The sequence below is a fragment of the Pseudomonas sp. C8002 genome (genome assembly GCF_013385765.1).
In the GTDB taxonomy this organism is placed as follows: Bacteria; Pseudomonadota; Gammaproteobacteria; order Pseudomonadales; family Pseudomonadaceae; genus Aquipseudomonas.
Genome location: NZ_JACAPJ010000001.1, coordinates 266,221 through 323,891 on the forward strand (window position 1 = coordinate 266,221; position 57,671 = coordinate 323,891).

Genomic DNA, 57,671 nt, shown 5'->3' on the forward strand with positions numbered 1-57,671 from the left:
GCCCGCTCCCACATTGGGTCTTTGTTGTTCATTCATTATTTATTCGGCAGGACATCCCCACCATGCACCCCAACCCGGCAATCACCCTCGAAAACCAATTCTGCGCCCACAACTATTCCCCCTTGCCGGTGGTGATCGTCAAGGGCGAGGGCGTCTGGGCCATTGGCGATGATGACAAGCGCTACCTGGACATGATGTCGGCCTATTCCGCCGTCAGCCACGGCCATGTCCACCCGCGCATCCGCGCCGCCGCCGTGGCGCAGATCGACAAGATCAGCGTGGTGTCCCGGGCGTTCTACAGCGAACCCTTGGGCAACTTCCTCAAGACCTTGTGCCGCATCACGGGCTTCGACTCGGCCCTGCCGATGAACAGTGGCGCCGAAGCTGTGGAAACCGCGATCAAGGCGGCGCGACGCTGGGGCTACCGGATCAAGGGCATCCCGGCCAATCAGGCCAACATCGTGGTGGCCGACAACAATTTCCACGGCCGCACCTCGACCATCGTCGGCTTCTCGTCGGAGGCGGACTACAAGGCCGACTTCGGCCCATTCTGCAACGGTTTCACCGAGGCGCGCTTCGGTGACATCGAGAGTTTCCGCCAGGCCATTACCGCCGACACCTGCGCGGTGCTGATCGAGCCGATCCAGGGCGAGGCCGGCATTCGCGTGCCGCCCGCAGGTTTCCTGCGGGAACTGCGCCAGCTGTGCGACCAGACCAACACCTTGCTGATCCTCGATGAGATCCAGTCCGGCCTGGGCCGTACCGGCAAGTGGTTTGCCTTCCAGCACGAAGGCATTCGCCCCGATGCATTGATCCTCGGCAAAGCCCTGGGCGGCGGGATCATGCCGGTGTCGGCGTTCGTCGCTGATCATTCGATCATGGACCTGTTCGACGCCGGCAGCCACGGCTCGACCTTCGGCGGCAACCCGTTGGCGGCGGCCATTGGCCTGGAAGCGTTGAAGGTGCTGGAAGAGGAGGGCTTGATCGATAACAGCGCGCAACTGGGCCATTACCTGGTGGAGCGCCTGAAGGCCATGCACTCGCCGGCCATCCGCGAGATTCGCGGGCGTGGCTTGTGGGTCGGCGTGGAACTGGACCGCGATGCGCGGCCCATCTGCGAAGCGCTGCTGGCCGAAGGGCTGCTGACCAAGGAAACCCACGAAAACGTACTGCGCATCGCACCGCCGTTGTCCATTACCCGCGAAGAACTGGACTGGGGCCTTGAGCGTATCGAGCGGGTATTCAAACAGCTATGAGTGAGTATCTCAGTCACCTCGACATCGACGGCCAGCGCTTTGCCTGGATCGACCTGCACCAGTTGCTGACCCCGGCGCAACTGCAGCGCCTGCCGTATTCCGTGCGCATTCTCCTGGAAAACATTGCCCGCTGTGCCCCGGCTTCATTGCCACAGGTAGCGGCGCGGGCCATCGGCGAAGGGCCGGATTGCGAGGTGCCGTTCCAGCCCAACCGGCTGATGTTCCACGACACCACGTGCCTGCCGGCCCTGGCGGATTTCGCCGGCATGCGCGATGTGGTGGCCGAGCTGGGCGGTGATCCACGGGCGGTGAACCCTTCGATCCCGGCGGTGCTGACCATCGACCATTCGGTGATCGTCGAGCACTACGCCGAGGCGGGCGCGGTGGATGCCAACCTGGACATCGATTTTCGCCGCAACAGCGAGCGCTACCGTTTTATCAAGTGGGCCCAGGCCAGCCTGGATAACTTCAAGGTGATCCCGCCGGGCACCGGGATCATCCACCAGATGAACATGGAGTCCATCGCCCAGGTGGTGTGGGAAAGCGCGCCGCGCAACGGCCACGTGCTGTTGCACCCCGACTGCATGGTCGCCACCGACAGCCACACGCCGATGATCAATGCCATCGGCGTGCTGGGCTGGGGCGTTGGCGGGCTGGAAGGGCAGGCGGCGATGCTCGGCGAACCGGTGCCAATTCCTTATCCGCAGGTGGTGGGCATTCGCGTCACCAATGCGTTGCGCGACGGCGTGACGGCCACTGACCTGGCACTGACGGTGACTGAACTGCTGCGCCGGCGCAGCATGGTCGGCAAGTTTGTCGAGTTCACCGGGCCGGGCCTGGCGTCCCTGAGTTGGGCGGCGCGGGGCACCGTGGCGAACATGGCGCCGGAATACGGTGCCACCGTGGTGTTTTTCCCGTTTGATGACGAGACGCTGGCGTACCTGACCCTGAGTGCGCGCCCGCAGGCCTTGATCAACAAGGTCTCGGCCTACATGTCGGCGCAATCTCTGTGGCGCCGGGACGACGATCCCGAGCCGGTGTTCGATGAGTTGATCGAGCTGGATCTGGCGCAGGTTGAACCGAGTGTCGCCGGCCCGCATCAGCCCCATCAGCGCCAGTCCCTGGCCCACGCCGGGGCGTCGTTTCATCAGCATGTATGCGCGCAAAAGCAGGATTTCTTCGAGCCGTCATTCCAGGTGCCGATCACCCATGGCGCGGTGGTGATGTCGGCCATCACCAGTTGCACCAACACCGCCAACCCGGCGCAGATGATCCAGGCCGGGCTCTTCGCCCGCAACGCCCGCGCCCGTGGGCTGACGCGCAAACCGTGGGTCAAGACGTCGCTGTCGCCAGGCTCACGGGTGGTGGCCGATTACCTGGAAGCCGCCGGCTTGCTGGAGGATTTCGCCGCGCTGGGTTTCGACCTGGCGGGCTTTGGCTGCATGACCTGCATCGGTAATTCCGGCAGCCTCGAACGCCATGTCGAGACGTTCGCCGAGCAGGGCTTGAAAGGCGTGGTGGTGCTCTCGGGCAACCGCAATTTCGAAGGCCGGGTCAACCCGAAAGTCCCTGCCGGCTACCTTGCTTCGCCCGCGTTGTGCGTGGCCTATGCGATTGCCGGCAGCATCGACACCGACCTGTCGGCCCAGCCGCTGGCGATGGATGCCCACGGCCAGCCGGTGTTCCTGCATGAGTTGATGCCCAGCGAAGCCGAGGTGGCCGCGCAAGTGGCGGCGGTGGTGCGCCCGGCGCTGTTTCACCAGCGCCAGGCACTGCTGTGGCAAGGCACTCACCATTGGCAGGCGCTGGAAGCCGACGCCAGCGTGCAGTTTGCCTGGCACCCGGCCTCCACTTACCTGCGCCGCCCGCAGTACCTTGCCGGGGTAACGCCGGTGCCGGCCGCGTCCTTGGCCATCAGCAACGCCCGGGCTTTGGTGGTGCTGGGGGATAACGTCACCACCGACCATATCTCCCCGGCTGGCACGATTCCGGCCGACAGCCTGGCCGGGCACTGGCTGCGGGAGCGCGGTGAAGCGCTGGCGGACCTCAACCAGTATTCGACCCGGCGCAGCAACCACGAAGTGATGGTGCGCGGCGCGTTTACCAACCCGCGCCTGAACAATCTGCTGTCCTGCGACCAGCCCCCGCGCCAGGGCGTCTGGGCCTGGAATGCCGACCGCAGCGACTACCTGCCGCTGTACCTCGCCGCCCAAAGCTACGCCGGTACACCCACCGTGTTGTTCGCCGGGATCAACTACGGTGCCGGCTCCAGCCGCGACTGGGCAGCGAAGGTCCTGACCCTGCTGGGGATCAAGGTGGTGGTGGCCCGCAGCATCGAGCGAATCCATCGCAGTAACCTGATCGGCATGGGCGTGTTGCCGCTGGTGTTCGATGAGGGCGCATCGGTGCAGGACTTGAACCTCGACGGCAGTGAGTCCCTGAGCTTCCTCGGCCTGGACGCGTTGCAGGTCGGCGACAACCCGATCACCTTGCAGATTGACCGCGCCACCGGTGAGACCACGCGTACCCCCCTGACCTTGCGCCTCGACTCGTTGCAGGAGGTTGGTTACCTTGAACACGGCGGCGTCTTGCCCTTCGTCATTCGCAAGACCGTGCAAAGAACCGTTCAAGGAGCGCGTAATGATTGACCCGCAGGTACTGCAACAACTGGCCCCCGAGGGTGTGCTCAGGGCTGCCATCAACTTTGGCAACCCGGTGCTGGCCCAGCGCGGCGAGGACGGCCAGCCCCAGGGCGTGTCGGTGGCGCTGGCCAGGGCCCTGGCCGATGAGTTGGCGGTCGACCTTGAGTTGATCACTTTTGATGCGGCGGGCAAGGTCTTCGCCGCGCTGGGCGATGACCGCTGGCGCGTGGCATTCCTGGCCATCGAACCGGTGCGCGAGCAGGAAATCGCCTTCAGCGCGCCCTACGTGATCATCAAGGGTACGTACCTGGTGGCGGTGGATTCACCCCTGGGCAGCGTGTCCCAACTCGATGCTCCGGGCCAAAGCATCGCTGTCGGCCAGGGTGCCGCGTATGACCTGTACCTGAGCCGCACAGTGCAGCATGCCGAACTGGTGCGCGCGCCGACCTCGGCGGGTGCCGTAGACCTGTTTATCGAGCAAGGCCTGAACGCCGCGGCCGGGGTTCGGGATTACTTGCAAACCCGGCTGGATGAGCGCTGGCGCCTGCTGGAGGATGACTTCATGAGCATCAGCCAGGCGGTCGCGGTACCGGTAGCGCACGCAGCCGCTGCCGCGTTCGTCAAATCCTTTGTCGAACGGCAGAAAGCCAATGGTCTGGTAAGACAGGCGTTGTTGCGCAGCGGGCAAAGCCCGGAACTGGCGGCGCCTTAGAGACGGCGCAGGAAGGATTTGACGATTTGCTGGGTGGCCTGGGTGGTATCCAGGTCTTCCAGGCGTGTGTAGGGATGCCACTGGCATTCCTTGATTTCGCTCAGTGGCCGGGCTTCGTCGATATTCACCACCGACGCCTCGAACACATGGTGCAGGGTGTCGCTGGCCTTCAGCTCCTGCAATAACAGCAAACCGTCCACGTTCAGCCCGGTTTCCTCTTCCAGCTCCCGCGCGGCCGCGCCCACTGGCCGCTCATCGCGCTCGACCTTGCCGCCGGGCAATGCCCATTTCGATCGGGCTTTACGCACGAACAGGATGTGCCCGTCGTGCTCGCAAATCACCGTGGCCCTTATTTTCATCGTCTGTGCCCCCGCAGCTGGATGATTGTCATAAAAGTGTAATGCAATTGTCATGCTCAGTCTTTATCCGGCAGGGTGGAGAGGGGGCCGGAAAACACCGATACTGCCCCATCGAAAAAAACTCACCTGAAGGAGATGCAGATGAACACCGTACGCTGGGGCATGATCGGCTGTGGCGATGTCACTGAACTCAAGAGTGGACCCGCCTTCTACAAAGCGCCAGGTTCTGCGCTGGTGGCCGTGATGGGGCGGCGCGAGGAGGCCGTGCGCGATTATGCGGCACGCCACGGCATTGCCCGTTTCTACACTGACGCCCAGGCGCTGATCGACGACCCGGAAGTAGACGCGGTCTACATCGCCACACCGCCCGACAGCCACCTCGAATACAGCCTGATGGTGGCCGCTGCCGGCAAGCATTGCTGCGTCGAGAAGCCCATGTCCCTGAATGCCGAGCAAAGCGCGCTGATGCAGCGCACCTTCGAACAGGCCGGGCTGCACCTGTTTGTCTCCTATTACCGGCGTTCCCTGCCACGCTTCCAGCAGGTGCGGGACTGGCTGCAGGACGGGCGCATCGGCGAATTGCGTCATCTGACCTGGACCCTGTGCAAGCCGCCTTCGGAAGACGATGCCAGCAGTGCCAACTGGCGCACCGACCCGGCGATTGCCGGCGGCGGGTATTTTGCCGACCTGGCCAGCCACGGTTTTGACCTGTTCCAGTACCTGGTCGGGGATATCGTCGAGGTGGCCGGGTTTACCGCGCGCCAGGCGGGGCGCTATGCCGCCGAAGATGCCGTCACCGCCTGCTGGACCTTCGCCTCGGGCGCGCTGGGCATGGGCTGCTGGAACTTTGTCGCCGACCGGCGCGAAGACCGGGTGGAGATGATCGGCAGCAAGGGCCGCATCACGTTTTCGGTGTTCGATGAGGCGCCGTTGCGGCTTGAGGGCGAGACCAGCGAGGTGCTGGAGGTGCCCAACCATGCACATATCCAGTGGTATCACGTGCTGGGGATGAATGCGCATATTCGCGGCGAGAGCAAACACCCGGCACTGGCGATCGAGGCGTTGAAGACCGACCGGGTCATGGACCGGGTGCTACAACGTAACCCCAACCTGGCGGTCTAGCGGTGCTTTAATTTTGTCTTTTTAAGGAATGAACGGATGAAAATGAAAGCAGCCTGGATTGTGCTTTGCCTGGCGTTGGCCGGGGCCGCGACAGCAGCGCCGCGGGCCCAGGGGCAGGCCGGGGAGTTTGACTTTTATGTGTTGTCGCTGTCCTGGTCGCCGACCTTCTGCCTGACGCACCCGGACGACCAGCAGTGTTCGGGCAAGGGCTACGGGTTTGTCCTGCATGGGCTGTGGCCGCAGTACGCGAAGGGCGGCTGGCCGGCGTCGTGTGAGCCGCAGTCGCGCTTGTCGGATGCAGACTTCGCCCGGGGCAGGACGCTGTTCCCGTCGCCCAAACTGCTCAGGCATGAATGGGCCAAGCACGGCACCTGCAGCGGCCTTGAGGCTTCGGCTTACCTGGACAAGACCGATGCAGCGCTCAGCGTGGTCAAGATCCCGCAGCCGCTTGAGCCCTTCAATGTCCGAAGCGGCCTGGGCGCGCGGGACATCGAAGCGCTGTTTCGCGAGAGCAACCCGGCGATGGGCAACCATGGCCTTGCGGTGATCTGCAAGGGTGCCGTGCTGACCGAGGTGCGGGTGTGCCTGACCAAGGACCTGGCGTTTGCCGGCTGCCCGCGCAGCGTCAAGAGCCAGTGCCGGGATGGCGATATTCGGATCCCGACCCAGCGCTAAGCGGACTCAGGCGGGCCCATAACCTTTATGGGCCTGCTCGATCTCCTCCACCAGGCGGTCAATGCCCGCCAGGCGTGCCCGGTTGTCGTGGTCCCAGGGATGGAACCCGGGCTTGAAGTAATGCAACCAGGGCAGCGCCATGCGCGGGAACACGCCCTTGGGCCCGTACAGAAACTTGAGCATCCGCCAGAAGCCCTTCAAATGCCCGCCCGAACGCCGGTCGGCAAACAACAGGCGCAGGTGAAAGTCCAGGATCGTCAGCCAGAACAGCCCCGTGGTGATGAGCATGGTGGAAGTGCGCAGCAGATAACGCTTGGGCCCGGGCTTGATCACGCTGTTCCACACATCAAACGCCACCGCCTTGTGCTCGGTTTCTTCCAGGGCATGCCAGTACCACATCTGCTGGTAACCCTTGACCGAATCCCCGAACCGCGACGGGTCGCTGAGGAGGATTTCCGCGAGCATCGCGGTGTAGTGCTCCAGGGCAATGGTCACCGCCAGGTTGAAGGAGGCGGGCAGGTATTTCTTTTGCGCGTCGAGGATCATCTTCAGCCGACGGTCGAGGGTATTCGCCGGCAGCCCTGCGGCTTGCAGCAGGTCGTTGTAGGCCACGTGCTCGCGGCTGTGCATGGCTTCCTGGCCGATGAAACCCTGGATTTCTTTCTTCAGCTCCGGGTCTTCGATGCGCTGGCGGTAGTGACGCACGCTGTCCATGAAGAACAGTTCGCCCTGGGGAAACAGCAACGACAGTGCGTTGAAAAAGTGGGTAATGAACGGGCCTTGTTCATGCCAGTCCTTGATGCGTTCGGCCGGCAGGGCAAAACGGAGGTCGCGGCGAATCGGCAGCATGGTCGGTACTCCAGTTCAGAGACGGTGCTCTTCGTTGGTTTCAAGGACGGGCGAGGGCGCATTGCGTTGCTTGGGCGCCATGCGTTTGCTGGCCAACACCACCAGCGCTTGATAGGCGGCAGGCAGGCAGCGGGCGAGCAGGTCCAGAAAATAGGCGTCGCGGCCAATCAGCACGCGGCGTTTGTTTTTGCGTACGCCTTGCAGGATCACTTTGGCGGCCTGGTCGGCGTCGGTGATGAACAGCTTTTCGAAGTCGGCCCGGGCCTGCTGTTCGCTGTGAATCAGGAAGCCGGTCATGTTGGCGTCGATCCGGCTGCTGCGGCAGATGTCGGTGCGGATCCCGCCAGGATGCACGCAGGTGGCCGAGACCCCGCTTTTCTGCAGGTCGAGTTCCTGGCGCAAGGACTCGGTAAAACCACGCACGGCGAACTTGGTGGCGTTGTAGCCGCTCATGCCCGGCTGGGCGAACAGGCCGAACACGCTGGAAGTGTTGACTACATGCCCGTCGCCGCTGGCCTTGAGGTACGGCAAAAAGGCCTTGGTGCCGTACACCACGCCCCAGAAGTTGATCCCGACGATCCATTCCAGGTCGGTGTAGTCCACGCCTTCGACGGTGCTCGACAGCGCGACGCCGGCGTTGTTGAAGATCAGGTTGATCTGGCCATGTTCGGCGGCGCATCGGGCGGCCCAGTCTTCCACGGCCTGGCGCTCGGAAACGTCCAGCACCTGCGAGGTGACCAGCACCGGTGCAAGCACCTGGGCCTTGATCAGTGCGACGGTCTGCTCCAGGCCCTGGCTGTTTTTATCCGCCAGCGCCAGGTGGCAGCCTTCACGCGCCAACGCCAGGGCCAAGGCGCGGCCCATGCCGGAAGCGGCGCCGGTAATGGCCGCCACGCGGCCGTTGAATGACTTCATGACAGGCTCCCTTCTGCGGTGGTGTGGGGCGTTGCGGCCGGGCGCGCGGTGGACGGTATCGGCACCAGGCTGGCGACGTAGTCCTTGAGGGCGAAATGCCGGGTGACCTGCTTGAAACGCCAGGTGGAGCCGGGCCACAGCGTGGTGTTCTTGCCGGTGCGAGGGTCCAGGTACCAGCTCTTGCAGCCGCCGGTGGACCAGATGGTGCCGTTGAGTTTTTCCTGCAGCCTGGCGTTGTAGGCCAGTTCCACCGCCGGCTTGACGTCCACAGTGGCGATGCGATGACGCTGCATTTGCTGCAGGGCATCGAGGATGTAGGTGACCTGGGCCTCGATCATCAGAATCATCGAGTTATGCCCCAGCCCGGTGTTGGGGCCGACGATCAGGAACAGGTTCGGATAACCCGGCACCGTGGTGCCCAGGTAGGCGTGGGCGCCGTCTTGCCAGGTGTCCATCAGGTCGATGCCGTGGCGCCCGATGATGCAGTTGCGGGGCAGCGGATCGGTGGCCTGGAAGCCGGTGCCGAAGATGAGGCAGTCAGCCGGGTGCTTGATGCCGTCGGCGGTGATCACCCCGTCCGCCTCGATGCGCAGCACGTTGTCGGTTACCACCTGCACATTGCTGCGGGACAGGGCCGGGTAGTAGTCGTTGGAGATCAGCACGCGCTTGCAGCCGATGGTGTAGTCCGGCGTCAGGGTCTTGCGCAGGGAAGGGCGGGCCACTTGTTTGTGCAGGTGGCGCACGGCGATTTTCTGCACCATTTTCATCAGGCGCGGGTGCAGGGCAAAGCCCACCACGCGACCTTCCAGTGCCCAATAGAACGCGCCGCGTACCAGGCGCTGGGTGAACGGCAGGTGCTTGAAGGCCCAGCGCTCGAAGCGTGAAATCGGCCGGTCGGGCTTGGGCATGATCCACGGCGGGGTGCGCTGGAACAGGTCCAGGTGGGCCACCTGCGGCGCAATCTGCGGCACGAACTGAATGGCACTGGCGCCGGTGCCGATCACCGCCACGCGCTTGCCCTTCAATGAATACTCGTGGTCCCACTGCTGGGAGTGGAAGCGCTTGCCCTTGAAGCTGTCCAGGCCCGGAATATCCGGCAGTGCCGGGCGCGACAGGCCGCCCATTCCCGACACCAGCACCCGCGCACTCACCTGGCGGCCATTGCTGAAGCTCAGGCTCCAGCGCTGTTGCGCCTCATCAAATACCGCCTTCTCCAGGCCCATGCCAAAGCGCAGGAACGGCGCCAGTTCGAAGCGCCGGGCGCACTGCTCCAGGTAGGCGCGAATCTCCGCCTGTGGCGCAAATTGCCGGGTCCAGTCCGGGTTGGGCGCAAAGGAAAACGAATAGACATGGGATTGCACGTCGCAGGCGCAACCGGGGTAGTGGTTGTCCCGCCAGGTGCCGCCGAGAGCATCGGCCTGTTCGGCAATAAAGAAGTCGTGGAACCCGGCTTCCTTGAGTTTGATCGCCATGCACAGCCCGGCAAATCCGGAACCGATGATGGCGATGTCGATGGTGTCATGGGCATTCATAGGCTGTCCCTCGTGGGCCGGTGGCGCCTTACGGGTGTCGACATCGGATGTGCTCCTTGTTTTTGTTTTGGCTTTTTAGATAGAACACCATTGCAAAGGAAAATTGAATTATTTATTTTAAAAAAGATTTTAAATAATCTACCTGAAAATATCGTCTAGGCTACGACCCAGTTCCTCATGTGCGACTTATCCGACGGACGAGAGCTTGTACGCACACAGTTAAGGTCCAGGGTGGACGATGGCTGAGGCCTTGACCAATACCGGTCGGGCCGCCAGCAACGCAGGGATGCAGAGGACCGAGCTATGGCTGTCGAGTGGGTTGTCGCTGCGGGTGTGTGTGTAGGGTTAAGCGTAGTGTTGTGGGCCTTCAGTGCCCGGATGACACGGCGTATAGAGGCTGCTGTTCCGATCAACGGGCGCTTTCTGGAGATCAACGGCGAGCGCTTTCATTATGTAGACGAGGGCAAGGGCCCACCGCTGGTGATGATCCACGGGCTGATGGGCAGCAGTCGCAACTTGACGTACGCCTTGTCTGCCCAATTGCGTGAGCACTTTCGAGTGATCACCTTGGATCGTCCGGGGTCGGGTTATTCCACCCGGCATGCCGGCACGGCCGCGGACCTGCCTGGCCAGGCCCGGCAAGTCGCCAGCTTTATCCAGACGCTGGACCTGGATAAGCCGCTGGTGCTGGGGCATTCCCTCGGCGGGGCGATCTCCCTGGCACTGGCACTGGACCATCCCCACGCGGTGTCCGGATTGATCCTGGTGGCGCCCCTGACCCATCCCCAGCGCCTGCTGCCGCTGGTGTTTATGTCGTTGGCGATACGCCCGGGATGGCTGCGACGCTTTATGTCGCACACCCTGACCATGCCGATCGGATTGCTGACCAAAGGCTCGGTGGTCAAGGGCGTGTTTGCCCCCGACCCGGCCCCGGAAGACTTCGCCACCCGTGGCGGCGGCTTGTTGGGCATGCGGCCCGAGAACTTCTATGCCGCCTCCACCGAGATCAACCTGGTCAATGATTTCCTGCCGGACATGGTCAAGCGCTACCCGCAGCTGACGTTGCCGATCGGGCTGATCTATGGCGCGCAGGACAAGGTGCTGGATTTCCGCAAACACGGGCAGGCCCTGGCCAGCCTGGTGCCGGGCCTGAAGCTGCAGCTGGTGGAAGGGCGCGGGCATATGTTGCCGATCACGGCCACCGAGCGTGTCGCGGCGGTGGTCGAGCAGATAGCCAAGCGCGTCCGGCCGCCGGAAAGCGCCACGGTGTTGCACCCGCCGTTTGCGTTGGCGAGTAAATAATTGTGCGACTGAACTCGCGGTTCGAACTCGTCAATGCTTGCCCTAGACACCTGACCAAACGGCTGAAAAAGAGACTGCCCGGTCACGTTCAAAAGGGTTCAAGAAACTAGTTGACGACCTAACGATTCCGCGCTATTTATTTAAAAAAATTATTTCAATGTCTAATTTGAAACAATTTTTGAAATGCCTAAGAGCGAATAAAATAATGAAAAAAACGCCTTTTATCGCATGGTTGAATTCTCGGGGCAGTCACCGCTCCGTGTACCTGTCCAGTGTTGATTTTTGCTCCCTGCCTGCCTGCGTCGTGCGGAGGCTGCCATGAATCAGACCCTGGCTGCCCCGAACGTCTGGACCGACGGCAAGCGCCACCTGTGGTGGCTCGGCATCATGCCCCTGGCAACCCCAATTCTCTCTGGCGCCCTGGCCATCACTACCGGCGTGCAACAACTGTGGTGGGTCGGTGTGCTGGTGATCTTCGGCCTGATCCCGCTGATCGACGGCCTGCTGGGTGAAGACGTCAGTAACCCGCCCGAGTCCGCCGTCAGCAACCTCGAATCCCAAAGCTACTACCGCTGGATCGTCTACACCGGCGTGCTGTTTGTCATCTCATCCCTGGTGGTCACCGGGTGGCTGGCCGCAGGCGGTATCGACTGGATTATCAATGGCGGCCTGTTGCATGCCACCGCCACCCTGGACCCGTCGAGCTGGCTGGCGAAAACCGCCGCGTTCATCACCGCGCGCACCGAGCTGCATGGCCAGGTGAGCTGGTTCACCTACCTGGGCATGGCGATGTCCACTGGCGCTGCCACCGGCATTGCCATCAACACCGCCCATGAGCTGGGGCACAAGCCGCGCCTGCTGGAAGTCGTGCTGGCCAAGATCACCCTGGCGCCGACCTTCTACGGGCACTTCTACACCGAACACAACCGTGGCCACCACGTGCGCGTCGCCACCCCGGAAGACCCGGCCAGTTCGCGGTTGGGGGAGAGCTTCTGGGCCTTCCTGCCGCGCTCGGTATGGTTCAGCGCCCGCTCGGCGTGGAACCTGGAGCGTGAACGCCTGCGCAAACTCGGCCTGCCGGCCTGGCACTGGAAGAACGCCGTACTCAGCGCCTGGATGTACAGCGTGGTGTTGTGGGGCGCGATGATTGCCTGGCTGGGCGCGGCAGTGATTCCATTCCTGATCATCCAGGGCATCTACGGTTTCTCGCTGCTGGAAGTGGTGAACTATGTCGAGCACTACGGCCTGAAACGCCAGAAGTTGCCCAACGGTCGTTATGAGCGTTGCTCGCCACGCCATTCCTGGAACAGTAATCGGATTGTCACCAATATCTTTCTGTTCCAACTGCAGCGGCACTCCGACCATCACGCCAACCCAACCAGAAGTTATCAGTCACTGCGTCATTTTGATGAATCGCCGCAACTCCCATACGGTTATGCCAGCATGATTGTCTGGGCGTATGTGCCGTACTTGTGGCGACGACGCATGGATCACCGGGTACTTAATCATTACGCCGGGGATATCACCCTGACCAATCTTCAACCTTCACAGCGTTTGAAGTACCTGGAGAAGTACAGCAACACCACCAGACCCTTCTAACGAAAGCAGTCAGTTGTAGGGCGTACTCGGGATCTGTGTATCGCGCAGGTTTTCATCGCCCAGGCTTTACCGGTTTCGAGTACGGCTTAGTTGCAAGACAGTTGTTTGACCCGAACAAAAATAAAATTAAGGGAAGGACGTACACCATGCAAACCCCTGCCAAGTTCACCACGCACATTGTATTGGCCGCCCTGGGCCTGATCGTTTACCACCAGGCCCAGGCCGCCCGTATCGAACCTGCCGGCAGCGCGTTTACTGCCCAGGGCCCCATCAGCTTTTCCAAAGGCGCGCTGATCAGCGCGGATTGCACCATCAAGGTCGCCGGCAAAGTGGCGGCGGATGGGTCGTCAGTAAATGTCGACAAAGTTGAGTTCGACGGCGGCCTCAAGTGCAGCCGGGTCGAAGCCATCAACTTGCCGTGGGTATTGGTGGCTAAAGATACCAGGAGCGGCTCGATGTCGAAGATCGCCGTGGATGTGCATGCCTTTGGTTTGGGCGGCAAGTGCGGGCCTTCTACTGCCGATGGAACCTGGGATAACGCCACCGGCAAGTTGGAAGCGTCGAATGTGCCTATCGGCGAAGACTGCAAGATCAAGACGGTGTCGATCAAGATGCCACCGAGTTTCAAAGTTGTTGAGTAACAGTGGGATGTTGTAGCGGTAATTGAATTGAAATTTGGCTGGAAAGGGAAGTTCTGCAGATTCACCGTGACCTCTCGATCATGGCCATTACCCCTGGCGAAATGACTCGCCATAACATGTGAGGAAAAATAATGAAAAGCTTGAAAACCCTCGTGTCTTTGACTGCTTTGACTGTTTGCATGGGTGCTGCTTCGATGGCCAGTGCGGCGACTATCACACCCAATGGAGCGTTTACCACTAACGCCGGGACCATCGTCGTGACTTCGCCGTCGTCCCTGGGGCTTCCTGTCACCTGCGGTATTACGTTCAGCGGGACCGTCACAGGTGGCGTCGCAACCATCACTGGTGCAACGCTTACCGGTGGGGGCCTGTGTGCAGTACCGGTGTTGAAGAATATTCCGTCCCCAGGTTGGGTACTGACTGCAACTGCCTTTAACGCCGGTACCGGGATTGGTGCAGGTACCGTGACCGGTGTGGGTTGGACCATCACCCCAGGTTCCGACTGTGGTCCTTCTCCGTTGACCGTTGCCTGGAATCAGTCGACTCACACGTTGTCTGCATCCAGCCAGACAGTATCCGGTAACTGCAGCGTTCGTTCTTTGAGCGTTGTTGCGCCAACGCTGAGCCTGAACTGATTCACCGATGTAGTGGAACAATGGGCTGATCACCCTGTGGAAGGCAGGTGCCTCGCAAGAGGCACCTGTTCAGGCATACCAAAACAATATAAGCGACCGGAATGCAGCATTGGAGGCGTGTGTTCAGGGGGGGAGAGTTGTATTCACTTTCTGAGGGGGGCGCAGTGCGCGGACCTATCTTCACTCTGGTTTTGACCGTAGCGACGAGTTCTCTTCACGTTAATTCCGGTTTCCGGGATCAAGATAAGTTGCGCAGGCTCTGCAGTAAAACGAAAGCCGGTAATGCCGGAGCTTAAAATAATAAGGAGTGCCAAATGAATAATAAAAAACAACACACACGCACATTACTGGGACTGGCAGTCTTAAGCGGTTTAGTTGCTGCGGGTTCTGCACATGCCGGGGGGTTCGCTACTCCGACTTTCGGGGCGGAAGGTTGGGGCCGTGCATTCGGTGGTGGGTCGATGTTTAAAAATGATCCGTCATCAGCTTTTAACAACCCTGCGGCCATGGCGTTCATTGATCACAATATTTCGCAGTTCAACGTTGACTATGCGCGTATCAATATCAAGTACAAGGGGACGGCTAAAGATTATGCAGGCAATCCAACTTCGGTAACGACCATCGACCCCGATACATTTGATATCACTTCAGTGCCCCGCACCGGTGATGGCGGACAAGGTGGTTTTACCGCGTGGCTGCCCACTGGCTTCATGGTCATGCCCATTGGTGATCGTTTTGCGTTTGGCCTCAGCCAGGTCGTGCCCATGGGCGCACGTACCACTTGGGATGACGACTGGAAGGGGCGCGATTTCGCCGTTGACACGCGTATCGAAACCGTTGGTTTGACCGGGTCGCTTTCATTCAAGGTCAATGATGAGTTTTCTATCGGTGGTGGTGCCATTGTTCAGCACACCAAAGGTTTCGTTAGCCAGAACGTTGACCTATACGCCGCTGCTGCTCTTGTTCCAAATTCGATCCCGTTCCCGGCGGGCGTGGGCTATTCGTTGATGCGCGTCAAAGTCGACAATACCTCGGTGGGCTGGTTCGCCGGCCTGGCTTGGAAGCCAACACCGCAAGACACCCTCGGTTTGAACTACCACGCCAAGATCAAGAATAAACTTGAGGGTAAATACAACGTCTACGCCGACCCAGGGTCGCAGGGCCTGATTGAGTCGGGGTTGCCTGGCCTGTTGTATCCCGGCCTGAATCTTCAAATGCAGGGCAATGCGACGACCCAGCTGGACATTCCGGCCAACGCTTCCGTTGACTGGGTGCACCAGTTCACCGACCGGTTCACCCTTGGCGCGAGTGTCACCTGGACTGAGTGGTCATCGTTCAAGAATCTGACCCTGAAGTCCGATGGCTCAACAATTGTTGCGATTCCATACAACTACAAGAATGCCTGGATGGTCTCCCTCGGCGGCGACTACAAACTGACCGACGATTTCACCCTGCGTGCCGGTGTGGCCACCGACCAGACGCCGACTCGTAACTCCACCCGGGACCCGCGTATTCCGGATGGCGACCGGATCTTCACGTCCCTGGGTTTTGGTTACAAGATCCGGGCGATTCCAGGCTTGGGTATCGACGGCTCCTACTCCCACCAGTTTGTTGAGAAGGCCAAGTTGAAAACCCACAACCAGGACCGTCTGGGCGGTGCGACCCTGGATGGCAAAGCGGACGCTTATGGTGATGTGGTCAGCCTGGGCGTCACCTACGAGTTTTGATCAACTGTCGCCAACGCCAGTCTCTGCCAGCAGTCAGCGCATCTTTCTGCCCGGCCTGACACTGGCGTTGCATCGACGGGTCGCCCACGCGACCCGTTCCGATCCCTTTTTCCACTAACCCACCCGGCTGACCATTCAGCCCGCTTTTTTTTCGCCCAAGCATTAAATAAAAATTTCAAAACAAAATTTGAATTTATCTTTTCAAGTTTGTAGTGTGGCTTTACGTCACAGGTCATTCCGATCTGCCCGGGCGTTTGCCGTACCCTGAATTGAGTAGAGGTATCCCCATGGTTATCTGGTTATTGGCGGGACTCGCAGCAGCGATTGCCCTGGCGTATCGACAAGCCGCTGCCACCCTCTGGCTGGGTGCCGGCCTGGTCTGGCTGGCGGCCGGTTACCTGTTCAACGCAGTCGCCGGTTTCGGCGCCGGCGTGGTGGCGGTGCTGGTGGTGTTGCCCGCGCTGCTGCTGACGATCAAACCCCTGCGCCGCACCCTGTTGACCAGCAAGGCCCTGGACCTTTTTCGCGGCATCATGCCGGCGATGTCCGACACCGAGCGTGCTGCCATCGAGTCCGGCACCGTGTGGTGGGACGCTGAGCTGTTCAGCGGCAAACCCCGCTGGGAACGCCTGCTGCAAGCCGCACCGGCCAGCCTCAGCGCTGAAGAACAGGCCTTCCTCGACAACGAAGTGGAGACCCTGTGCGACATGTCCAACGACTGGGAAACCACCCAGGTCTGGCAAGACATGTCCCCCGAAGGCTGGCAGTACACCAAGGATGCCGGCTTCCTCGGCATGATCATTCCCAAGCAGTACGGCGGCAAAGGCTTCTCCCACTATGCGCATTCGCAAGTGGTGATGAAGCTCTCGACCCGCTGCTCGGCGGCGGCGATTTCGGTGATGGTACCCAACTCCCTGGGCCCGGCCGAACTGCTGCTGCATTACGGCACCGACGCCCAGCGCAACTACTACCTGCCACGCCTGGCACGGGGCGAAGACATCCCGTGCTTCGCCCTGACCAGCCCGTATGCCGGCTCCGACGCCGGCGCGATTCCAGACCTGGGCATCGTCTGCAAGGGCATGCACGAAGGTGAGGAAGTGCTGGGTTTCCGTGTGACCTGGGACAAGCGCTACATCACCCTCGGCCCAATCGCCACCGTGCTCGGCCTGGCCTTCCGCGCCGAAGACCCGGACGGTCTGCTCGGCCAGCCGGGTTCCCTGGGCATCACCTGCGCGTTGATCCCCACCACCCATCCGGGGGTGAACAGCGGCCGGCGTCACTGGCCACTCAACGCGGTATTCCAGAACGGCCCGACCACCGGCAAGGATGTGTTTATCCCGCTGGAATGGGTGATCGGCGGCCGCGAGCAAGTCGGCAACGGCTGGCGCATGCTGATGGAATGCCTGGCGGCTGGCCGGGCGATTTCCCTGCCGTCGGCCAACGTCGGCCTGGGCAAGGTGGCTGTGCGCGGCACCACCGCTTATGCGGCGATGCGCAAGCAATTCGGCCTGCCCATCGGCAAGTTCGAAGGCGTGCAGGCGCCCCTGGCGCGTATGGCCGGGCATTTGTATGCCTGCGACGCGGTGCGCAAGGTCTCGGTGGCGTCACTGGATGCCGGTGAAAAACCCTCGGTGATCTCGGCCATCGCCAAATACCACGTTACCGAGCGGGCGCGGATCATCGTCAACGACGGCATGGACATCGTGGCCGGCAAGGGCATCTGCATGGGCCCCAACAACTTCCTCGCCCGGGCCTACCAGCAAAGCCCCATCGCCATCACGGTGGAAGGCGCGAACATCATGACTCGCTGCCTGATCATCTACGGCCAGGGCCTGATCCGCTGCCATCCGTATGTGTTCCGCGAGATGGAAGCGGCGCGCAATACGGACCGGCGCAAGGCCCTGGTGGATTTTGACAGCGCAATGTTCGGTCACCTGAGCTTCGTGCTGGCCAATACCGTGCGTGCCGCAGTGTATTCGCTGACGGGCGGACGGCTGATTTCCGTGCCGGGCAAGACCGATCCGGCGCTGGCGTCCTACTACCGCCAGGCCAATCGGCTGTCGGTGGTGTTGGCGTTGATCTCGGACATTTCCATGGGCGTGCTGGGCGGTGCCCTCAAGCGCAAGGAAAGCATCACCGGGCGGCTGGGGGACATTCTGTCCCAGCTGTACATCCTGTCCTGCGTGCTCAAGCGTTTTGAGGATGATGGCCGGCCACAGGCAGATTTGCCGCTGGTGCATTGGGCGGCCCAGGACGCGTTGCTGCGCGCCCATGAAGCCCTGGCCGAAGTGCTCGACAACTACCCGTCGAAAGCCGCGGCGGCGGTGGTGCGTGGCTTGACGTTCCCGTTCGGTATTCCACAGCGCAAACCGTCGGATCGCCTGTTGGCGCAAGTGGCGGAGCTGGTGCAGGTGCCGGGGGAAACCCGCGACCGCTTGCTGGGCAATTCCTACATTCCTCGGCCGGAAATCGACAAGCTGGCTTACGGCGAGCTGGCCTTGCGCCTGTTGCCGCAAGTGGAGCTGATCGAGGCGCGGCTCAAGGGGGCGATCAAGCAAGGCCTGATCGAGCCAATGCCGATTTCCAGTGCGGCGTTTACTCCGTGGCGAGTCAAGGCGCGGGCGCTGGACCTGATCAGCGAGGAAGACGACAGCTTGCTCGCGCGCTATGTGGAATATGGCGATCACGCGATCCAGGTGGACGACTTCCCGCAGGACTTCGGTTTGCTGGAAGCCTTGCAACAGCGCCAGCAGGCGCTGGAACAGGCCGCCAAACCGAGCGCAAGACGCCGCGCCAACCAAGGCGAAAACGCGCCGGTCAACTGACTGGAACTGGAGGAACACGACCCCTGTAGGAGCTGGCTTGCCTGCGATAGCGTTGGTTCAGTGCCAGATGTGTTGGCTGACACACCGCAATCGCAGGCAAGCCAGCTCCTACAAGGATCGGGTTTCCATGGCAACACCGTGTTTGTGAGTGAATTTATCCATGAGTGACAGCTACCTCTCTTTCGTCAATTCCCCCTGGGGAGCCTGGCTGGCCCGCACTGCCGGGCTGCCCCAACCCCTGGCATTGCAACGTCACCGCAGCGGCCAGCAAGGCCTGGCCAACCCGGTAATCGTCGCGGGGGTAGGGCGCCTGGGGGCGCAAATCCAGCGCATCTTCACCGCCACCGACACAGTGACCGCCACCGCTGCGACCCTCAAGGCGCCCTCCACGGTCAAGGTCCAGGGCGCGGTGTTCGACGCCAGCGACATTGCCGACCTCAAGCAGTTGGACGAGCTCTACGAATTCTTCCACGCCAACGCCAGGCGCCTTGGGCAGCACGCCCGGGTGGTGGTGCTCGGCACCGCGCCGGAGTTGTGCAAGGACCTGCCCCAGGCCATTGCCCAGCGTGCCCTTGAGGGCCTGGTGCGTTCGTTGGCCAAGGAGTTGCGCCGGGCGATCACCGTGCAGTTGATCTACGTCGCACCGGGTGCCGAGGACGGGCTGGAAAGCAGCCTGCGGTTCTTCCTGTCGCGGCGCTCGGCCTATGTCTCGGGGCAGGTGGTGCGCCTCGAAAAAACCGTCGATAGCCCAACCGAAATCAACTGGGACAAACCCCTCGGCGGCCGCCGTGCCCTGGTCACCGGCGCCTCCCGTGGCATCGGCCTGGCAATCGCCCAGGTGCTGGCCCGCGATGGAGCCCATGTGGTCTGCGTGGATGTGCCCCAGGCCCAGGATTCGCTGCAACAGGCGGCCGGCAGTGTCGCAGGCACCGCACTGGCGCTGGACATCACCGCCACCGATGCCGCGCAGCAGTTGCACGCCCATGTCAGCCAACACGGTGCATTCGACGTGGTGGTGCACAACGCCGGGATTACCCGCGACAAGACCATCGCCAAGATGACTGAGACCGCGTGGCGCAGCGTACTGGCGGTCAACCTGGAAGCACCGTTGCATCTGAGCACGGCGCTGCTGGAAAGCCAGGGCCTGAATCCGGGCGGGCGGATCGTGTGTGTCTCATCGATTTCCGGTATCGCCGGCAACCTCGGGCAAAGCAACTACGCCACCTCCAAGGCCGGGGTGATCGGCCTGGTACAAGGCCTGGCCCCGCAGGCGGCGGCGCAGCAAGTGACGGTGAATGCCGTGGCACCGGGCTTTATCGAAACCCAGATGACCGCGAAGATCCCGCTGATGATTCGCGAAGCGGGGCGGCGGATGAACTCGATGTCCCAGGGCGGGCAACCCATCGACGTCGCAGAAACCATCGCCTGGCTGGCGCATCCGGCATCCGGCGGGGTCAATGGCCAGGTGGTGCGGGTCTGTGGCCAAAGCCTGTTGGGAGCCTGAGCATGGACTATGTGACGCAGGTTATTGACCCGCCGCCCTCGCGCTCGCGGCTGTTGCTGGACGGGGTATTGGGGCTGCGCAAACCGAAGCTGGAAGGCGAGCCGACGTTGCCGAAAGAACGCCTGGTGCGTTCGGCCGTCGAGCTGTCTGCCCAAGGGATCGCGGCTTACGGTCGGGCCTGTGGTTTCCGCCATGAGCAAGGCGTGCCGCTGTCCTATCCCCATGTGCTGGCGTTCCCCTTGCACCTGATGCTGCTGACCCGCCCGAGTTTCCCGTACCCGGCCAGCGGCATGGTGCATTTGGCCAATCGCATCCGCCAGCATCGACGGCTGGAGGCGGGCCAGACCTTGCGCCTGGAGGTGTATTGCGAACGCTGGGTCGCCCATCCCAAGGGCCAGGCGCTGAGCATCGCCACCCGTGGCTACAGCGCGGGCGCCCTGATATGGGAGAGCGACAGCCTGTACCTGCGCCGTGACGTAAACGCGCCGGTTGGCGAGCCGTGGGACGACGCGTTGCCCTTGCAGGAAGAAGGTTTGCTGCGCACTCAACGCTGGGTGCTGCCGGCGGATCTGGGGCGGCGTTTCGCCAGGGTCTCGGGGGATTTCAACCCCATTCATACCTCGGTGATCGGCGCCCGATTGTTCGGTTTTCGCCGGGCCATCGCCCACGGCATGTGGACCCTTGGCCGCGCCTTGGCCGCCCAGCAACCCCCCGGCGGACTGGACCAGGCCGAGGCCCATTGCGACTTCAAGCTGCCGATCTTCCTGCCCGGCCAGGTGGCGCTGTGGAACGTTCCGCCAACCGGCCCGCGCCGTGAGTTTGAAGTGCGTAATTTCGCCGGTGACAAACCCCATATGCGTGGGCTGTTTATCTGGAATGAGACCGATCGATGAGTGACTACAGTTTCAACCCGGCCCCGACGCGCCGCGTGGCGATTATCGGCGGCAACCGTATCCCGTTCGCCCGCTCCAACACCGTGTACGCCCATGACAGCAACCAGGATCTGCTGGTCGCCGCCCTGCAAGGCCTGGTGGACCGCTACAACCTTCACGGCCTGCGCCTGGGCGAGTTTGCCGCGGGTGCGGTGATCAAGCACTCCCGGGATTTCAACCTGGCCCGGGAAAGCCTGCTGTCTACCACACTGTCTCCCGAAACCCCGGCCTACGACCTGCAACAAGCCTGCGGCACCGGCCTGGAAGCGGCGTTGCTGGTGGCGAACAAGATCGCCCTTGGGCAGATCGAAGTGGGCGTTGCCGGTGGTTCCGACACCACCTCCGACGCGCCCATCGGCATCAACGAGTCCCTGCGCCGCACCTTGCTTTCAGCCAACCGCGCCAAGGGCACCGGCGCCAGGTTGAAGACCTTGATGGGTGTGCGCCCGTCGATGTTCTTCAAGCCGCTGCTGCCGCGCAATGGCGAGCCGCGCACCGGCTTATCCATGGGTGAACACTGCGAGGAAATGGCCAAGCGCTGGCAGATCAAGCGCCTGGCCCAGGACGAGTTGACCCTCACCAGCCACCAGCGGCTGGATGCGGCGTACAAGCAGGGTTTCTTCGATGATTTGATCAGCCCGTATCGCGGCCTGGCCCGGGACAACAACCTGCGGGCCGACGCCAGCCTGGAGAAACTTGCCGGCTTGTCCCCGGCCTACGACCGCCAGAACGGCACGCTCACCGCCGGCAACTCCACGCCCCTGACTGACGGCGCGTCGGTGGTGCTGCTGGCCAGCGAGGAATGGGCCGCCGAACGCGGCTTGCCCGTATTGGCGTACCTGCGAACCGGTGAAACCGCTGCGGTGAATTTCGTCGACGGCACCGAAGGCCTGCTGATGGCCCCGGCCTACGCCGTGCCACGCATGCTCAAGCGCGAAGGCTTGACGTTCGCCGACTTCGATCTGTTCGAGATTCACGAAGCCTTCGCCGCTCAGGTGCTGTGCACCCTCAAGGCCTGGGAAGACCCGGATTACTGCCGCGACCGCCTGGGCCTCGACGCGCCGCTGGGCAGCATCGACCGCAGCAAGATGAACGTCAACGGCGGCTCCCTCGGCTGCGGCCACCCCTTCGCCGCCACCGGTGGCCGGCAACTCGCGGCACTGGCCAAGGCGATCCACCAGCGTGGCGGCGGCCGCGGCCTGATTTCGATCTGCGCGGCGGGTGGGTTGGGCATTACCGCTATCGTCGAAAAGTAGTTCCCACCATAAAAACAACAAGGAGACTGCCATGAACGCTGTAAGCCTGGAACAGACCGAACGCCTCTGGTTGAACGCTTACCTGCCCGGCGTACCGGCAGACATCGACGCCGGCATCGAGGATTACCCGTCGTTGCGCGAGGTGTTCCTGGAGCACCTGCACAAATTCCGCGACCGCGTGGCCTACGTCAGCATCGGCACCGAAATGACCTACGCCGACTGGGAGGTGCAGGGCATCGCCTTTGCTGCGTGGCTGCAAGCCCAGGGTGTGAAGAAGGGCGACCGGGTGGCGCTGATGATGCCCAACTGCTTGCAGTACCCGATCTGCCTGCTGGGCACGATTCTCGCGGGTGCGGTGGTGGTCAACGTCAACCCGCTGTACACCGCCCGGGAGCTGCAGCATTTGCTCAAGGACAGTGGCGCAGAGACCCTGGTGATCTTCGAAAACTTCGCCCACACCCTGGAGAAGGTGGTGGCCGCCAGTACCGTCAAACGTGTGGTGATCGCGGCCATCGGTGACCTGCTCGGCACCTTCAAGGGCGCGGCGATGAACTTCATCCTGCGCAGCGTGCAGAAGCAGGTGCCGCGTTTCAACCTGCCAGGAGCCGTGCGCTTCAACCAGGTGCTGAAGCAGGGACGCGGCCAGACCCATCTCGCCGTGCCGATGAACCGCGAAGACCTGGCCTTCCTGCAATACACCGGCGGCACTACCGGCGATGCCAAGGGCGTCATGCTCAGCCACCGCAACATCATCGCCAACCTGTTGCAGGCCAAGGCGTGGGTCGGTGATCAGCTCGATCAGAACCAGCAGGAAACCAACGTCACCCTGCTGCCGCTGTACCACATCTTTTCCCTGACGGTGAACTGCCTGATGTTCATGTGCCTGGGCGGGCGCAACATCCTGATCGCCAACCCACGGGATGTGAAGCGGGTGCAGATGATCCTGCGCAAGGAGCGTTTCAACGGGATTGCCGGGGTGAATACGCTGTTCAACGGCCTGCTGGAAAACAAGGAATTCTGCGCCCGGGATTTTTCCGATTTGCGCATGGTGATCGCCGGCGGCATGGCCACCCATACCGCTGTGGCCAAGCGCTGGAAGGAAGTCACCGGCTTGCCGATCATCGAAGGCTACGGCCTCACTGAATGTTCGCCGGTGGTGAGCATCAGCCCCATCGACATCTCACGCATGCGCGAGATGGAATTCACCGGCAGTATCGGCGTGCCGTTGCCGTCGACCTGGGTGCGGTTCATTCGTGAGGACGGTGAGTTGGCGGAACTGGGCGAGCAGGGCGAACTGCAAGTACGCGGCCCGCAGGTGATGCAGGGTTACTGGAAACGCCCGGCGGAAACCGCCGAGGTGCTGGATGCCGAAGGGTGGCTGTCTACCGGGGACATCGGGGTGATGAATGAGCAGGGCTTCATCCGCCTGGTGGACCGCAAGAAAGACATGATCCTGGTGTCCGGGTTCAACGTGTACCCCAACGAGATCGAAGACGTGGTGGCGTTGCATCCGGGCGTGGCGGAAGTGGCGGCGATCGGGGTTGAGGATGGGGTGACCGGCGAGCGGGTCAAAATCATCGTGGTGCGCAAGGACCCAAGTTTGACCCAGGAGCAGATTCTGGCGCATTGCCGGGAATATTTGACGGGGTACAAGGTGCCGCGGTTTGTCGAGTTTCGTACTGAAGAGTTGCCCAAGACGACGGTGGGCAAGGTGTTGCGCCGGGCGCTGCGCTAAGCCTTACGATCGTTCCCACGCTCTGCGTGGGAACGCCTCTTGTGACGCTCTGCGTCACGCTTTGGACGCGGAGCGTCCGGGGCTGCATTCCCACGCGGAGCGTGGGAACGATCGTCAGTCGTCGAATCCCACCTGCTCATGAATCTCATCGACCTTCAATTCCAGCCGATACGCCACGGCAATAAACAACGCCTGGCACAGGCACAGCGTCGCACTCAGTGACCTGAACGCAAACGACGAGCCTTCATTCACCAGCAGCACCGTGCTCGCCCGCTTGGCCAGGGGCGACAGGTTGCTGTCGGTAATGATCAGGGTCTTGGCCTGATGGTGCTGGGCAATCCGCAGGCAGTGCTGGGTTTCCTTGCCGTAGGGCGTAAAGCTGATGGCAATCACCAGGTCATTCGCCCGCACACTGCGCATCTGCTCACGATAGCTGCCGCCCAACCCCGAGACCAGATGGATGCGCTTGTTGGTGTGCTGCAGGTTGTACACCAGGTAGTCCGCCACGGCGAACGAGCGGCGCACGCCCACCACGTAGATATTGTCGGCATTCACCACCAGGTCCACGGCCTTGTCGAAGGCTGCGTCATCCAGTTCCAGCCCCAGGCGCTCGATCCCGGAGAGGGTGGCATTCACGCACTCACGCGCCAGGTCGCCGCCGCTGGCTTTCTGCGACTTGTTGGCGATCATGCTGCGGATGCGTTGCTGGTAGTTCTGCACCGGCGTGGTCTTGTGGGTGTAGGCCTCGCGGAACAGCGCCTGCATTTCACTGAAACCACTGAACCCGAAACGCTGGGAAAACCGCACGATGGCCGACGGGTGCACTTCGCATTCACGGGCGATGTCGCTGATGCGGTCGACCATGATCCGGTCGCTCTGCTGGCTCATGTAGCTGGCGATGCGCTTGAGCTGGCGCGGCAGGCTCTCGTATTCATCGGTGATCAGCTGCAACAACCGCTCGGCGTTCAGCGGCGGGCTGGCGAGTGCGTCTTCCGGGGCGCTCTGGGACATAGGGAATCCTTCTGGCTTGTTCTTATAGGGCGCGTCGAGGCGCCCCTGACAATAAGTCGATGTGCGCAAGTCTACAGCGTAGGCGCAAAAAAATACCTCGGCATCCCGCCCCACGGTGCAGCTGAAACGATGCACTGCGGCTGGAACATACCGATGATGGCGTATTGGAAAATATATTCCACAAAAAATATTTATAGAATAAATATTGATTGGCGTCACCAGACGTTCTAGTCTGCTTGCACCAAGAGCGTATGCCGCCACCGCGACGGCACACGCAGGCTGATAAAAATAACAGGAGCCAGCATGGGCCAGACTCGTTTTGCCAGTGGGCGTCAATTGGATCTGATTTGCCTGGGACGCCTGGGCGTCGACCTTTACGCACAACAAGTGGGTGCACGGCTGGAGGATGTCTCGAGCTTCGCCAAGTACCTCGGCGGTTCCTCCGCCAACATCGCGTTCGGCACTGCGCGGCTGGGGCTCAAGTCGGCGATGTTGAGCCGGGTAGGGGACGACCACATGGGGCGTTTCCTGCTGGAGTCCCTGGCCCGCGAAGGCTGTGACGTCAGCGGCATCAAGGTCGACCCGGAACGCCTCACCGCCCTGGTGCTGCTGGGCCTCAAGGACCGCGAAACCTTCCCGCTGGTGTTCTACCGCGAGAACTGCGCCGACATGGCCCTGCGCGCCGAAGACATCAGTGAAGCGTTCATTGCTTCCAGCAAGGCGTTGCTGATCACCGGTACCCACTTCTCCACCGACGGCGTGTACAAGGCCAGCATCCAGGCCCTGGACTACGCCGAGAAGCACAACGTCAAACGCGTGCTCGACATCGACTACCGCCCGGTGCTCTGGGGCCTGGCCGGCAAGGCCGATGGCGAAACCCGGTTTGTGGCCGACCAGAATGTCAGCCAGCACGTGCAGAAAATCCTCCCGCGTTTTGACCTGATCGTCGGCACCGAAGAAGAATTCCTGATTGCCGGTGGCAGTGAAGATTTGCTCACGGCATTGCGCACGGTGCGTGGCCTGACCTCGGCCACCCTGGTGGTCAAGCTTGGCCCCCAGGGCTGCACGGTGATCCACGGCGATATCCCGGCCCGCCTTGAAGACGGCGCGATCTACCCCGGGGTACGGGTGGAAGTACTCAACGTGCTGGGCGCCGGCGATGCCTTCATGTCCGGCTTCCTCAGCGGCTGGCTTGAAGACGCCAGCGACGAGCGCTGCAGCCAGTTGGCGAATGCCTGCGGCGGCCTGGTGGTGTCGCGCCATGCCTGCGCGCCGGCCATGCCGACCCGCGCCGAACTCGATTACCTGTTCAACAGCCCGGTGCCGATTACCCGCCCGGACCAGGACGCAGTGCTGCAACGCCTGCACCAGGTCAGCGTGCCGCGCAAGGTCTGGAAGCAGCTGTTTGTATTTGCCTTCGACCACCGCTGGCAGTTGGTGGAACTGGCCCAAAAAGGCGGCCAGGACCCGGCGCGCATCAGCGCCCTGAAGCAACTGTTCATCCAGGCCGTGGAACGGGTTGAAAGCAAACTGGCGGAGCAGGGCGTCGAGGCTGACGTCGGGATTCTGGCCGACCAACGCTTCGGCCAGGACGCGCTGAACGCCGCCAGCGGTCGCGGCTGGTGGATCGCCCGCCCGGTGGAAGTCCAGAATTCACGGCCGCTGGCCTTTGAACACGGGCGCTCGGTGGGCAGCAACCTGATTGCCTGGCCCCGGGAGCAGATCATCAAGTGCCTGGTGCAATTTCACCCCGATGACGAGCCATTGCTGCGCCTGGAACAGGAAGCGCAACTCAAGGCCCTGTATCAGGCGTCCCTGGTCAGCGGCCATGAGCTGCTGCTGGAAGTCGTGCCCCCCAAGGATCACCCGTCCACCTATCCCGACGTGCTCTATCGCAGCCTCAAGCGCCTGTACAACCTGGGCATCTACCCGGCGTGGTGGAAGATCGAGGCGCAGTCGGCCGCAGACTGGAAAAAGCTCGACGAGCTGATCCAGGAGCGCGATCCCTACTGCCGGGGCGTGGTGCTGCTGGGCCTGAACGCTTCCGCCGAATGCCTGGCCGATGGCTTCCAGCAAGCCAGCCAAAGCCAGACCTGCCGCGGGTTCGCCGTGGGTCGTACGATCTTCCAGGAACCGAGCCGAGCCTGGCTGGCGGGGGAGATTGACGATCAAGCCTTGATTGAGCAGGTGCAGTGCATCTTTGAGCAATTGATTAAGGCTTGGCGCAGTTCTCGAAGTTAAACACGGTCAAATGTGGGAGCGGGCTTGCTCGCGAAAGCGGAGTGTCAGTCGACTGATACACCAACTGAACCACCGCCTTCGCGAGCAAGCCCGCTCCCACATAAAGCAGATCTCAGGCAACTCTGAAAAAACAATAATAGGTGCAGCCATGCCCGCTATCCGAATTGGCATCAACCCGATCTCCTGGAGCAACGACGACCTGCCGGCCCTGGGCGGTGAAACGCCGTTGAGCACGGCCCTCAGCGAAGGCAAGGACATCGGCTACGAAGGTTTCGAACTCAACGGTAAATTCCCCAAGGACGCCAAAGGCGTCGGCGACGTATTGCGCCCCTACGACCTGGCACTGGTCTCCGGCTGGTACTCCAGCCGCCTGGCCCGGCGCTCGGTGGCGGAAGAAATCGAATCCATCGCCAGCCACGTCGAACTGCTGCGTGAAAACGGCGCCAACGTGTTGGTGTATGGAGAAGTCGCCGATTCGATCCAGGGTTCGCCGGTGCGCCTGATCGAACGCCCGCGTTTTCACAGCGAACAGGCCTGGCAGGAATACGCCGACAAACTCACCGAACTGGCGCGCTTCACCCTGTCCCAGGGCGTGCGCCTGGCGTACCACCACCATATGGGCGCCTACGTCGAATCCCCGGAAGACATCGACCAACTGATGCGCCGCACCGGCCCGGAAGTCGGCCTGCTGTTTGATTCGGGCCACTGCTACATGGGTGGCGGCGAGCCTATCGAGGTGCTGCGCAAACACATCGCCCGCATCTGCCAGGTGCACTTCAAGGATGTGCGCAAGCCGGTGGTGCAACTGGCACGCAACCAGATGTGGAGCTTCCCGGACTGCATCGTCAACGGCACCTTCACCGTGCCCGGCGACGGCGATATCGACTTCGCCGCGCTGCTGGACGTGCTGCTGGCTGCCAATTACCAGGGTTGGCTGGTAGTGGAGGCCGAGCAGGATCCTGCCGTGGCGCCGAGCTACATCTATGCGAAGAAGGGTTACGACACCCTGCGCGCACTGTTGAGCGAGAGGACTGGACAATGAGCCTGTTGGTCAAAAGCAGCAAGCGCGGGCAAACCCTGGTGGCGCTGGAAGAAGGGCGCCTGGAATACGTGGGCTTCGCCGCCTACCGCCTGAGCCTGGGTGAAACCTTGCCAGTCACCGCCGGCGACAAGGAACTGTGCCTGGTGCTGCTCAGCGGCCGGGTGACGATTCAGGGCGAAGGCTTCAACTGGGAAAACCTCGGTGATCGCCACTCGGTTTTCGAAGATAAATCTCCCTTCGCCGCCTACCTGCCACCGGGCACCGACGCTCAGGTCACCGCGTTGAGCGACGTGCAAATCGCCGTCTGCGCCGCTCCCGGCTCAACCGATGCCGGCCTGGCCCCCCGCCTGATTCGCCCCGAGCAATGCAAGCGCAGCGTACGCGGCAAGGGCGCCAACACCCGCTATGTGTGCGACATCCTGCCCGACAGCGAGCCTGCCCATTCGCTGCTGGTGGTGGAAGTGCGCACGCCGTCCGGTCACTCGTCGAGCTACCCGCCCCACAAGCACGACACCGACGATCTGCCGCACCAGAGCTTTCTCGAAGAAACCTACTACCACCAGATCAACCCGCCCCAGGGCTTTGTGTTCCAGCGGGTCTACACCGACGACCGCAGCATCGACCAGGCCATGGCCGTGGAAAACAGCGACCTGGTGGTGGTGCCCAAGGGGTATCACCCGGTCAGCGTGCCGTATGGCTACGAGTCTTACTACCTGAACGTGATGGCCGGCCCCAAGCGCGCCTGGCATTTCCATAACGACCCGCAGCACAGCTGGCTGCTGGATCTTTAAGCACTTTCGACGGAGAACAATAATGAGCAACGCCCCGGTAATCGGCCATTACATCAACGGCCAAGTGCACGACAGCGCCAGTGAGCGTTTCAGCAATGTGTTCAACCCGGCCACCGGCGAAGTCCAGGCCCGCGTCGGGCTGGCCAGCCAGAAGACCGTCGATGAGGCCGTGGCGTCGGCGCTGAAAGCCTTCCCGGCGTGGTCCGAGCAATCGTCCCTGCGCCGTTCGCGGGTGCTGTTCAAGTTCAAGGAATTGCTCGACCGGCACCACGATGAGCTGGCTGAAATCATCAGCCGCGAACACGGCAAAGTGTTCTCCGACGCCAAGGGCGAAGTCACCCGTGGTATCGAGATCGTCGAGTTCGCCTGCGGTGCGCCAAACCTGTTGAAAACCGATTTCAGCGACAACATCGGCGGCGGCATTGACAACTGGAACCTGCGTCAGCCACTGGGCGTGTGCGCCGGCATCACCCCGTTCAACTTCCCGGTGATGGTGCCGCTGTGGATGATCCCGCTGGCGCTGGCCACCGGTAACTGCTTCATCCTCAAGCCGTCGGAGCGCGACCCGTCCGCCAGTTTGCTGATGGCCCGCCTGCTGACCGAAGCCGGGCTGCCCGACGGTGTGTTCAACGTGGTGCAGGGTGACAAGAGCGCGGTAGACGGCCTGTTGCAGCACCCGGATATCGAGGCGATTTCGTTCGTCGGTTCCACCCCGATTGCCGAGTACATCCACCAGCAGGCCACCCAGCGCGGCAAGCGTGTGCAGGCATTGGGCGGGGCGAAGAACCATATGATCGTGATGCCCGACGCCGACCTGGATCAGGCGGCTGACGCCTTGATCGGCGCGGCTTACGGCTCGGCCGGCGAGCGCTGCATGGCGATCTCGATTGCGGTGGTGGTGGGTGATGTCGGCGACAGGCTGATCGAAAAACTGCTGCCGCGTATCGACCAGTTGAAGGTCTGCAACGGTATGCAAAAAGACAGCGAGATGGGCCCGCTGGTTACCGCCGAACACAAGGCCAAGGTCGAAGGGTTTATCGACCAGGGCGTGGCCCAGGGCGCGAAGCTGATCGTCGACGGTCGTGGCTTCAAGGTGCCGGGCGCGGAGGGTGGTTTCTTCGTCGGTGCGACCTTGTTCGATAACGTCACCACCAAAATGAGCATCTACCAGCAAGAGATTTTCGGGCCGGTGCTGGGCATCGTGCGGGTGGCGGATTTTGCCAGTGCCGTGGCCTTGATCAACGCCCATGAGTTCGGCAACGGCGTGTCGTGCTTTACCAGCGACGGCGGCATTGCCCGTGCCTTTGCCCGCACCATCAAGGTCGGGATGGTCGGCATCAACGTGCCGATTCCGGTGCCGATGGCCTGGCATTCGTTCGGTGGCTGGAAGCGCTCGCTGTTCGGCGACCACCACGCCTATGGCGAAGAAGGCATTCGTTTCTACAGCCGCTACAAGAGCGTCATGCAACGCTGGCCCGACAGCATCGCCAAGGGCCCTGAATTCAGCATGCCAACCGCCAAGTAACGTTTTCGAGTGTGGAGCACAACAATAATGAAGTCGCCTCTACGTTTTGCCCTGAACCGCATGGTCGCCCCCAGCCTTTCCCTGCCGGACTTTATCCAGCTGGCGGTGACCCTGAAATGCGACGCCATCGAGATCCGCAACGACCTCAAGGGCATCGAGATTGAAGACGGCACCCCTGCCAGCCGCGTGCGCGAATTGTGCGCGGTGCATGGCATCACGGTGCTGTCGATCAACGCGCTGTACCCCTTCGATGTGTGGAATGACGAACGCCGCGCCCAGGCCATCAAGCTGGCGGCCTATGCCCGCGAATGCGGCGCGCAGGCGTTGGTGATGTGCCCGTTGAACGACCGCGCCGACTCGCGCAACGAAGCCCAGCGCTCGGCCGGTTTGCGCACCGCCTTGAGTGAACTGGCGCCGATCCTGCGGGAATACAGGATTCTCGGTTTTGTCGAACCCCTGGGGTTTGAAGAATGCTCCCTGCGCCGCAAACGCGTGGCCGTGGATGCGATCAAGTCTGTCGGCGGCCTGGATGTGTTCCGCGTGGTGCATGACACCTTCCACCACCATTTGGCCAGTGAACATGAGTTCTTCCCCGAGCTGACCGGGCTGGTGCATATCTCCGGCGTGGAAGATGCCGACGCACCGCTGAGCTCGATCCGCGACGGCCACCGCGTGCTGGTGGGCGAGGCTGACATCCTGGGCAATGCCGCGCAGATCGACACGCTGCTCAGCACCGGCTACAGCGGCCACCTGTCGTTCGAACCGTTCGCCGAAAGCGTGCACGGCCTGGCCGATATCAAGCAGGCATTGGGGGCGAGCATCGCCCACCTGCAGAAACGATAAGGAGCACCCCATGACCACAACCCGATTGACCATGGCCCAGGCCCTGGTGAAGTTTCTGGATAACCAGTACATCGAAGTCGATGGTGTGCAGAGCAAGTTTGTCGCCGGCATCTTCACGATTTTTGGCCACGGCAATGTGCTGGGCCTGGGCCAGGCCCTGGAGCAGGACAGCGGCGACCTGGTGGTGCATCAGGGCCGCAACGAACAGGGCATGGCCCACGCGGCGATTGGTTTTGCCAAGCAGCATTTGCGCCGCAAGATCTACGCGTGCTCCTCCTCGGTGGGGCCGGGTGCGGCGAATATGTTGACCGCCGCGGCGACCGCGACCGCCAACCGGATTCCGTTGCTGCTGTTGCCCGGTGATGTCTACGCCAGTCGCCAGCCCGATCCGGTACTGCAACAAATCGAACAGTTCCACGACTTGAGCATCAGCACCAACGACGCGTTTCGTGCGGTCAGCAAATACTGGGACCGCATCAACCGCCCGGAACAGCTGATGACGGCGGCGATTCACGCCATGCGCGTGCTCACCGACCCGGCGGAAACCGGCGCCGTGACCCTGGCCCTGCCGCAGGATGTACAGGGCGAAGCCTGGGATTACCCGGATTACTTCCTGCAAAAACGCGTGCACCGTATCGACCGTCGCCCGGCGACCGAAGCGATGCTGGGGGATGCCGTGGCGGCGTTCAAGGGCAAGCGCAAACCGCTGATCGTGTGTGGCGGCGGGGTCAAATACTCCGGGGCGAATGCCGCGCTGCAAGCCTTTGCCGAACGCTTCGACATTCCTTTCGCGGAAACCCAGGCGGGCAAGAGTGCGGTGGTTTCAAGCCATCCACTGAACCTCGGCGGTCTTGGTGAAACCGGCTGCCTGGCGGCGAACCTGCTGGCACCCGAGGCGGATCTGATCATTGGTATCGGCACGCGCTATACCGATTTCACCACGTCGTCGAAGTCACTGTTCAAGCATCCTGAGGTGCAGTTTCTCAACCTGAATATCAGCCCGTGCGATGCACTGAAACTCGATGGCGTGCAGTTGCTGGCGGATGCCAAGGTTGGCCTGGAAGCACTGGCTGAAGCCTTGGGCGACTACCGTTCCAGCTGGGGGGATCAGCCACGGGATGCCAAGGCGCAATTGGACGTCGAAGTCGACCGGATCTACCAGGCGGAATACCAGACTGAAAACTTCGTCCCTGAAATCAACGACCACATGGACCCGGCGGTGCTGCGTGAGTTTATCGAGCTGACCGGCTCCTGCCTGACCCAGAGCCGCGTACTCGGTGTGCTCAACGAAGCCCTGGCCGACGACGCAATCATCGTCGCCGCCGCCGGCAGCCTGCCCGGTGACTTGCAGCGCAGCTGGCGCAGCAAGGGCGTCAACACCTACCACGTCGAATACGGTTATTCGTGCATGGGCTATGAGGTCAACGCCGCGTTGGGCGTGAAGCTGGCCGAGCCCGAGCGCGAGGTGTACGCACTGGTGGGCGACGGCTCGTACATGATGCTGCACTCGGAGCTGGCCACCTCGATCCAGGAGCGGCGCAAGATCAACGTGGTGCTGCTGGACAACATGACCTTCGGCTGCATCAACAATTTGCAGATGGAACACGGCATGGACAGCTTCGGCACCGAGTTCCGCTTCCGCAACCCCGAGACCGGCAAGCTCGACGGCGGTTTTGTGCCGGTGGACTTCGCCATGAGTGCGGCGGCCTATGGTTGCAAGACCTACAAGGTCAACACCGTGGAGCAGTTGCAGGCGGCGCTGGCCGATGCGCGCACGCAAACCGTGTCGACGCTGATTGATGTCAAGGTCCTGCCGAAAACCATGATCCACAAATACCTGTCGTGGTGGCGCGTCGGTGTGGCGCAGGTGTCCACCAGCGCGCGCACCGATGCGGTGGCCAAACAACTCAATGAACGCCTGGCCAAGGCCCGGCAGTACTAATAACAAGAGGAGTGTTTTCATGTCTTTGAAGTTGGGTGTTATCGGTACTGGCGCCATCGGCCAGGATCACATTCGTCGCTGCAGCCAGACCTTGCTCAACAGCCAGGTGGTGGCCGTGACCGACATCAACCTTGAGCAGGCGGCCAAGGTCGTCGCTGACCTGAAACTCACCGCCGAGGTGTACCCGGACGGCCACGCGCTGATCAATTCGCCGCAGGTCGAGGCGATCCTGGTGACCTCATGGGGCCCGAGCCACGAAGAATTTGTGTTGGCGGCGATTGCGGCCGGCAAACCCGTGTTCTGCGAGAAGCCGCTGGCGGTGACTGCCGAAGGCTGCCGCAAGATCGTCGAGGCCGAAGTGGCCCACGGCAAGCGCCTGGTGCAGGTGGGTTTCATGCGTCCGTATGACCAAGGCTATCGCGCCTTGAAAGCCGTGATCGACAGCGGCCAGATCGGCGAGCCGCTGATGCTGCACTGTGCCCACCGCAACCCGAGGGTGGGTGAGAACTACAAGACCGACATGGCGATCACCGACACCCTGATCCACGAGCTGGATGTGTTGCGCTGGTTGCTGGCCGATGACTACGTGTCGGTGCAGGTGGTGTTCCCGCGTAAATCGAGCAAGGCGCTGGCGCACTTGCGTGACCCGCAGATCGTGCTGCTGGAAACCGCCAAGGGTACGCGCATCGATGTGGAAGTGTTTGTGAACTGCCAGTACGGCTACGACATCCAGTGCGAAGTGGTGGGGGAGACCGGTATTGCGAAATTGCCGGAGCCGTCCCAGGTGCAGATGCGCAGCGGGGCCAAGTTGTCGAATGCGATCCTGATGGATTGGAAAGACCGGTTCATCGCGGCGTATGACGTTGAGCTGCAGGCGTTTATCGACGGTGTAAGGGCAGGGCAAGTGGGGGGGCCGTCGGCGTGGGATGGTTTTGCAGCGGCGGTGGCGGCGGATGCGTGTATTGAGGCGCAGAACAGTGGGCAGATTGTGAAAGTGGGCCTGCCACCCCGTCCGCATTTCTACGGCTAATCACAACCCTCACTGATGTAACGCAGTCAGTGTGGGAGCGGGCTTGCTCGCGAATGCGGCCTTTCAGTCAACATTTGCATCGACTGATCCACCGCATTCGCGAGCAAGCCCGCTCCCACATTTGACCGAGTTCCTACCTCAAATTCGGGAGATCTCAAGCATGCGCATCGCATTAGACCCCTACATGTACCGCCACCTGCCCCTCGGCCAAATGGTCGACAAGGCCGCCGAGCTCGGCTACCAGCACATCGAACTCTCGCCCCGGGAAGACTTCCTGCCGTTCTACAAGGCCCCCCGGGTCGACCGCGCGCGCATCAAGGAATTTCGCAAGGCCCTGAGCGACGCCGGCGTGCAACTCTCATCCCTGCTGCCCATGTACCACTGGGCCGCCGCCGACGAAGGCCTGCGGGTTGCCGCCGTGCGCAACTGGAAGCGCGCGATCCAGATCGCCGTGGAAATGGACTGCGAGCTGGTCAACACCGAATTCACCGGCCAGTCCGACAACCCGCTGGTGTGCGAGAACCAGTTCATGCGCTCCATGGACGAGCTGATGCCGGAGTTCGAGCGCGAAGGCATCAAGCTGGATATCCAGGCGCATCCGTACGACTTCTGCGAGCGCAACAACGAGTCGGTGGACATCATTCGCGGCCTCGACCGCGACTGGATCAACTACCTCTACGCCGCGCCGCACACCTTCTTCTATGACGACGGCAAGGGCGATATCGCCTCGATGCTCAAGTACGCAGGCTCCAAGCTCAGCCACTTGATCATTGCCGACACTTACAACCACCGCGCTTCGTCCAACCTGCGCTACATCGTCAACCCGCCGGGCGTCACCGCCACCGTGCACCAGCACCTGGACATCGGCCAGGGCGAGGTGAACTGGGAGGCGTTTTTCGGCACTCTGCGGGAAATCAAGTTCGACGGCATTGCCACGGTGTCGGTGTTTGCCTGGGAAGACCGGCCGGATGAGTCCAACCGGATGATGCTGGAGCGGGTGACCCGCGAGTTGTGCTGTTAGACCGTTGTGGCTTGCCCTGTGGCGAGGGAGCTTGCTGCCCCGAAAAGCTTGCGACTGCTACGCAGTCGAGCGGGAGCAAGCTCCCTCGCCACAATTAACCAAGGAGTATTTGTATGCGAATCGGACTGGTTGGATACGGCAAAGGCGGCCGTGTATTTCATGCACCCCTGATAGCCAGCCTGCCGGGGGCGACCTTTGTCGGCGTGGTGACACGGTCACCCGAACGTCGCCAGCAACTGGCGACGGATCACCCCGGAGTGAAGGCCTTCGACAGTATCGGGCAGATCACCGAGGCCGGTGTCGACGTGCTGGTGATCTCCACCACCCTCAAGGGCCGTCCGGCCCTGGTGCTGGAGGCCATTGAGCACGGTGTGGCGGTGGTCAGCGACAAACCCTTTGCCAGCAATGCCGAACAGGCCCAGGCCTTGATCACCGCCGCCGAGCGCCAGGGCGTGCTGCTCAGCGTCTACCAGAACCGGCGCTGGGATTCGGACTTCCTGACCCTGCGCAAGCTGATCGACGCCGGAGCCCTAGGCTCCGTCACCCGCTTTGAATCCCGGGTGGAGCGCTACAACCCGGGCTCGGTGGGCAATGCCAGCGGCGGCGGCTTCCTGCGGGACCTGGGCAGCCACCTGGTGGACCAGGCCATGCAACTGTTCGGCCCGGTGGACCGGGTCTTCGCGCAGTTGCACTACACCGCCGATGAGCCGAACGTAGACCACGGCTTCTTTGTATCGCTGACCCACGCCAACGGGGTGATTTCACACCTGTGGGGCAGCGCCCTGCAAAACAGCCAGGCCCCGCGGTTTCGGGTGAATGGTACGGCCGGTTGCTACACCATCGAAGGGCTGGACGGCCAGGAAGAGGCGCTGCTGGCCGGCAAGACCCCGAAAACCGAAGGCGAGCACTGGGGCGCTGAAGAACATCGACGCTGGGGCTGGTTCGAGCAGGGGCCGGATCGTGAGCGGGTGCCGTCGGAAAAGGGCCGTTGGAATCAGTTCTACAGTCAGCTGCAAAGCGCGGTGGAAGGCCACGGCGAGTTGCCGGTGAACGTCCTGGATGCGCTGGCAACCACCCGCGTACTGGATGCCGCGCGCCTGAGTTCAGAGCGCCAGCAGGTAGTGGAAATGGCGGCTATGGAGCCTCATGGATGAAAAATAGAATAAAATTCTAAAACAGGTTGATATGGAAATTATTTTCCAATAAAGTCATTCCAGGTTGCATAAAGTACGTTCGGACTCGATTCGGGCGACTCGACAAAAACAAGATCAAAACAACCAGGTACCGTCAGATGAAAATCTTCAACGCTGTACTGCGAGTTTTACGTCCTGCCCTCCAGCCACGCGGTCTGCCCCGCGCCCGGCCGTTTTACTTTTCCCTCCTGAATGTCCTGTGCGTCGAAAGCAAGGGTTCCCTGGTGTGCTGCATTCCGGGGGCGCCGATCGTTCGACTGCCGACCGCTTCGCTCTGAAAAACGCAACGTCCACAAAACCAACAAGAAATTGGAGACAGACCGTTCATGAAGACCCCGATCCGTTTTACCGCGCTGGCCCTGTCCATGATGCTCGCCAGTGGTTTCGCCACGGCGGCCGATATCAAGGTGGGCGTGAGCATGTCGGCGTTCGATGACACCTTCCTGACTTACCTGCGTGAAGACATGGACAAGCAAGCCAAGTCCTACCCCAAGGGTGACGGCGTGCAGCTGCAGTTCGAAGACGCCCGCGCCGACGTGGTCAAGCAACTGAGCCAGGTCGAGAACTTTATCAGCCAGAAAGTCGACGCCATCATCGTCAACCCGGTCGACACGGCGTCTACCGCCAATATCAGTAAAGCGGCCCTCGCAGCGGGCATTCCGCTGGTGTACGTCAACCGTCGTCCCGACCAGACGGATCTGCCCAAAGGCATCGTGGCCGTGACCTCCAATGACGTCGAGGCGGGTCGCCTGCAAATGCAGTACATCGCCGAAAAGCTCGGCGGCAAGGGCAAGATCGTGATCCTGCTGGGTGACCTGGCGAACAACTCCACCACCAACCGCACCAAGGGGGTGAAGGAAGTCCTGGCCAAATACCCAGGCATCACCATCGAGCAGGAACAGACCGGCATCTGGCTGCGTGACAAGGGCATGACCCTGGTCAACGACTGGCTGACCCAAGGCCGTGAATTCAACGCGGTGCTGGCCAACAACGACGAGATGGCCATCGGTGCGTCCATGGCGTTGAAGTCGGCGGGCACCAAGCCGGGCACCGTGTTGATCGCCGGGGTGGATGGCACACCGGACGGTTTGAACGCGATTACCAAGGGCGACATGGCCGCGTCGGCGTTCCAGGACGCCAATGGCCAGGCCGTGGGTTCGGTGGAAGCGGCGCGCAAGATGGCCAGGCACGAGCCGGTCGAGCAGAACGTGGTGATCCCGTTCAAGCTGATCACCCCGGACAACGTCAAAGACTTCAAGTAGCCCTTAATAACAACAATAAACCGGCAGGGCAGCCACGGCGGCCCTGCTGACGGAGTACCCGATATGTTTGCTCAAGCGACTGCTTCCCAGCCTCCCGGTATCCAGCCCTTGGTACTGGAAGAACCCTATCTGCTGGAGATCTCCAACATCAGCAAAGGCTTTCCCGGCGTCGTGGCCCTGGCCGATGTGCAGCTGCGGGTGCGCCCCGGCTCGGTGCTGGCGCTGATGGGCGAGAACGGTGCGGGCAAGTCGACACTGATGAAGATCATCGCCGGCATCTATCAGCCCGACGCCGGTGAAATCCGCTTGCGTGGCAAGCCGATCAAATTCGAAACACCGCTGGCGGCGCAGAAGGCCGGGATCGCGATGATCCACCAGGAACTTAACCTGATGCCGCACATGAGCATCGCCGAGAACATCTGGATCGGTCGCGAACAGCTCAACGGCCTGCACATGGTCAACCATCGGGAAATGCACCGCTGCACCGCCGAATTACTGGCGCGGCTGCGGATCAACCTCGACCCGGAGGAACACGTCGGCAACCTGAGCATTGCCGAGCGGCAGATGGTCGAGATTGCCAAGGCGGTGTCCTATGACTCCGACATCCTGATCATGGATGAACCGACCTCCGCCATTACCGACAAGGAAGTGGCCCACCTGTTCTCGATCATTGCCGACCTCAAGTCCCAGGGCAAAGGCATCATCTACATCACCCATAAAATGAACGAAGTATTCGCCATCGCCGATGAAGTCGCGGTGTTCCGCGATGGCGCCTATATCGGCCTGCAGCGGGCCGACAGCATGGACAGCGACAGCCTGATCTCGATGATGGTGGGACGTGAGCTGAGCCAGCTGTTCCCGGTGCGCGACAAGCCCATCGGCAATCTGCTGCTGTCGGTGCGCGACCTGCGCCTGGATGGGGTATTCCAGGGCGTGTCGTTCGACCTGCATGCCGGGGAAATTCTCGGTATCGCCGGGCTGATGGGCTCCGGGCGGACCAATGTGGCCGAAACCATTTTCGGCATCACCCCAAGCTCCGGCGGCGAGATCCAGTTGGACGGCAAGACCGTGCGCATCACCGACCCGCATATGGCCATCGAGAAGGGCTTCGCGCTGCTGACCGAAGACCGCAAGCTCAGCGGCCTGTTCCCCTGCCTATCGGTACTGGAAAACATGGAGATGGCTGTGCTGCCGCATTACTCCGGCAATGGCTTTATCCAGCAAAAAGCCCTGCGTGCCCTGTGCGAAGACATGTGCACCAAGCTGCGGGTGAAAACCCCGTCGCTGGAGCAATGCATCGACACCTTGTCCGGTGGCAACCAGCAAAAAGCCCTGTTGGCCCGCTGGCTGATGACCAACCCACGGCTGCTGATCCTCGACGAACCCACTCGCGGTATCGACGTGGGCGCCAAGGCCGAGATCTACCGGCTGATTTCCTACCTGGCCAGCGAAGGCATGGCGGTGATCATGATTTCCTCGGAGCTGCCCGAGGTGCTGGGCATGAGCGACCGGGTGATGGTGATGCACGAAGGCGACCTGATGGGCACCCTGGACCGCGCGGATGCGACCCAGGAAAAAGTCATGCAACTGGCTTCCGGTATGACGGCGGTCCACTAACGAACAGACGGCGCCGGCCCGTTGTGGCCGGCGCAACGCGATAAAAAAGGTGAGTGGTTATGAACGCGATACTGGAAAGCAAACCCGAGGAAAAGAAGCCCGCTGCGGCGCCGGTCAAGCACCGTCGACGCATGCCCACCGAGCTGAGCATCCTGCTGGTGCTGATTGGCATCGGCCTGGTGTTTGAGTTGTTCGGCTGGATCGTGCGCGACCAGAGCTTCCTGATGAACTCCCAGCGCCTTGTATTGATGATCCTGCAAGTTTCGATCATCGGCCTGCTGGCGATTGGCGTGACCCAGGTGATCATCACCACCGGTATCGATTTGTCCTCGGGCTCGGTGCTGGCGTTGTCGGCGATGATCGCCGCCAGCCTGGCGCAGACTTCCGACTTTTCCCGTGCGGTGTTTCCGTCATTGACTGACCTGCCGGTGTGGATACCGGTGGCGATGGGCCTGGGCGTGGGGCTGCTGGCGGGGGCGATCAACGGCAGTATCATTGCGGTCACCGGGATTCCACCGTTTATTGCGACCCTCGGCATGATGGTCTCGGCCCGTGGCCTGGCGCGTTACTACACCGAAGGCCAGCCGGTGAGCATGCTCTCGGACTCCTACACGGCCATCGGCCACGGCGCGATGCCGGTGGTGATCTTCCTGGTGGTGGCGGTGATCTTCCATATCGCCCTGCGCTACACCAAGTACGGCAAGTACACCTACGCCATCGGCGGCAACATGCAGGCGGCGCGCACCTCGGGCATCAACGTCAAGCGCCACCTGATCATCGTCTACAGCATCGCCGGCCTGCTGGCAGGCCTGGCCGGTGTAGTGGCGTCGGCACGGGCAGCCACCGGGCAGGCGGGGATGGGCATGTCCTATGAGCTGGACGCGATTGCCGCTGCGGTGATCGGCGGTACCAGCCTGGCGGGCGGGGTAGGGCGCATCACCGGCACCGTGATCGGCGCGTTGATTCTCGGCGTGATGGCCAGCGGGTTTACCTTCGTCGGCGTGGATGCGTACATCCAAGACATCATCAAGGGCCTGATCATCGTGGTGGCGGTGGTGATCGACCAATATCGCAACAAGCGCAAACTCAAGCGCTGACACGGTCCTCAAGGCCGCATCGGTCAAAATGTGGGAGCGGGCTTGCTCGCGAAGACGGTGTATCAGTTAAACATTCAGTGACTGACACACTGCCTTCGCGAGCAAGCCCGCTCCCACATTTAACCGTTTGTCTTCTATATAGCTCCACAACACTGAATTTCTTGCTATAAACGCACTCCGATGACCATTCGCCGAGCCCGTCCTGGTGCCTTTGCGGGTTATCTTGGAAAAAATGCCTGTCATTTCAGTTGCTGAGCCCTCAAGTCGGCCTTAGACTGCCGCCCCTCGTAAATTGAGTGCCGGGTGGCGCTTGAAATGGACGGCGCCTTTCCGAGACCTGCAGAGGTCGGCCGGAACGCTCCCTTATTCGCCTTAATGCACGTATTTTTTATAGAGAAATCAATGACAAAGGAAAAGTTGCTGGCCATGCCGGCGGATGACTACATGAATGCCGAGCAGCACGCTTTTTTCGAGAAGTTGTTGCAGGACATGAAAGTGGAACACCACGAGCGCATCGAGCAGAACCGCATCGCCATTGAAAGCCTGGACACCCCGGCAGACCCGGCCGACGCTGCTTCTGTCGAAGAAGAGCGCACCTGGCTGGTGAACGCCATCGACCGCGACCAGCGCATGCTGCCGCAACTTGAGCAGGCCCTGGGCCGTATCAAGGAAGACTCCTTCGGCTGGTGCGATGACAGCGGCGAGCCTATCGGCCTCAAGCGCCTGCTGATCAGCCCGACCACCAAGTACTGCATCGAAGCGCAAGAGCGCCACGAGCAAATCGACAAGCACCAGCGTCAAGCCTGATGCCCCCCGTGTAGGAGCGAGCTTGCTCGCGAAGGTCGTTCACGATAACGCGGGAAACCTGATACCCAACGGTGCTCTCAGGTTCTTCGCGAGCAAGCTCGCTCCTACATAGATTTCGCCCGTATTACCGCTGTCTATTGATCTGCTGCAAGCCCCCCACTAAAGGCCCATGGATAATGGCCACATAGTGGCGTCTAATGCAGTCACAATAACGACAAGCAGCGGGGTAACGAACATGGCTGGAGACGGATCTCTCATGGGCGCAGCAGTGTCACCACCCGTGGTGGCGCGACGGTTGCCCGGCTGGTTGACGCCGCTCCTGCAAAGTACCGCCCTGGTGCTGTTGCTGCTGGGCCTGGCGTTCGCCCAACTCTCGATTTACCTGTGCCTGCCGGTGGCCCTGCTGCTGATCTGGCTGCCCCGCCTGAAACATCGCACCCACAATGCCGCACCGGCCGAAGCCACCGATGCAATCGGCGAGCTGACCCGCGACCTGTCCTACACCACCAGCCATAACGCACTGTCTGCTGCCGGCGTGGCCTATTCGGTCAAGCAACTGGCGGCCAGGCTGCAATCTCAATTGGGCGCGGCGAAGCAGATCGTCAGCAGTGCCGAAGTGATGATCGGCACCGAGCAGGTCACCTCGCAACTGAGCCGTCAGGCCCTCGGCGCGGCCAGCCAGGCCCATCAGCGCAGTACCGAAGGGCGTGAGGTGCTGGCGCAGTCCATCACCCGCATGCACCAGCTCAGCCAGCGCGCCAACGACAGCCGCCAATTGATCGAGGCCTTGAGCCAGCGCAGCGAAGAAATCCAGCGCGTCACCCTGGTGATCCAGTCGATCGCCAGCCAGACCAACCTGCTGGCCTTGAACGCGGCGATTGAAGCGGCTCGGGCCGGTGAGCATGGGCGCGGGTTTGCGGTGGTCGCCGACGAGGTGCGTGGCCTGGCAGGGCGAACCGCCACGGCGACCGATGAAGTCGGGGTGATGGTGGCGGATATCCAGCAGCGTACCGCCCAGGTGGTGGAGCAGATCCGGCAATTGTCGGCCGATCTGCAATCCGGTGTAGAGCAGGTGGAGCACGCCGGCGAGCAACTGGACAGCATTGCCAGCCTGGCAGCTGATGTCGAAGGCCAGGTCAATGAAATCGCCCAGGGCACCGACACCAACCGCGCCCAACTCGACAGCCTGTTCCATGCGGTGGAGCAGATGCGCAGCGATTTGACCGTCAGCGACCAGCAGACCCAACAGTTGGCTGCCGCCGCCGTACAAATGGAAGGCCAGGCCGAAACCATCAGTGAACGCCTCGCCGAGGTCGGCCTGGATGACTACCACCAGCGCATCTATGACCTGGCACGCGAAGGCGCGAGCCGCATTGCCGCGCAGTTTGAAGCCGACGTCCTGCAAAACCGCATCAGCCTCGATGACCTGTTCGACCGCAGCTATACCGCCATTCCCAACACGCGGCCAAGCAAGTACCACACGCGTTTTGACGGCTACACCGACCAGGTGCTGCCGGCCATCCAGGAAGCCCTGTTGCCCCGGCATGAGGGCCTGGTATTCGCCATCGCCTGCACGCCACAGGGTTATGTGCCGACCCACAACAAGGCGTTCTCCCAAGCGTTGACCGGCGATGCCCAAGTGGACGCGGTACAAAATCGTACCAAGCGCAAGTTTGAAGACCGCACGGGAATCCGCTGCGGCAGCCACCAGCAGGCGGTGTTGTTGCAGACCTACACCCGCGATACCGGGGAGTTGATGCACGACTTGTCCGTGCCGATCACGGTCAATGGCCGGCATTGGGGCGGCTTGCGCCTGGGCTACAGGCCTGAGGGCCGCTGACCCACGAGGGCGATTGTTGCAGGTAATGCAAGGGAGCTATTCCGGGGATAGCTTTTTCCAACTGGAAGAAAACCGTAGCATGGCGAACATTGTTAGCCAGCTAACTAATTTTCCGGAGGCGCTCCATGCAAACCAAAGTCGATGTGGCTGTGATGATTGGCAGTGGCGTACCGCCCACCCTGCGTGCGCTGGGGCAAAAGGCCTGTTGGGTAGTGTTGCTCAATGGCGAGCAGCGCGGCACGGCGTTCGCCAGTCGCGATGAGGCTGAAGAGTGCAGGGCTGCCTGGGAGGCGCTGTTGCACCTGGAGCAGTCAGACAGCCTGCATTGAAGGCTCAGGGTTGCTGGTGCAGGCGCTGGTTCAGTTCGTCGACCGCGATCGCCCAGACTGCGTCTTCACGCAGTTCATCCTTAAGGAATTGGGCTTGTTGCGGTGACCAGAAATCCGCGTCAATCAGCTTTACGTCATTGGGCAGGGTGTGTTTGCCGATAAAATCGTCAATCCCTTCGGGTGACGAATCTTCTCCAAGTTGTTCAAACAGGTCTTCGAGGGTGTAGGTCTGCGCTTCCATATCGTTCTCCATGCGGGCTGATCATCGTATGCATGGGAGGGTTGTTGCGGGACAGAGTTCGATCGGATTGTCGCGCCGGGTAATCAGGAGGTCAGCGCGCCGGAATCAACGGCGGCCTTAAGGGCTTTTGCGGCTTCCTTGGCAGCCGTGTTGGCAGCGTCTACGGTTTTGAACCAGCGGTCCTTTTCTACCTGGTGAGTCGTCACGGTGGTCAGGGGAGCCTTGGCCCGCATCACAATCACGGCCTGGAACTCACCGTCTACTTCCCTGGCTTCGCCATGGATGAAAAATTCGCCAATATCAAATTCCGTCACGTATAGCCTTCCCTTGGAGGTAATTGCGCTGATGAAACCTGAACCGCAAGGGCACAAATCTCAATGGACGGACCAGTATGGCAGTTGTTACGCGCTGGCGGCGCAGTAAAGTCAACCAGATGACGAAACGCCAGCCGCGCCTCAGCCGTGTGGCGCTTGCAGGATGGCTTCCAGCTGTCGGGCCAGTTCGCAGGCCTGGCTATGGCCGCTGCGAAAACCTTTGATCCGCCCACTGGGCACTTCAAGGATATGGAAAAAGTTTCTCCCGGCGGGGACTACCCGATAGAGCGCCGAATGCAGGCAACTGTCGTGGGTGTATAGGGAGTAGAATTCCCCGTCATCGATAAAAGATGAACCTGTATTCGAAGGTGTGGCAATCGGTTGAGGTCGTTGCATAATCAGCTCCTGTCGATCGACATTGCGTACCCGCTTGCAGTATTTCGAGTGGTTTTGACCTGTGTTGCTGTTTTAGTATTGTCGTCAGTGTCCGGCGTCCGGTTCCATCCAAAGCATTAGTTTCTGTGTTGGATGTCGGAAACTGCATTTTTTAAAGGGTTATTGTCTGAAGTGGGTCGGCCAGTATTCTCTGGTCGTTAAACCTGTGATTTCCTGCAACGCCTGGCGACCTGCGTAAGGTGCGTCGGGCACGCCTGTACTAGTCTCATGGCCTGGCAGCGTGATCTTCTTCAGTTTTTATCAGTGGATTTGTTGTGTGATCGTGCCGTTTCCGGCCGTTTTTTTGTGCTGCCCGCTTGGGCGGACAGCACCCTTTTGATGTGGGGGCGTTTCCTTGGCAGTCAGTAATCTGGATATGCACGCGTTATTCGTGCTGGGTGATTTGCGCGCAAAGTTGGTCAAGCAGTTTCAATCCCGTTTCGTCTACGTCACTGAGCAGACACCTGAAGGTATCTATATCGCCGAGATCGATACTGAAGCTGCGCTGGTGGTAGACGACAAACCGCGCCTGGAACTCAAGGTCGGTGATCATTTCCGGGCCGCTGTGTTGCCCAGCCGCGAAGGCGGCAAGTTCGAACTGAAGTTTCGCGATATCAAGTTGACGGTGTATGGCCTGGGCGATTACGCCTTTGTGTCCTCGGCCGAAGGCCAGGGCATTGTGTTCAAGGAAGGCCACAGCGTGATGCTGGTGTTTGCCGCCAATGAGCAATTGGTAGAAGGCCTGACCAAGACCCTGAAGGCCGTCACCGGCAAGGCCGCCAAATGGCGCAAGGGTGAACTCGTGACCTTCAAGGCCAGCGAGTAATGAGCCAGGGTAGGGCGCAGTTCCACGAGCAGCACCTGCTCGATGCCCAAGCCACGGCGGCTCAATTGTTTGCCCGCAAGGCCGAGTTACAGGGCGCCTGGTTGAGCTGGGTCGCCGGCCAACTGTATGAACTCAAGCCCGCCGAATTCGCCAGCATGGTGCGCCGCGAGTTGCAGCGGCTGAACAATCCTGCGTAAAAACCGGCAACCTGCCATGTTCCCCGGAACCTCTACTACAGTTGAGTTGACTTAAGTATTCAGAGGCTTCGCGGTGTTACAGCAAAGCCATTCGCGATTGCTGTAAGGCATGAGGTGCAAAGCATGAAAGGAATTCGAGCACTGTTGGCAGCCTCACTGACGACCCTGAGTCTGTCGGTGGCGTCGCTGCCGGTATCAGCGGCCCAGGCGCCGATTCATTTTGCCGACCTGAACTGGGAAAGCGGCAGCCTGATCACCGAGGTGCTGCGGGTGATTGTCGAAAAGGGCTATGACTTGCCCACCGACACCTTGCCCGGCACCACCATCACCCTGGAAACCGCCCTGGCGAAAAACGACATCCAGGTGATCGGCGAAGAGTGGGCCGGCCGCAGCCCGGTGTGGGTCAAGGCCGAGGCCGAAGGCAAAGTGGTGGGCCTTGGGGATATCGTCAAGGGCGCCACTGAAGGCTGGTGGGTGCCGGAGTACGTGGTCAAGGGCGACCCGGCCAAAGGCATCAAGCCCCTCGCGCCGGACCTGCGCAGCGTGAAGGATCTGGCGCGCTACAAGGACGTGTTCAAGGACCCGGAAGCACCGAGCAAGGGCCGTTTCCTCAACAGCCCGATTGGCTGGACCTCGGAAGTGGTCAACAAGCAAAAGCTCAAGGCCTACGGGCTTGACGACAGCTATGTGAATTTCCGCAGTGGTTCGGGTGCTGCGCTGGATGCCGAGATTGCTTCCTCGATCCGCCGGGGCAAGCCGGTGCTGTTCTATTACTGGTCGCCTACACCGTTGATGGGGCGCTACAAGCTGATCCAACTGGAAGAGCCGCCATTTGATGCCGAGGCGTGGAAGACGCTGACCGATGCAGACAATCCTGACCCGAAACCTACACGTTCCCTGGCCTCCAAGCTGAGCATCGGTGTGTCCACGCCGTTCCAGAAGGAGCATCCGCAGATCGCCGAGTTCTTTGCCAAGGTCGACTTTCCGATCGAGCCGCTGAACAAGGCGCTGGCCGAAATGAGCGAGAAGCACAGCCAGCCGCGAGAGGTCGCCCAGGCATTTCTCAAGGATCATCCGGAAGTCTGGAAGGCGTGGCTGACTGAGGATGTGGCGCAGAAGGTCGAAGCCAGCCTGAAGTAACACCGATATAACAGCCCGATTGCGATCAAAAATGTGGGAGCGGGCTTGCTCGCGAAAGCGGTTTTTCAGCCAACATTTGTATTGACTGACTCACCGCTTTCGCGAGCAAGCCCGCTCCCACACTGACCTCATTCTTGCCTTGAAACTTGCTGGGCTTTAGAACTTCGTCTGCACCGCCAGCTCAAACGTCCTCGGCGACCCCAGGTAATACGCCGGCGACACATGGGCAAACTCGGCGTACACCTCATTGGTCAGGTTGCGCACCCGGCCCGTCACGGAGGTGTGTTGATCCACCTTGTAAGTCAAAAACGTCCCGAACAAGGTATAGGCCGGCACCGTCAGGGTGTTGGCGTTATCGGCGTACACCGACGCCACATACCGCGCATCCACACCTCCTTGCCAATCCTCCGCAAAGTCATAGGTCAGCCACAGATTACCCACCTGCCTGGGCACATTGGTCGGCGTATTGCCCTTGCGCGACACCACGGCACCGCTGGCGGTTTTCTCGTTGAAGTCCTCGTATTCGGCATCGACCCAGGCGTAGTTGCCCTCCAGCAATAGCTTGGGCGTGACCCGCAACGAACTGGCCAGCTCGATACCCTTGGACGTCTGCGCGCCCACCGGAATGCTATTGGTCGGGTCCAGCGGGTCGGTGACGGCGAAGTCCTTGCGCTCGATCCGGTAGGCGGCCACCGTGGCGGAGCCGCGACCGTCCATGTAATCGAACTTGCTGCCCACTTCCCATTGCTTGCCGGTGGACACATCGAACACCTGGGTGGTGCTGCTCGGCTGTTCGGCAGCGGTGCTGTATTGCACGTAGACATTGGCTTGCGGGATGAACTGATACGTCAGGCCAATCCGCCCGGTCACCGGCTCCCAACTGCGTTTGACATGCCGCGGATTGCTGGCGGTGATATCCCGGTGGTTGGTGACTTCGAGGTCAATCGCGTCGTAGCGCAGGCCGGTGAGCAACGACAACTTGTCGGTCAGGCCCAGGCGGTTCTCAAGGAACAATGCCTTGGTGGTGACGGCGTTGGTCTTGTCCGGATCGAAGCCGGGCTTGGTGCCCGGGATGTCATAGAAATGCCCGGGATCATAGTTGTTCGGGTCCACCGTACTGTTGCCTGCCACATTCAACGGATTGTTGGTGGTGCTGTTGACCCTGTACTCGAAGCCGCCCGACCACGTGGTGCTCAAGCCGAAGAACGTGTTGTCATGGCGCAGCTCGAACTGGTTGCCGTTCTGCTCGCCCTGGTGCCGCACCTGATAAGCCGTCGAGCGATTCACTGCACTGTTGTCAGCGTTGTACTGGTAGGTTTCCAGGTTGCGATAGTCGCGCTGGCTGTCGAGGTGATAGAGGGTATTTTTCAGCGTGGTGCTGTCATTGATCCGGTAGTCGATGATCGAGCGCACCCAGATCGTGCGTTGCTCATAACGACCGTCGGCCACGTTGTAGTTGTTGAAGCGGTTGTGTTTGTCGATCTTCAACTCGCCCGACTTCGGGTTGAGCACCGGTGTGCCCCAGTAGGGGCTGTCCTCGTGTTCGTCCTGATATTCCAGGGCCAGGGTGTGGGACAGGTTCGGGGTGAAATCACTCAGCAGGGAAAACGCCACGCTCCAGGCATCGCGCTGTTGGCGATCGATATAGGTGTGGTTGGTGTTGCGGCTTACGTCCAGGCGCGCGTAATGCTGGACCTCGGCGCCCGGCTCGGTCAGGGCGTGGTTCAGGCCGAAGGCCATTCCGGCAGTGTCGTAGCTGCCATAGGTGAGCTGACCTTCGGCGGCCTGTTCCTCACGGGTGGCCAGCTTGGTCACGTAGTTCAGCGAACCACCGACGGAGCCGGCGCCGTTGATCAGCGAGGAGGGCCCGCCCACCAGTTCGATCCGGTCATAAATCCACGCATCCACGGGGCGAGCCAGGCCGCCGGACACCGCGACGCCATTGAACATCTGGGTAATCTGGCTGCTGGTAAACCCTCGATAGGAAATGAAACCGCCAAACCCCGGCGGCGCGCTGGCGTTGACCCCGGGCAGGGTATTGGCCGCGTCCTGGAAGGTCTTGGCGCCTCGGCGCTCGATGTCATTGCGGTTGGCAATGCTGATGGACGCCGGGGTTTCCCGCACGCTCAGCCCCAGGCGCGAGGCCATGCCACTGGACTGATCCAGGGCCAGGCCGGCATCACCGGTTTGCTCGCCATCAATGGTGGTCGGTGCCAGCTCAATCGCCCAGGTGCTGACAGGCAGGCAGCCGAACAGGCCCGCCAAAAGGGGTAAATGTTTCATGGTTGAATCCTGAAAAACTTGGCTTGAAAACAACCCAGTGCCGTCCGCACTCCCGGGGGAGGCAGCCGCGTGGGCCAATCAGAAAAGCGCAGGTATCAGGCGAAGGCGGGCGGGGCGCGCGGATTAGCCGCAGGCCAGGTGAAGCGGGCAGGGATGTCGGCACTGGCAACGATGGCGGGCGGCGGCGCATGGGGTTGCGGAAGCACCGCCACATTGAGGCTGGAGTTGAGCGCCGGGCCCATGCCGCCGGTGGAGCACAGCGGGCAACCGAAGGCTTTCGAGAGCGTGGGCAGGGATTCATCGGTGGACTTGTAAGGCACCGGCGCCTGGGTGCGCGGGTCCACCGTACAGAACTGGCCGCCGATGCCATTGAGCTGCATCCCGACCATTTGCCCGTGGCCGATGCTGCAGGCGAACACATTGAACAGGACGCAGCAGTAGAGCATCCAGGCAATGAGCGAGCGGTCGGTACGGGCGAGTTTCATGGGGCGGCACTTTACCATCAGCCGCCGACGAATTGCCTGCAAAAAATCTCAAGAGGGCTATCCTCTCTCGGACTTTTCCAAGGATATCCAGCCATGAGCTTTTTAGTCGCGCGATGGATCGTCGGGGTTTTTGGCTTTATCAGCCTGGTGCATTTGTACTGGGCGGCCGGCGGCAAATTGGGTGTGACGGCGGCTATTCCGCAGCTGCCGGGTGAATTCGCCAGCGGGCCGCGACCGGCGTTCAAGCCGTCGGCACTGGGAACGTTGCTGGTGGGTGTGGGGTTGGTGGCGATTGCGGTGCTGGTGTGTTTGCGGGCCGGGCTGTATTTCGAGCCGGTGTCCAACCATGCGTTGCAGTGGGGGATTAGTGCAGTAGCACTGGTGATGTTTGCCCGGGCGATTGGGGATTCAGAGCTGGTGGGTTTTTTCAAGAAGGTCGGCGGGTCGCGGTTTGCGCGGCTGGATACATTTTTTTACTCGCCGCTGTGTTTGGTGTTGGGGGCGGGGTTGTTGGTGGTGGCGTGGAGTTGAGGGGAACGTTTGCCGCAGTAGAGTGAGGGCTGCGTTGTATAAACTACATTCCCGCCTGATGATACGACGTCAGGTGGCCCACAGAAATCAAAGGCTTAGGAAGTAGTTCGTAGGGTATAGGTTAGGTGATCCGTCCGGGCTGCAAAATTTTGTTGTTACACCAGAGCTGGATTTTTTTGTTTCGAATCTGTACTCAAATAAGTCGATGGCATTTTTTGCCCGATCTGGATATTAAAATATTTAATTTCTCGGTTTTAAATTCTCATTGTGTTACATGCGCAATGGCTAAATTTTTTTGAGCGTTGGTTTAAGTAAGGTAATCGGTATTTTTATCTGTTTGTTGGAATGTCAGTGAAAGCTCACGTCAATTCTTTCTACTTCCAATCTGATAAGTTGTTCGTTTAATTCTGGATGCTCGTAGTGCAAGTCTTGATCGTCAAGTGGCGTAAACGTGTGAAAAGTCTCGTTGCAAAGCCTTCCAGACAGAAAATAAGCATAGCCATGGCCTGTTTTTTCAACCAGACAATCGACTGTGTCGACCCTGATGACTTCGTAGTCGTCGGATAGATTTATTGTCAGATCTGCATCATAGGTTTTTCCTACTTCGATCTCATAAGGGCAAAAGCTGACGAAGCAATTCAATATGGTGCCGTCGATGAGCAACGTCGCATCCTCTTCAACGTGCTCGCTGAGCGCCACCACCTGTGTTTTTTTGTGATTATTCGATGTGAAGCCTGATGGTTTTTCAGTGAGATCGCCATTTATCGTCCTCCAAAAAACGTTTCCGCTTTTGGTGTGTAGTATTGTTTTTTGGTCACGGCAAGTAGTCGCAGCAAAGAAACAGAGTGAGGCGGATTTATTTGGTTAAAATATCCTGCGTCAAGAGGAGAGACTCTTTTTTGAGTCGAACGTTTAGGTACGTCGCAATTCATGATGTTTGGTGGGAAGTTTGGCTTTCGGCTATTCTTCATGTGTGAATATAACTGTAGACCTCTCGTTGGGTGATTTCTCGGATCTCATTTTTTTGAATTGCGCTGACTAGTTTCTCTTGAACATCAATCATGCTTATAAATTGAGCGGCGGCATGTGTTTCTGAATCAAAGAACCTGCAAAGCACGGTTTGTGGATGAATCTCAAGGAAAGTTTTTATATTTTTGGTAGTCACTTTTTTTTCGAAAATAGTCATGTCGGTCCAAAGCTGTTCTATTGAAGGGACTGACTTTTGCATAATCAAAATTGTTTCGCTTGAACCTTCCAGTGCGGAATTTGTTATATCTCTGGGCAAGGTTGGAATGTTTTTTATTATCGAATATATGTTGGTGCTATCATTTTTTCCGAATAGATCTCCATTTTTTATCTGACCAGCCAATTCCTTTTTTAGTAGGTGTTCCTCGGTCCTGGAGTAAAAATCTCCCCACCCTATCGACCGCCATTCCCGCTTGATCGGCCATTCTTCTACTAAGCACTCCGCCACGTTGCACCAGGAATCCCAAACGCAGCGAAAGTCATGGTCAATTAAGGTTAATGTGGAAAACTGAGAGTCATCTATCTGTTCTACCCCGTTCCAAGGTTTTACTCCAGTTTCATTTATATATGCGGTTTTCATGGCTTTCTCTTGAAGTATGTATGTGAGTCATCGCCAATCCTCAAAGGCACCTTTATTCCTCCAATCGTGTTTTTTGTGTTGAAGTGTGGACCGTGATTGCCCTCTACATGACCTAGGGAGTGTTCATAAATCTTAGTGACATGACCTTTTTTAAGGCTGAAAACATATATCCTGCCCGATATGTATCTATCTTGATCACGGATCTTATCCCTTTCAACCGCTATAGGCTGTGCGCTTCGTGGAATACCACCAATCTCTTTAGCTCTTCTCAGCGCTCCATTTCTTGAGAGCTTACTATCGAATCCTTTAGGTGGCTCTACGTCGCCTTCGTTTACCTTGGCTTTGCTCGTGGGATCTTCAGCGCGGTGCGTCGGCTTACATCCATCCCCACCCGGACAGGTATTCAACCCCAACGGATCCACCCACCCCGTCGGGTTGGGCACGTACAGGTATCCGTTCAGCCCGCCCGCCAGTTTCACCGGATCAGGCGTCAGGTAGCGGCCAATGTCCGGATTGTAGTAGCGATGACGGTTGTAGTGCAGCCCGCTTTCCGGGTCGAAGTATTGGCCCTGGAAGCGCAGTAGGTTGGTAACGGTGTTGACGTCCAGCTTCGCGATTTGGCCGTAGGCGCGGTAATGGGCGGACCAGACGATTTCGCCGTCGGGCGCGGTGAGTTCTTGCGGGGTGCCCAGGTGGTCGAGTTGGTAGTGGAAGGGTTTTGCGTCTTCCGGGCCGTAGCCTTTGAGCAGCGCTAGCGGGCGGAAGCTGTTGGGTTCGTAGAGGTAGCTCTGGTGGTGATCGGCGTTGTGTTCGGCGATCAGCTTTTCGCCTTGCCAGAAAAACTCGGTGGTCTGGCCGTTGAGGATTTTGGCGATGCGCCGACCAAACGGATCGTAGCGATATGCGGCCCCGGTACCGTCCGGCTGGGTGACGCTGATCAGTCGGTGCTGGCTGTCGTAGCGGTATTCAGTGACCAGTTGCTGAGCCCGACCCCGGCGTTCCCGCAGAAGGTTGCCGAAGGCGTCGTAGTCGTAATGGCGGTCACCTTGCATCAACAGGCGATTGCCTTTGACGACGCTCGGACCGACGCGGTCTTGCATCAGCAGGTTGCCCGCCGGGTCGTGGACGAAGCGTTCCTGCAGGTCGTGCGAGTGGTTGGCGCGAGTCAGGCGGTCGAGCGGGTCGTAGTGGTAGTCGTGCTGACCTTTTCGAGTGTCGAGGATGCGGGTGAGGTTGCCGCGTTTGTCGTAGTCGTATTGGCGGCGCTGCTGGCGTTGTTCCTGTTGGGTGATCGCGTGGGCGTGCAGGCGGCCCTGGTCGTCATAGTGGTAGTGGCTGAGGAGTTGGCCCTGCTGGCGTTGGTGTTCGCGGCCGGATTTGAACAGGTGCGAGGTGAGCAGGTTACCGTTGAGTTCGACGGTGGCGAGGTCGCCGCCTTTGTCGTGGTGAAAGGTGAGGCGGTTGTTATCCGGAAGGCGTAGTTTTTCGAGTTGGCCGCATTCGTCGTATCCATAGCGCAACGTGCCCCAGCCCTGGTGTTCGGCGGTGAGGCGGTTTTGCAGGTCGTATTCGTAATGCAGCGGCCAATGACCGTCGTCGACGCTGAGGAGATTGCCGAGGCGGTCGTAGGTGTAATCGACAATGCTGCGGTCGGGCAGGGTTTTTCTTACGAGGCGACCGGCAGCATCGCGCGCATAACCGGTAACCAACTGACTGCCGTCATCGCCGTATTCGGTCTTTTCCAGCAGATGCCCGGCGAGGTCGTAGGCATAGGCGGTGCGGCGGCCATCAAACCCGGTTTCCTGCTGGATCAGGCCGTTGGCGTGATAGTCGAGCCGATAGGTTTCGCCGACCTCGTTTTCAATCTCGGTCAGTAACAGCCGAACATTGTCATAACGGTATTTAAGCTGTGTACCGTCGGGGTTAATCCGACGGCTGATCAGGTGCAAACCATCGGCGTATTCGTAGCGGGTGACGCGGCCCAACTCGTCGCGCTCAGCAGTGATTTTTCCGTACGGGTTGTAGCTGAATTCGCGTGTGGCCCCGTCAGGCTGAATCACTTTCAGCAAACGACCTACGGCGTCCCACTGATACTGGGTCAGCGCACCATGCTCATCCTCGCAAGCCACCTGCCGCCCCAGCTCGTCATAGCGATAACGCCGCACACCGCCATTCGCCAGTTTTTCCTCAATGAGCTGGCCGCGTTCGTTCCAGATAAAGCGTTGGCTGCTGTTATCCGGATACCAAACACCCGTGAGCTTTCCGTGTTGGGTGTAGGTGTATTCGGTGTAATTGCCGTCCGGATCAGTCTTGCGAGTGATATCGCCTTGATCGTTACGCTGGTATTTCCACACCGCGTCACCACGGCGCACAACCCGTACGAACCCGTTGTCATGCTCGTAGGACGTCGGCGTATCGTCCCCGGGAAACAGCGCAATCAACCGACCGGCTTCGTCGTACTGATAGGCCGTCACCGCTCCCAGCGGATTCTGCTCGACCGTCAGCCGGCCTTTTTCGTCGTAGGATTTGAAGTGCTGCGCGCCGTCCGGATCGATCCGCTGCACCAGCCGTGCGCGCTGGTCGTGTACGTAGACTTCCTGGCTGCCATCGGCGTTGTGCACGGTGACCGTGCCGTTGTCATCCCACACATACCGCGTGTCCATCTGCGAAAAGCTGGCCCAGTGCCGGACGCACCTTGCCGCCTTGCCGGACCGTTCCCACTCCCAGAAGAAACTCGCCCCACCGGCCAGTTCCCGCTCCAGGATCACCTGCTGATCGTCGTACCGATAACGCTCGCTTTCGCCGACAGCGTTGGTCGCCTCAACCAACCGCCAGGCATCGTCGTACGTGTAGGAAACAACGTTCTGTTCGGTGACCCAGCCCGGCTCCCGCTGCACCTGATAGTCGACGGCAACGATATGGCCGTGCTCATACCGCAGCAGCAATCCCTGGCCAACATGGTTATCGATCCGCTGAATCCGCCCTGAATAATCGCGGGAAATGCGCAGCCGGTTGTCGTAAGCGTCACTGATCGCCGTCAGCACACCGTCACGGAAGTGGTAGAAAAGCGACGCCTGAGCCAGCACCCATTCATCCGGCAAAGCACCCAGATAAATCGCCGCTTCCGCCAGGCTATTGGTGATGGCCGGCCGTGCAGCAGAGGGCAGGGGAAAGGTGGTGCTGCGGTTTTCGTGATCGGTCCACACCACCGATCCGCCGCTCACCACCAAGCGCTGCGCCAGCGCATGACTCCAGCCAAACCCCAACCCGCAATCCACTTCCACGGCACTGCTGCGATACAACCGCGTCCAGGCAAATGGCAGGACACCCTCCAACGAGCCGTCTGTGAGGGTCAGCAGTTCCTCACCAGTAACCATCGAAACCGGGCAGCCATTGGTACAGGTATTCGCCGAACAGACCGAAGCATCTCCATTGGGATTTTTCGCCGAAGCCGGGGCATCATCCACATGTTCTTGCTTCACCAGCGCCGTGCGCGCTGCTTTAGGCTTTCGGACCAGCGCTGCCGGATTCGAAACCTCGTTTACACCGGCCTTCAACGGCACGGCCGCTGCCTTGATCGACACTGGGTCATTTTTAAGCGACACCGGCTTAAGCACACTGGGGTGCCAGTCCAGCCGTGGTACCTCGCCCAACTTGGCCATCTGCTCGAGTAACACCCGTGCCCGGTCGGACCTGACCTTGCTCAGCACCTGCGGGCCCAAACGCACCGCCACACCCATGCCGCCAGTGGCCAACAGCAACAGCAGGTTGAGCAGTACCTCGGAAGTCATTTCCCCCAGCAGCTCGTTCATGTCCGGCGGCGGAAGCAATTGCGCCCAACTGAGCATCGCCGACAAATAGATGAACAACAGCGGTTCATCGCTCAGCACCAGAAGACCGTTGGCAATGGCCTCATTGCTGAGCTTCAACAGCTCTTCAAGCTCGCCTTGGGAGAGGTACTGCAGCAACTTTTCGCTATTGGGTTTGATGTCCGCCAGCCAGTCGTACAGGTTTGGAATACCGTCCCAAAGGCTGTACAGCGTGTTCGTAATCCCTCGCACAAACGCGGCGTCCATCAACTTGCGACGGTCGAGGGCGCTGGCGTTTGAGTACTGTTTCCACTGCTCTTCGAAGGTGCTCGTCCATTCACTGCGCAAGCTGCTTTCCAGTGAGCTGATCACCGACTGATAGGAGGCGTAGAGCGCCTTGACGTGATCCTTGGAAACATCGGGGTAGAAGCTGACCTGATACTGCTGGTCGCGCGTGCAGTCGGTGATTTCGAGGATGCCGCTGGGGCCGATGGTTTTATGAATGGGGGGACCGATCAGGCTGCCGTCCTCGGCGATGGCCTGGAGCATGACCGGCGTGTTGCCGATCGGCACAAACCGCTTGCTCTCAAACATATGCACCAGGGTCAGCGCACCATTGGGTTTGCACATTGCAACGGTGGTACTGGGGGCTTTAGAGGAAACAGGCGCGACCAGCGCGACCTCATCCCCAACCTTGAACACCTGCTCGACTTCCAGCGACGAAAAGCTCCAGAAGCTCTCAGCCCAATCGTCAAACGAGTTAAGGCACTCCCTGAAATTACGAAAGACCGCTTCAACGTCCTTCGTCTCCACATCCATGGGAGCCAGGGCCAACCTGCCTAGGGCGGGATTCAAGAGGCAGCCCCATCGGGCAGGGCATTAATCAAAAAAAACATCGGCGTTCCCTCGCGCTGTGTGATCAGGCGAGGGACTTTGCAGAGGTTTGTAAGAGAAAGAAGTCAGAGCTATCCACTGCTACTGATAGGACGTTTCGCCAAATCCCCGGCTAAACCGACCCGTTTTCGTAAGCCAAATCTCCGACAAAAATAAATCCCACAAAACCCACATACGCAACAAATCCAACTTGACAGCTTCCATTCCCTTGGCGTCTATTGACGTACCCGCTGGATCATTTCGCAGATGTCCCAGGATGCTCAATGAAGACTGATACCTCACTGACCCACATGCCCAGCGTCCTGCGCGCAGCCGAAAGCATCCGCCAAGGCACACTGACCCCTGTGCAACTGGTCGAGCAAAGCCTCGAAGCCATCAAAACCCACAATCCCACACTGAATGCCTTCGGCGACGTCTACACCGAATCCGCGCGGGAGCAGGCTGAAATCCTGACCGCAGAAGCGCAGGCCAACCAATTTCGTGGCCCGCTCCACGGCATCCCCTTCGGCATCAAAGACCTGTTCTCCACCGCCAATCTGCGCACCACCCGCGGTTCGCTGACCGGCCTGGACAACGTCCCCACCCAGGACGCCCCGATCATCCGCCGCCTCAAGGAGGCCGGCGCGATCATCCTCGGCAAGACCGCCACCACCGAATTCGGCTGGACCGGCGCCAGCACCTCCCGGGTTTTCGGCAATGGCCGCAACCCCTGGAACCCCCAGCTCACCAGCGGAGGATCCAGTTCCGGCTCGGCCATTGCGGTGGCAGCACGCATGGTCCCGGCCACGCTGGGTTCCGACGGCGGCGGTTCGGTGCGCATTCCCGGCGCCTTTTGCGGTGCATTCGCTCTTAAAGGCTCTCTGGGGCGCATCCCCACCTGGCCCTGGTCCGCCACTGAAATGCTCAGCCACGCCGGCCCGATCACCCGTACCGTGCGCGACAGCGCGTTGCTCTTCGATATCCTCTCCGGGCCCGATCCGCTGGATCACCAGGCCTTGCCCGCGCCCACCGAGTCCTACCTGGCACGCTGCGACCAACCGCTGGGCCCTGTGCGTGTGGCGTATTGCCCGACCTTGTTCGATACGCCGGTGGACCCGGTCA

48 protein-coding genes (1 of these 48 running past the window's edge) are annotated in these 57,671 nt (G+C 60.7%); 35 read left to right on the plus strand and 13 right to left on the minus strand.

What is annotated here, in order from left to right; genetic code table 11:
* Nucleotides 1-62 precede the first annotated feature (62 nt).
* Genes rocD through HX814_RS01315 form a run of 3 tightly spaced genes read left to right on the plus strand, consistent with a single transcriptional unit; the run spans nucleotide 63 to nucleotide 4,610 of the window.
* Complete coding sequence (gene rocD / locus HX814_RS01305) at nucleotides 63-1,256, plus strand: ornithine--oxo-acid transaminase (protein ID WP_087694138.1); 1,194 nt, start codon at nucleotides 63-65, stop codon at nucleotides 1,254-1,256.
* A complete protein-coding gene (gene acnA / locus HX814_RS01310; protein WP_177008235.1) occupies nucleotides 1,253-3,904 on the plus strand; it encodes an aconitate hydratase AcnA in 2,652 nt (883 codons plus the stop codon). Before rocD ends, acnA begins: the two co-directional genes overlap by 4 nt.
* Entirely contained in the window at nucleotides 3,897-4,610 is a 714-nt protein-coding gene (locus HX814_RS01315; protein ID WP_177008234.1) for a transporter substrate-binding domain-containing protein, read from the plus strand. The genes acnA and HX814_RS01315 overlap by 8 nt, the downstream gene beginning before the upstream one ends.
* On the opposite strand, the gene HX814_RS01320 is transcribed toward HX814_RS01315, so the two are convergent.
* The gene (locus HX814_RS01320; RefSeq protein ID WP_177008233.1) at nucleotides 4,607-4,969 is read right to left on the minus strand and encodes an NUDIX hydrolase; all 363 of its coding nucleotides are present in this window, start codon (nucleotides 4,967-4,969) and stop codon (nucleotides 4,607-4,609) included. The genes HX814_RS01315 and HX814_RS01320 overlap by 4 nt on opposite strands.
* 141 nt (nucleotides 4,970-5,110) lie before the next feature.
* Between HX814_RS01320 and HX814_RS01325 the strand changes: the two genes are divergently transcribed.
* Together HX814_RS01325 and HX814_RS01330 are read left to right on the plus strand one after the other, a co-directional pair.
* Complete coding sequence (locus HX814_RS01325; protein ID WP_177008232.1) at nucleotides 5,111-6,091, plus strand: Gfo/Idh/MocA family protein; 981 nt, start codon at nucleotides 5,111-5,113, stop codon at nucleotides 6,089-6,091.
* A 36-nt stretch (nucleotides 6,092-6,127) separates the two neighbouring features.
* Nucleotides 6,128-6,766, plus strand: a complete 639-nt coding sequence (locus HX814_RS01330; protein WP_371317080.1) for a ribonuclease T2 — start codon at nucleotides 6,128-6,130, stop codon at nucleotides 6,764-6,766.
* 6 nt (nucleotides 6,767-6,772) lie between these two features.
* Here HX814_RS01330 and HX814_RS01335 read toward each other — a convergent pair whose 3' ends face one another.
* Genes HX814_RS01335 through HX814_RS01345 form a run of 3 tightly spaced genes read right to left on the minus strand, consistent with a single transcriptional unit; the run spans nucleotide 6,773 to nucleotide 10,062 of the window.
* The gene (locus tag HX814_RS01335) at nucleotides 6,773-7,615 is read right to left on the minus strand and encodes a metal-dependent hydrolase (protein WP_003214649.1); all 843 of its coding nucleotides are present in this window, start codon (nucleotides 7,613-7,615) and stop codon (nucleotides 6,773-6,775) included.
* Nucleotides 7,616-7,630: 15 nt separating this feature from the next.
* Entirely contained in the window at nucleotides 7,631-8,530 is a 900-nt protein-coding gene (locus tag HX814_RS01340) for an SDR family oxidoreductase (protein ID WP_003214652.1), read from the minus strand.
* Nucleotides 8,527-10,062, minus strand: a complete 1,536-nt coding sequence (locus HX814_RS01345; RefSeq protein ID WP_003214655.1) for an NAD(P)/FAD-dependent oxidoreductase — start codon at nucleotides 10,060-10,062, stop codon at nucleotides 8,527-8,529. Before HX814_RS01345 ends, HX814_RS01340 begins: the two co-directional genes overlap by 4 nt.
* Before the next feature lie 303 nt (nucleotides 10,063-10,365).
* Here HX814_RS01345 and HX814_RS01350 point away from each other — a divergent pair, with 303 nt between their 5' ends.
* From HX814_RS01350 to HX814_RS01395, 10 genes are all read left to right on the plus strand, one after another.
* Complete coding sequence (locus HX814_RS01350) at nucleotides 10,366-11,364, plus strand: alpha/beta fold hydrolase (protein ID WP_177008231.1); 999 nt, start codon at nucleotides 10,366-10,368, stop codon at nucleotides 11,362-11,364.
* Nucleotides 11,365-11,682: 318 nt separating this feature from the next.
* Entirely contained in the window at nucleotides 11,683-12,963 is a 1,281-nt protein-coding gene (locus HX814_RS01355) for an alkane 1-monooxygenase (RefSeq protein WP_102369301.1), read from the plus strand.
* Nucleotides 12,964-13,109: 146 nt separating this feature from the next.
* Complete coding sequence (gene praA / locus HX814_RS01360; RefSeq protein ID WP_008437144.1) at nucleotides 13,110-13,604, plus strand: alkane oxidation protein activator PraA; 495 nt, start codon at nucleotides 13,110-13,112, stop codon at nucleotides 13,602-13,604.
* A gap of 131 nt (nucleotides 13,605-13,735) precedes the next feature.
* Complete coding sequence (praB, locus tag HX814_RS01365; RefSeq protein WP_177008230.1) at nucleotides 13,736-14,239, plus strand: alkane oxidation protein activator PraB; 504 nt, start codon at nucleotides 13,736-13,738, stop codon at nucleotides 14,237-14,239.
* A gap of 314 nt (nucleotides 14,240-14,553) precedes the next feature.
* On the plus strand, nucleotides 14,554-15,966 hold the full coding sequence (locus tag HX814_RS01370; protein ID WP_177008229.1) for an outer membrane protein transport protein: 1,413 nt from the start codon (nucleotides 14,554-14,556) through the stop codon (nucleotides 15,964-15,966).
* Nucleotides 15,967-16,253: 287 nt separating this feature from the next.
* Nucleotides 16,254-18,791, plus strand: coding sequence for an acyl-CoA dehydrogenase (locus HX814_RS01375; RefSeq protein WP_177008228.1), 2,538 nt, complete (start codon nucleotides 16,254-16,256; stop codon nucleotides 18,789-18,791).
* A 160-nt stretch (nucleotides 18,792-18,951) separates the two neighbouring features.
* The gene (locus HX814_RS01380) at nucleotides 18,952-20,295 is read left to right on the plus strand and encodes a 3-oxoacyl-ACP reductase (RefSeq protein WP_087694129.1); all 1,344 of its coding nucleotides are present in this window, start codon (nucleotides 18,952-18,954) and stop codon (nucleotides 20,293-20,295) included.
* A gap of 2 nt (nucleotides 20,296-20,297) precedes the next feature.
* Complete coding sequence (locus HX814_RS01385; protein ID WP_177008227.1) at nucleotides 20,298-21,188, plus strand: MaoC/PaaZ C-terminal domain-containing protein; 891 nt, start codon at nucleotides 20,298-20,300, stop codon at nucleotides 21,186-21,188.
* On the plus strand, nucleotides 21,185-22,483 hold the full coding sequence (locus tag HX814_RS01390; protein ID WP_177008226.1) for an acetyl-CoA C-acetyltransferase: 1,299 nt from the start codon (nucleotides 21,185-21,187) through the stop codon (nucleotides 22,481-22,483). Before HX814_RS01385 ends, HX814_RS01390 begins: the two co-directional genes overlap by 4 nt.
* 31 nt (nucleotides 22,484-22,514) lie before the next feature.
* Entirely contained in the window at nucleotides 22,515-24,218 is a 1,704-nt protein-coding gene (locus tag HX814_RS01395; RefSeq protein ID WP_003214676.1) for an AMP-binding protein, read from the plus strand.
* A 114-nt stretch (nucleotides 24,219-24,332) separates the two neighbouring features.
* Here HX814_RS01395 and HX814_RS01400 read toward each other — a convergent pair whose 3' ends face one another.
* Nucleotides 24,333-25,229, minus strand: a complete 897-nt coding sequence (locus HX814_RS01400; RefSeq protein ID WP_003214679.1) for a MurR/RpiR family transcriptional regulator — start codon at nucleotides 25,227-25,229, stop codon at nucleotides 24,333-24,335.
* Between the two features lie 303 nt (nucleotides 25,230-25,532).
* Here HX814_RS01400 and iolC point away from each other — a divergent pair, with 303 nt between their 5' ends.
* From iolC to HX814_RS01475, 15 genes are all read left to right on the plus strand, one after another.
* Nucleotides 25,533-27,470, plus strand: coding sequence for a 5-dehydro-2-deoxygluconokinase (gene iolC / locus HX814_RS01405; RefSeq protein WP_102605499.1), 1,938 nt, complete (start codon nucleotides 25,533-25,535; stop codon nucleotides 27,468-27,470).
* Nucleotides 27,471-27,618: 148 nt separating this feature from the next.
* A complete protein-coding gene (gene iolE, locus HX814_RS01410; protein WP_177008225.1) occupies nucleotides 27,619-28,512 on the plus strand; it encodes a myo-inosose-2 dehydratase in 894 nt (297 codons plus the stop codon).
* Entirely contained in the window at nucleotides 28,509-29,303 is a 795-nt protein-coding gene (gene iolB / locus HX814_RS01415; RefSeq protein WP_177008224.1) for a 5-deoxy-glucuronate isomerase, read from the plus strand. The genes iolE and iolB overlap by 4 nt, the downstream gene beginning before the upstream one ends.
* A 22-nt stretch (nucleotides 29,304-29,325) precedes the next feature.
* Nucleotides 29,326-30,828, plus strand: a complete 1,503-nt coding sequence (locus HX814_RS01420) for a CoA-acylating methylmalonate-semialdehyde dehydrogenase (protein WP_177008223.1) — start codon at nucleotides 29,326-29,328, stop codon at nucleotides 30,826-30,828.
* 27 nt (nucleotides 30,829-30,855) lie between these two features.
* Entirely contained in the window at nucleotides 30,856-31,671 is an 816-nt protein-coding gene (locus HX814_RS01425) for a TIM barrel protein (protein ID WP_177008222.1), read from the plus strand.
* 10 nt (nucleotides 31,672-31,681) lie between these two features.
* Entirely contained in the window at nucleotides 31,682-33,613 is a 1,932-nt protein-coding gene (gene iolD, locus HX814_RS01430; RefSeq protein ID WP_177008221.1) for a 3D-(3,5/4)-trihydroxycyclohexane-1,2-dione acylhydrolase (decyclizing), read from the plus strand.
* A 19-nt stretch (nucleotides 33,614-33,632) separates the two neighbouring features.
* Nucleotides 33,633-34,643 carry a Gfo/Idh/MocA family protein gene (locus tag HX814_RS01435; RefSeq protein ID WP_008437157.1) on the plus strand — a complete coding sequence of 337 codons (1,011 nt, stop codon included), beginning with the start codon at nucleotides 33,633-33,635 and terminating at the stop codon, nucleotides 34,641-34,643.
* Between the two features lie 160 nt (nucleotides 34,644-34,803).
* On the plus strand, nucleotides 34,804-35,664 hold the full coding sequence (locus HX814_RS01440; protein WP_003214697.1) for a sugar phosphate isomerase/epimerase family protein: 861 nt from the start codon (nucleotides 34,804-34,806) through the stop codon (nucleotides 35,662-35,664).
* A gap of 113 nt (nucleotides 35,665-35,777) precedes the next feature.
* On the plus strand, nucleotides 35,778-36,818 hold the full coding sequence (locus HX814_RS01445) for a Gfo/Idh/MocA family oxidoreductase (RefSeq protein ID WP_087694123.1): 1,041 nt from the start codon (nucleotides 35,778-35,780) through the stop codon (nucleotides 36,816-36,818).
* Nucleotides 36,819-37,183: 365 nt separating this feature from the next.
* Nucleotides 37,184-38,119 (plus strand): sugar ABC transporter substrate-binding protein, encoded by a 936-nt coding sequence (locus HX814_RS01450; protein ID WP_003214701.1) that lies wholly within the window; start codon nucleotides 37,184-37,186, stop codon nucleotides 38,117-38,119.
* Nucleotides 38,120-38,182: 63 nt separating this feature from the next.
* Nucleotides 38,183-39,736: a sugar ABC transporter ATP-binding protein gene (locus tag HX814_RS01455; RefSeq protein ID WP_008437161.1), complete on the plus strand. Its 1,554-nt coding sequence runs from the start codon at nucleotides 38,183-38,185 to the stop codon at nucleotides 39,734-39,736.
* Nucleotides 39,737-39,795: 59 nt separating this feature from the next.
* The gene (locus HX814_RS01460; protein WP_003214704.1) at nucleotides 39,796-40,833 is read left to right on the plus strand and encodes an ABC transporter permease; all 1,038 of its coding nucleotides are present in this window, start codon (nucleotides 39,796-39,798) and stop codon (nucleotides 40,831-40,833) included.
* Between the two features lie 402 nt (nucleotides 40,834-41,235).
* Nucleotides 41,236-41,640 carry a TraR/DksA C4-type zinc finger protein gene (locus HX814_RS01465; RefSeq protein ID WP_003214706.1) on the plus strand — a complete coding sequence of 135 codons (405 nt, stop codon included), beginning with the start codon at nucleotides 41,236-41,238 and terminating at the stop codon, nucleotides 41,638-41,640.
* Nucleotides 41,641-42,259: 619 nt separating this feature from the next.
* Entirely contained in the window at nucleotides 42,260-43,480 is a 1,221-nt protein-coding gene (locus HX814_RS01470) for a methyl-accepting chemotaxis protein (protein ID WP_371318514.1), read from the plus strand.
* 125 nt (nucleotides 43,481-43,605) lie between these two features.
* On the plus strand, nucleotides 43,606-43,809 hold the full coding sequence (locus HX814_RS01475; protein ID WP_003214710.1) for a hypothetical protein: 204 nt from the start codon (nucleotides 43,606-43,608) through the stop codon (nucleotides 43,807-43,809).
* Between the two features lie 4 nt (nucleotides 43,810-43,813).
* Here the strand turns inward: HX814_RS01475 and HX814_RS01480 are convergent, their stop codons facing one another.
* From HX814_RS01480 to HX814_RS01490, 3 genes are all read right to left on the minus strand, one after another.
* Nucleotides 43,814-44,050 carry a DUF2789 domain-containing protein gene (locus HX814_RS01480; protein ID WP_003214711.1) on the minus strand — a complete coding sequence of 79 codons (237 nt, stop codon included), beginning with the start codon at nucleotides 44,048-44,050 and terminating at the stop codon, nucleotides 43,814-43,816.
* Nucleotides 44,051-44,133: 83 nt separating this feature from the next.
* Nucleotides 44,134-44,364, minus strand: coding sequence for a hypothetical protein (locus tag HX814_RS01485; RefSeq protein WP_003214713.1), 231 nt, complete (start codon nucleotides 44,362-44,364; stop codon nucleotides 44,134-44,136).
* A gap of 141 nt (nucleotides 44,365-44,505) precedes the next feature.
* The gene (locus tag HX814_RS01490; protein ID WP_177008200.1) at nucleotides 44,506-44,760 is read right to left on the minus strand and encodes a hypothetical protein; all 255 of its coding nucleotides are present in this window, start codon (nucleotides 44,758-44,760) and stop codon (nucleotides 44,506-44,508) included.
* Nucleotides 44,761-45,175: 415 nt separating this feature from the next.
* Here HX814_RS01490 and HX814_RS01495 point away from each other — a divergent pair, with 415 nt between their 5' ends.
* From HX814_RS01495 to HX814_RS01505, 3 genes are all read left to right on the plus strand, one after another.
* Nucleotides 45,176-45,625 carry a hypothetical protein gene (locus HX814_RS01495; RefSeq protein ID WP_003214715.1) on the plus strand — a complete coding sequence of 150 codons (450 nt, stop codon included), beginning with the start codon at nucleotides 45,176-45,178 and terminating at the stop codon, nucleotides 45,623-45,625.
* A complete protein-coding gene (locus HX814_RS01500) occupies nucleotides 45,625-45,822 on the plus strand; it encodes a hypothetical protein (protein ID WP_008437165.1) in 198 nt (65 codons plus the stop codon). The genes HX814_RS01495 and HX814_RS01500 overlap by 1 nt, the downstream gene beginning before the upstream one ends.
* Nucleotides 45,823-45,945: 123 nt before the next feature.
* The gene (locus HX814_RS01505) at nucleotides 45,946-46,962 is read left to right on the plus strand and encodes an ABC transporter substrate-binding protein (protein ID WP_008437166.1); all 1,017 of its coding nucleotides are present in this window, start codon (nucleotides 45,946-45,948) and stop codon (nucleotides 46,960-46,962) included.
* A gap of 156 nt (nucleotides 46,963-47,118) precedes the next feature.
* Here the strand turns inward: HX814_RS01505 and HX814_RS01510 are convergent, their stop codons facing one another.
* Together HX814_RS01510 and HX814_RS01515 are read right to left on the minus strand one after the other, a co-directional pair.
* Nucleotides 47,119-49,245 (minus strand): TonB-dependent siderophore receptor, encoded by a 2,127-nt coding sequence (locus HX814_RS01510; RefSeq protein WP_177008219.1) that lies wholly within the window; start codon nucleotides 49,243-49,245, stop codon nucleotides 47,119-47,121.
* A gap of 95 nt (nucleotides 49,246-49,340) precedes the next feature.
* A complete protein-coding gene (locus tag HX814_RS01515; protein ID WP_177008218.1) occupies nucleotides 49,341-49,730 on the minus strand; it encodes a DUF2946 domain-containing protein in 390 nt (129 codons plus the stop codon).
* A 93-nt stretch (nucleotides 49,731-49,823) separates the two neighbouring features.
* On the opposite strand from HX814_RS01515, the gene HX814_RS01520 reads away from it, so the two are divergent.
* The gene (locus tag HX814_RS01520) at nucleotides 49,824-50,261 is read left to right on the plus strand and encodes a DUF3995 domain-containing protein (protein ID WP_003214721.1); all 438 of its coding nucleotides are present in this window, start codon (nucleotides 49,824-49,826) and stop codon (nucleotides 50,259-50,261) included.
* Between the two features lie 348 nt (nucleotides 50,262-50,609).
* On the opposite strand, the gene HX814_RS01525 is transcribed toward HX814_RS01520, so the two are convergent.
* From HX814_RS01525 to HX814_RS01535, 3 genes are all read right to left on the minus strand, one after another.
* A complete protein-coding gene (locus HX814_RS01525; protein ID WP_177008217.1) occupies nucleotides 50,610-50,960 on the minus strand; it encodes a hypothetical protein in 351 nt (116 codons plus the stop codon).
* A 268-nt stretch (nucleotides 50,961-51,228) separates the two neighbouring features.
* Nucleotides 51,229-51,867, minus strand: coding sequence for a hypothetical protein (locus HX814_RS01530; RefSeq protein ID WP_177008216.1), 639 nt, complete (start codon nucleotides 51,865-51,867; stop codon nucleotides 51,229-51,231).
* Nucleotides 51,864-56,495, minus strand: a complete 4,632-nt coding sequence (locus tag HX814_RS01535; RefSeq protein ID WP_177008215.1) for an RHS repeat-associated core domain-containing protein — start codon at nucleotides 56,493-56,495, stop codon at nucleotides 51,864-51,866. Before HX814_RS01535 ends, HX814_RS01530 begins: the two co-directional genes overlap by 4 nt.
* 365 nt (nucleotides 56,496-56,860) lie before the next feature.
* Between HX814_RS01535 and HX814_RS01540 the strand changes: the two genes are divergently transcribed.
* On the plus strand, nucleotides 56,861-57,671 hold the 5' portion of the coding sequence (locus tag HX814_RS01540) for an amidase (RefSeq protein ID WP_177008277.1). It continues 593 nt past the right edge of the window; only the first 811 of its 1,404 coding nucleotides appear in the window; it begins with the start codon at nucleotides 56,861-56,863; the stop codon falls past the right edge of the window.

Excerpts from the sequence above, each read along its gene's own strand:
- rocD (WP_087694138.1), top strand. The coding sequence starts at position 63 with ATGCACCCCAACCCGGCAATCACCCTCGAAAACCAATTCTGCGCCCAC.
- acnA (WP_177008235.1), top strand. The coding sequence starts at position 1,253 with ATGAGTGAGTATCTCAGTCACCTCGACATCGACGGCCAGCGCTTTGCC.
- HX814_RS01315 (WP_177008234.1), top strand. The coding sequence starts at position 3,897 with ATGATTGACCCGCAGGTACTGCAACAACTGGCCCCCGAGGGTGTGCTC.
- HX814_RS01320 (WP_177008233.1), bottom strand. The coding sequence starts at position 4,969 with ATGAAAATAAGGGCCACGGTGATTTGCGAGCACGACGGGCACATCCTG.
- HX814_RS01325 (WP_177008232.1), top strand. The coding sequence starts at position 5,111 with ATGAACACCGTACGCTGGGGCATGATCGGCTGTGGCGATGTCACTGAA.
- HX814_RS01330 (WP_371317080.1), top strand. The coding sequence starts at position 6,128 with ATGAAAATGAAAGCAGCCTGGATTGTGCTTTGCCTGGCGTTGGCCGGG.
- HX814_RS01335 (WP_003214649.1), bottom strand. The coding sequence starts at position 7,615 with ATGCTGCCGATTCGCCGCGACCTCCGTTTTGCCCTGCCGGCCGAACGC.
- HX814_RS01340 (WP_003214652.1), bottom strand. The coding sequence starts at position 8,530 with ATGAAGTCATTCAACGGCCGCGTGGCGGCCATTACCGGCGCCGCTTCC.
- HX814_RS01345 (WP_003214655.1), bottom strand. The coding sequence starts at position 10,062 with ATGAATGCCCATGACACCATCGACATCGCCATCATCGGTTCCGGATTT.
- HX814_RS01350 (WP_177008231.1), top strand. The coding sequence starts at position 10,366 with ATGGCTGTCGAGTGGGTTGTCGCTGCGGGTGTGTGTGTAGGGTTAAGC.
- HX814_RS01355 (WP_102369301.1), top strand. The coding sequence starts at position 11,683 with ATGAATCAGACCCTGGCTGCCCCGAACGTCTGGACCGACGGCAAGCGC.
- praA (WP_008437144.1), top strand. The coding sequence starts at position 13,110 with ATGCAAACCCCTGCCAAGTTCACCACGCACATTGTATTGGCCGCCCTG.
- praB (WP_177008230.1), top strand. The coding sequence starts at position 13,736 with ATGAAAAGCTTGAAAACCCTCGTGTCTTTGACTGCTTTGACTGTTTGC.
- HX814_RS01370 (WP_177008229.1), top strand. The coding sequence starts at position 14,554 with ATGAATAATAAAAAACAACACACACGCACATTACTGGGACTGGCAGTC.
- HX814_RS01375 (WP_177008228.1), top strand. The coding sequence starts at position 16,254 with ATGGTTATCTGGTTATTGGCGGGACTCGCAGCAGCGATTGCCCTGGCG.
- HX814_RS01380 (WP_087694129.1), top strand. The coding sequence starts at position 18,952 with ATGAGTGACAGCTACCTCTCTTTCGTCAATTCCCCCTGGGGAGCCTGG.
- HX814_RS01385 (WP_177008227.1), top strand. The coding sequence starts at position 20,298 with ATGGACTATGTGACGCAGGTTATTGACCCGCCGCCCTCGCGCTCGCGG.
- HX814_RS01390 (WP_177008226.1), top strand. The coding sequence starts at position 21,185 with ATGAGTGACTACAGTTTCAACCCGGCCCCGACGCGCCGCGTGGCGATT.
- HX814_RS01395 (WP_003214676.1), top strand. The coding sequence starts at position 22,515 with ATGAACGCTGTAAGCCTGGAACAGACCGAACGCCTCTGGTTGAACGCT.
- HX814_RS01400 (WP_003214679.1), bottom strand. The coding sequence starts at position 25,229 with ATGTCCCAGAGCGCCCCGGAAGACGCACTCGCCAGCCCGCCGCTGAAC.
- iolC (WP_102605499.1), top strand. The coding sequence starts at position 25,533 with ATGGGCCAGACTCGTTTTGCCAGTGGGCGTCAATTGGATCTGATTTGC.
- iolE (WP_177008225.1), top strand. The coding sequence starts at position 27,619 with ATGCCCGCTATCCGAATTGGCATCAACCCGATCTCCTGGAGCAACGAC.
- iolB (WP_177008224.1), top strand. The coding sequence starts at position 28,509 with ATGAGCCTGTTGGTCAAAAGCAGCAAGCGCGGGCAAACCCTGGTGGCG.
- HX814_RS01420 (WP_177008223.1), top strand. The coding sequence starts at position 29,326 with ATGAGCAACGCCCCGGTAATCGGCCATTACATCAACGGCCAAGTGCAC.
- HX814_RS01425 (WP_177008222.1), top strand. The coding sequence starts at position 30,856 with ATGAAGTCGCCTCTACGTTTTGCCCTGAACCGCATGGTCGCCCCCAGC.
- iolD (WP_177008221.1), top strand. The coding sequence starts at position 31,682 with ATGACCACAACCCGATTGACCATGGCCCAGGCCCTGGTGAAGTTTCTG.
- HX814_RS01435 (WP_008437157.1), top strand. The coding sequence starts at position 33,633 with ATGTCTTTGAAGTTGGGTGTTATCGGTACTGGCGCCATCGGCCAGGAT.
- HX814_RS01440 (WP_003214697.1), top strand. The coding sequence starts at position 34,804 with ATGCGCATCGCATTAGACCCCTACATGTACCGCCACCTGCCCCTCGGC.
- HX814_RS01445 (WP_087694123.1), top strand. The coding sequence starts at position 35,778 with ATGCGAATCGGACTGGTTGGATACGGCAAAGGCGGCCGTGTATTTCAT.
- HX814_RS01450 (WP_003214701.1), top strand. The coding sequence starts at position 37,184 with ATGAAGACCCCGATCCGTTTTACCGCGCTGGCCCTGTCCATGATGCTC.
- HX814_RS01455 (WP_008437161.1), top strand. The coding sequence starts at position 38,183 with ATGTTTGCTCAAGCGACTGCTTCCCAGCCTCCCGGTATCCAGCCCTTG.
- HX814_RS01460 (WP_003214704.1), top strand. The coding sequence starts at position 39,796 with ATGAACGCGATACTGGAAAGCAAACCCGAGGAAAAGAAGCCCGCTGCG.
- HX814_RS01465 (WP_003214706.1), top strand. The coding sequence starts at position 41,236 with ATGACAAAGGAAAAGTTGCTGGCCATGCCGGCGGATGACTACATGAAT.
- HX814_RS01470 (WP_371318514.1), top strand. The coding sequence starts at position 42,260 with ATGATCGGCACCGAGCAGGTCACCTCGCAACTGAGCCGTCAGGCCCTC.
- HX814_RS01475 (WP_003214710.1), top strand. The coding sequence starts at position 43,606 with ATGCAAACCAAAGTCGATGTGGCTGTGATGATTGGCAGTGGCGTACCG.
- HX814_RS01480 (WP_003214711.1), bottom strand. The coding sequence starts at position 44,050 with ATGGAAGCGCAGACCTACACCCTCGAAGACCTGTTTGAACAACTTGGA.
- HX814_RS01490 (WP_177008200.1), bottom strand. The coding sequence starts at position 44,760 with ATGCAACGACCTCAACCGATTGCCACACCTTCGAATACAGGTTCATCT.
- HX814_RS01495 (WP_003214715.1), top strand. The coding sequence starts at position 45,176 with ATGCACGCGTTATTCGTGCTGGGTGATTTGCGCGCAAAGTTGGTCAAG.
- HX814_RS01500 (WP_008437165.1), top strand. The coding sequence starts at position 45,625 with ATGAGCCAGGGTAGGGCGCAGTTCCACGAGCAGCACCTGCTCGATGCC.
- HX814_RS01505 (WP_008437166.1), top strand. The coding sequence starts at position 45,946 with ATGAAAGGAATTCGAGCACTGTTGGCAGCCTCACTGACGACCCTGAGT.
- HX814_RS01510 (WP_177008219.1), bottom strand. The coding sequence starts at position 49,245 with ATGAAACATTTACCCCTTTTGGCGGGCCTGTTCGGCTGCCTGCCTGTC.
- HX814_RS01515 (WP_177008218.1), bottom strand. The coding sequence starts at position 49,730 with ATGAAACTCGCCCGTACCGACCGCTCGCTCATTGCCTGGATGCTCTAC.
- HX814_RS01520 (WP_003214721.1), top strand. The coding sequence starts at position 49,824 with ATGAGCTTTTTAGTCGCGCGATGGATCGTCGGGGTTTTTGGCTTTATC.
- HX814_RS01530 (WP_177008216.1), bottom strand. The coding sequence starts at position 51,867 with ATGAAAACCGCATATATAAATGAAACTGGAGTAAAACCTTGGAACGGG.
- HX814_RS01535 (WP_177008215.1), bottom strand. The coding sequence starts at position 56,495 with ATGGATGTGGAGACGAAGGACGTTGAAGCGGTCTTTCGTAATTTCAGG.